General features: G+C 66.7%; 40 protein-coding genes and 1 riboswitch (1 of these 41 running past the window's edge). Of the genes, 23 read left to right on the top strand and 17 right to left on the bottom strand.

The window, feature by feature from the left end; all coding sequences use genetic code 11:
- From B5X90_RS12420 to B5X90_RS12390, 7 genes are all read right to left on the bottom strand, one after another.
- Nucleotides 1–3,517: the 5' portion of a CDP-glycerol glycerophosphotransferase family protein gene (locus B5X90_RS12420; protein WP_079553458.1), read on the bottom strand. Its footprint begins 272 nt before the window's first position; the window shows 3,517 of its 3,789 coding nt (coding positions 1–3,517); the start codon lies at nucleotides 3,515–3,517; its stop codon lies beyond the left edge, outside the window.
- 87 nt (nucleotides 3,518–3,604) lie between these two features.
- Nucleotides 3,605–7,234 (bottom strand): bifunctional glycosyltransferase/CDP-glycerol:glycerophosphate glycerophosphotransferase, encoded by a 3,630-nt coding sequence (locus B5X90_RS12415; protein ID WP_179129130.1) that lies wholly within the window; start codon nucleotides 7,232–7,234, stop codon nucleotides 3,605–3,607.
- 228 nt (nucleotides 7,235–7,462) lie between these two features.
- Entirely contained in the window at nucleotides 7,463–9,070 is a 1,608-nt protein-coding gene (locus tag B5X90_RS12410) for a TIGR03767 family metallophosphoesterase (RefSeq protein ID WP_179129129.1), read from the bottom strand.
- A 229-nt stretch (nucleotides 9,071–9,299) separates the two neighbouring features.
- The gene (locus B5X90_RS12405; RefSeq protein WP_079553451.1) at nucleotides 9,300–9,998 is read right to left on the bottom strand and encodes a phosphocholine cytidylyltransferase family protein; all 699 of its coding nucleotides are present in this window, start codon (nucleotides 9,996–9,998) and stop codon (nucleotides 9,300–9,302) included.
- 213 nt (nucleotides 9,999–10,211) lie between these two features.
- Nucleotides 10,212–11,357: a non-hydrolyzing UDP-N-acetylglucosamine 2-epimerase gene (gene wecB, locus B5X90_RS12400; RefSeq protein ID WP_079553449.1), complete on the bottom strand. Its 1,146-nt coding sequence runs from the start codon at nucleotides 11,355–11,357 to the stop codon at nucleotides 10,212–10,214.
- Between the two features lie 50 nt (nucleotides 11,358–11,407).
- Nucleotides 11,408–11,725, bottom strand: coding sequence for a hypothetical protein (locus B5X90_RS12395; RefSeq protein WP_079553446.1), 318 nt, complete (start codon nucleotides 11,723–11,725; stop codon nucleotides 11,408–11,410).
- 69 nt (nucleotides 11,726–11,794) lie between these two features.
- Entirely contained in the window at nucleotides 11,795–12,370 is a 576-nt protein-coding gene (locus B5X90_RS12390) for a YdcF family protein (RefSeq protein WP_256860207.1), read from the bottom strand.
- Between the two features lie 210 nt (nucleotides 12,371–12,580).
- Here B5X90_RS12390 and B5X90_RS12385 point away from each other — a divergent pair, with 210 nt between their 5' ends.
- From B5X90_RS12385 to rsmD, 9 genes are all read left to right on the top strand, one after another.
- A complete protein-coding gene (locus tag B5X90_RS12385; RefSeq protein ID WP_143264736.1) occupies nucleotides 12,581–15,592 on the top strand; it encodes a hypothetical protein in 3,012 nt (1,003 codons plus the stop codon).
- 535 nt (nucleotides 15,593–16,127) lie between these two features.
- Nucleotides 16,128–17,810: a glycosyltransferase family protein gene (locus tag B5X90_RS12380; protein WP_179129128.1), complete on the top strand. Its 1,683-nt coding sequence runs from the start codon at nucleotides 16,128–16,130 to the stop codon at nucleotides 17,808–17,810.
- A 14-nt stretch (nucleotides 17,811–17,824) separates the two neighbouring features.
- The gene (wecC, locus tag B5X90_RS12375) at nucleotides 17,825–19,078 is read left to right on the top strand and encodes a UDP-N-acetyl-D-mannosamine dehydrogenase (protein ID WP_079553442.1); all 1,254 of its coding nucleotides are present in this window, start codon (nucleotides 17,825–17,827) and stop codon (nucleotides 19,076–19,078) included.
- Nucleotides 19,075–19,974, top strand: coding sequence for a hypothetical protein (locus B5X90_RS12370; RefSeq protein WP_079553440.1), 900 nt, complete (start codon nucleotides 19,075–19,077; stop codon nucleotides 19,972–19,974). Before wecC ends, B5X90_RS12370 begins: the two co-directional genes overlap by 4 nt.
- Nucleotides 19,961–22,135, top strand: a complete 2,175-nt coding sequence (locus tag B5X90_RS12365; RefSeq protein WP_079553438.1) for a hypothetical protein — start codon at nucleotides 19,961–19,963, stop codon at nucleotides 22,133–22,135. The genes B5X90_RS12370 and B5X90_RS12365 overlap by 14 nt, the downstream gene beginning before the upstream one ends.
- A 173-nt stretch (nucleotides 22,136–22,308) precedes the next feature.
- On the top strand, nucleotides 22,309–23,364 hold the full coding sequence (thiL, locus tag B5X90_RS12360; protein WP_079553563.1) for a thiamine-phosphate kinase: 1,056 nt from the start codon (nucleotides 22,309–22,311) through the stop codon (nucleotides 23,362–23,364).
- Nucleotides 23,365–23,386: 22 nt separating this feature from the next.
- Nucleotides 23,387–24,463: a DAK2 domain-containing protein gene (locus tag B5X90_RS12355; protein ID WP_079553436.1), complete on the top strand. Its 1,077-nt coding sequence runs from the start codon at nucleotides 23,387–23,389 to the stop codon at nucleotides 24,461–24,463.
- Entirely contained in the window at nucleotides 24,453–26,705 is a 2,253-nt protein-coding gene (locus B5X90_RS12350; protein WP_079553434.1) for an ATP-dependent DNA helicase RecG, read from the top strand. Before B5X90_RS12355 ends, B5X90_RS12350 begins: the two co-directional genes overlap by 11 nt.
- A gap of 39 nt (nucleotides 26,706–26,744) precedes the next feature.
- A complete protein-coding gene (gene rsmD / locus B5X90_RS12345) occupies nucleotides 26,745–27,407 on the top strand; it encodes a 16S rRNA (guanine(966)-N(2))-methyltransferase RsmD (RefSeq protein ID WP_079553431.1) in 663 nt (220 codons plus the stop codon).
- Here the strand turns inward: rsmD and B5X90_RS12340 are convergent.
- The 3 genes from B5X90_RS12340 to B5X90_RS12330 are packed head-to-tail and all read right to left on the bottom strand — an operon-like array spanning nucleotide 27,404 to nucleotide 30,260.
- Nucleotides 27,404–28,189, bottom strand: a complete 786-nt coding sequence (locus B5X90_RS12340; RefSeq protein WP_179129127.1) for a spermidine synthase — start codon at nucleotides 28,187–28,189, stop codon at nucleotides 27,404–27,406. The genes rsmD and B5X90_RS12340 overlap by 4 nt on opposite strands.
- 2 nt (nucleotides 28,190–28,191) lie before the next feature.
- Nucleotides 28,192–29,412: an aminotransferase class I/II-fold pyridoxal phosphate-dependent enzyme gene (locus B5X90_RS12335; RefSeq protein WP_079553429.1), complete on the bottom strand. Its 1,221-nt coding sequence runs from the start codon at nucleotides 29,410–29,412 to the stop codon at nucleotides 28,192–28,194.
- Entirely contained in the window at nucleotides 29,409–30,260 is an 852-nt protein-coding gene (locus tag B5X90_RS12330; RefSeq protein ID WP_372702889.1) for an SDR family NAD(P)-dependent oxidoreductase, read from the bottom strand. Before B5X90_RS12330 ends, B5X90_RS12335 begins: the two co-directional genes overlap by 4 nt.
- Before the next feature lie 174 nt (nucleotides 30,261–30,434).
- On the opposite strand from B5X90_RS12330, the gene coaD reads away from it, so the two are divergent.
- The 5 genes from coaD (at nucleotide 30,435) to mutM (ending at nucleotide 33,598) form a co-directional block, all read left to right on the top strand.
- Nucleotides 30,435–30,935, top strand: a complete 501-nt coding sequence (gene coaD / locus B5X90_RS12325; RefSeq protein ID WP_079553427.1) for a pantetheine-phosphate adenylyltransferase — start codon at nucleotides 30,435–30,437, stop codon at nucleotides 30,933–30,935.
- A gap of 173 nt (nucleotides 30,936–31,108) precedes the next feature.
- Nucleotides 31,109–31,633, top strand: a complete 525-nt coding sequence (locus B5X90_RS12320) for a YceD family protein (protein ID WP_079553424.1) — start codon at nucleotides 31,109–31,111, stop codon at nucleotides 31,631–31,633.
- Nucleotides 31,634–31,669: 36 nt separating this feature from the next.
- Nucleotides 31,670–31,873 carry a 50S ribosomal protein L32 gene (rpmF, locus tag B5X90_RS12315; RefSeq protein ID WP_009356569.1) on the top strand — a complete coding sequence of 68 codons (204 nt, stop codon included), beginning with the start codon at nucleotides 31,670–31,672 and terminating at the stop codon, nucleotides 31,871–31,873.
- Nucleotides 31,874–31,894: 21 nt separating this feature from the next.
- Nucleotides 31,895–32,617 (top strand): ribonuclease III, encoded by a 723-nt coding sequence (gene rnc / locus B5X90_RS12310; RefSeq protein ID WP_079553422.1) that lies wholly within the window; start codon nucleotides 31,895–31,897, stop codon nucleotides 32,615–32,617.
- Between the two features lie 9 nt (nucleotides 32,618–32,626).
- The gene (gene mutM / locus B5X90_RS12305; RefSeq protein WP_079553420.1) at nucleotides 32,627–33,598 is read left to right on the top strand and encodes a bifunctional DNA-formamidopyrimidine glycosylase/DNA-(apurinic or apyrimidinic site) lyase; all 972 of its coding nucleotides are present in this window, start codon (nucleotides 32,627–32,629) and stop codon (nucleotides 33,596–33,598) included.
- Here mutM and B5X90_RS12300 read toward each other — a convergent pair.
- The 3 genes from B5X90_RS12300 to B5X90_RS12290 are packed head-to-tail and all read right to left on the bottom strand — an operon-like array spanning nucleotide 33,534 to nucleotide 38,283.
- Entirely contained in the window at nucleotides 33,534–34,571 is a 1,038-nt protein-coding gene (locus B5X90_RS12300; protein ID WP_256860201.1) for an NAD-dependent epimerase/dehydratase family protein, read from the bottom strand. The two genes, mutM and B5X90_RS12300, sit on opposite strands and share 65 nt — an antisense overlap.
- Complete coding sequence (locus B5X90_RS12295; RefSeq protein ID WP_079553414.1) at nucleotides 34,568–37,267, bottom strand: alpha/beta fold hydrolase; 2,700 nt, start codon at nucleotides 37,265–37,267, stop codon at nucleotides 34,568–34,570. Before B5X90_RS12295 ends, B5X90_RS12300 begins: the two co-directional genes overlap by 4 nt.
- Nucleotides 37,261–38,283, bottom strand: a complete 1,023-nt coding sequence (locus B5X90_RS12290; RefSeq protein ID WP_079553411.1) for a 3-oxoacyl-ACP synthase III — start codon at nucleotides 38,281–38,283, stop codon at nucleotides 37,261–37,263. The genes B5X90_RS12295 and B5X90_RS12290 overlap by 7 nt, the downstream gene beginning before the upstream one ends.
- A 262-nt stretch (nucleotides 38,284–38,545) precedes the next feature.
- Here B5X90_RS12290 and smc point away from each other — a divergent pair, with 262 nt between their 5' ends.
- Together smc and ftsY are read left to right on the top strand one after the other, a co-directional pair.
- Nucleotides 38,546–42,178: a chromosome segregation protein SMC gene (gene smc / locus B5X90_RS12285; RefSeq protein ID WP_179129126.1), complete on the top strand. Its 3,633-nt coding sequence runs from the start codon at nucleotides 38,546–38,548 to the stop codon at nucleotides 42,176–42,178.
- 88 nt (nucleotides 42,179–42,266) lie between these two features.
- Nucleotides 42,267–43,478, top strand: a complete 1,212-nt coding sequence (gene ftsY, locus B5X90_RS12280) for a signal recognition particle-docking protein FtsY (RefSeq protein ID WP_079553409.1) — start codon at nucleotides 42,267–42,269, stop codon at nucleotides 43,476–43,478.
- Between the two features lie 77 nt (nucleotides 43,479–43,555).
- Here ftsY and B5X90_RS12275 read toward each other — a convergent pair whose 3' ends face one another.
- Nucleotides 43,556–45,262: a hypothetical protein gene (locus B5X90_RS12275; RefSeq protein ID WP_256860200.1), complete on the bottom strand. Its 1,707-nt coding sequence runs from the start codon at nucleotides 45,260–45,262 to the stop codon at nucleotides 43,556–43,558.
- Nucleotides 45,263–45,433: 171 nt separating this feature from the next.
- On the bottom strand, nucleotides 45,434–46,684 hold the full coding sequence (locus B5X90_RS12270) for an MFS transporter (RefSeq protein WP_079553406.1): 1,251 nt from the start codon (nucleotides 46,682–46,684) through the stop codon (nucleotides 45,434–45,436).
- Nucleotides 46,685–46,934: 250 nt separating this feature from the next.
- On the opposite strand from B5X90_RS12270, the gene B5X90_RS12265 reads away from it, so the two are divergent.
- Together B5X90_RS12265 and B5X90_RS12260 are read left to right on the top strand one after the other, a co-directional pair.
- Nucleotides 46,935–48,302 carry an ammonium transporter gene (locus B5X90_RS12265; protein ID WP_079553404.1) on the top strand — a complete coding sequence of 456 codons (1,368 nt, stop codon included), beginning with the start codon at nucleotides 46,935–46,937 and terminating at the stop codon, nucleotides 48,300–48,302.
- A complete protein-coding gene (locus tag B5X90_RS12260; RefSeq protein ID WP_028276847.1) occupies nucleotides 48,299–48,637 on the top strand; it encodes a P-II family nitrogen regulator in 339 nt (112 codons plus the stop codon). The genes B5X90_RS12265 and B5X90_RS12260 overlap by 4 nt, the downstream gene beginning before the upstream one ends.
- Before the next feature lie 221 nt (nucleotides 48,638–48,858).
- Here the strand turns inward: B5X90_RS12260 and B5X90_RS12255 are convergent, their stop codons facing one another.
- Nucleotides 48,859–50,247 carry a glucose-6-phosphate dehydrogenase gene (locus B5X90_RS12255; RefSeq protein ID WP_079553402.1) on the bottom strand — a complete coding sequence of 463 codons (1,389 nt, stop codon included), beginning with the start codon at nucleotides 50,245–50,247 and terminating at the stop codon, nucleotides 48,859–48,861.
- A 152-nt stretch (nucleotides 50,248–50,399) separates the two neighbouring features.
- On the opposite strand from B5X90_RS12255, the gene ffh reads away from it, so the two are divergent.
- Both ffh and B5X90_RS12245 read left to right on the top strand, forming a co-directional pair.
- Nucleotides 50,400–51,989: a signal recognition particle protein gene (ffh, locus tag B5X90_RS12250; protein ID WP_028276849.1), complete on the top strand. Its 1,590-nt coding sequence runs from the start codon at nucleotides 50,400–50,402 to the stop codon at nucleotides 51,987–51,989.
- Between the two features lie 71 nt (nucleotides 51,990–52,060).
- Entirely contained in the window at nucleotides 52,061–52,795 is a 735-nt protein-coding gene (locus B5X90_RS12245) for an alpha/beta fold hydrolase (protein WP_079553399.1), read from the top strand.
- On the opposite strand, the gene thiC is transcribed toward B5X90_RS12245, so the two are convergent.
- Entirely contained in the window at nucleotides 52,792–54,642 is a 1,851-nt protein-coding gene (thiC, locus tag B5X90_RS12240) for a phosphomethylpyrimidine synthase ThiC (RefSeq protein WP_079553397.1), read from the bottom strand. The two genes, B5X90_RS12245 and thiC, sit on opposite strands and share 4 nt — an antisense overlap.
- A riboswitch (TPP riboswitch) is annotated at nucleotides 54,638–54,745 on the bottom strand. (Overlaps the previous gene by 5 nt.)
- Nucleotides 54,746–54,781: 36 nt before the next feature.
- Between thiC and B5X90_RS12235 the strand changes: the two genes are divergently transcribed.
- From B5X90_RS12235 to B5X90_RS12225, 3 genes are all read left to right on the top strand, one after another.
- Complete coding sequence (locus tag B5X90_RS12235) at nucleotides 54,782–55,102, top strand: GNAT family N-acetyltransferase (RefSeq protein ID WP_079553395.1); 321 nt, start codon at nucleotides 54,782–54,784, stop codon at nucleotides 55,100–55,102.
- Nucleotides 55,103–55,105: 3 nt separating this feature from the next.
- A complete protein-coding gene (locus B5X90_RS12230) occupies nucleotides 55,106–56,206 on the top strand; it encodes an amidohydrolase family protein (protein WP_079553392.1) in 1,101 nt (366 codons plus the stop codon).
- A gap of 81 nt (nucleotides 56,207–56,287) precedes the next feature.
- Entirely contained in the window at nucleotides 56,288–57,163 is an 876-nt protein-coding gene (locus B5X90_RS12225) for a VOC family protein (protein WP_079553390.1), read from the top strand.
- The last annotated feature ends 508 nt before the right edge of the window (nucleotides 57,164–57,671 follow it).

Here is a 57,671-nt window from a genome sequence, read left to right as displayed (position 1 = left end):
CCGCCCGCTTCACGACAGGGAATGGATTGTCGAGTGCGCCCAACAGCAAGACTTTATCTTCAAGACCGAGATTTTCTACCAATGACGTCAGCCTTGCCTTAAGGGGGCCGTCGCCCACCAGGACCAATTGAATATTGGTGACGCGTGTGTATTCCTCTGAGAAGGCCCGGATGAGGCGCTCATGAGCTTTCTCAGGAGAGAGTCGCCCCACACTCACTAAGAGCTTGGCATTTGGCTTGAGCCAAGAGTCCAACGACTCTGGCAGCGGCGACTCGGCAAGCTCCAAACACATGTCGGGATCGAGTGGATTATTGGCATAGGAAAATTTACCCGCTTCTAAGCCAAATGCCGCAGAGAGTTCGGTCATATTGCTGGCATTAACGCTTTTTGAAACTGAAATCAGTGAATCGAATCTGCGATAAAGGTTGAAGACCCCCTGAAGATAGGGATACTTCATGTTCTGTTCGGACATCATCTGGTTGTGTAAATAGATTACGTGTTTGCGGCCAGGCGCTCGGCCATGAGCAAACATGCCTGTCCAAAAACGCGAATACCCATCGAATTCACAAATATATTCGAATCTAGCATTTCCAATTAGCCGGGCAAGCTCTCGCCCATAGGCCTTTCCGGCAATCTCGTACTGTTCGGAGTTGGTCAACTCATGTTGCGCTGCGAACTTTTCGTTAACCCACTTCTCTTCCGCTGAAAACAGTTGTCTGCCGGATCGTGCCAACAGTTGTACGTGATCGGGAAGCTTGTTCAATAAGTTCATTCGAACGGACTCGCTGGCAACAGCATTTGCGTCGAAGAGTAGGACGGCGCGATAACGTTCAGTATCCAAATTCTTCATAAGGTTTACAAATGACGTTGTGATTCCGTTTGGAATCAGGCTCTGATGGAATAGTAGATTAGTCTTCTGTGGCTCCAAGTCCGGTAATAAATGCGTATCATCCGACCTAAAGAAGAAATCTACGGCTCGGACGGCGCTCCTGCCGTCTTCTTTGGGGCAGAATTCCGCCTGAAAGTCGACGAAAGGAGTCGTAGGACCCTTCAGCGCCTGTGACAGTTGTTGTGCCAATGTCTCGATATCCTTGGTCAACACGCCGGGCATGGACTCCATCTCAAAGTAGAGGCCGCGCTCATTTTGGTAATGTTCCAAGTCGGGAGTGTAGAACAGAATCGTTCTCCCGGTTGGTAGGAAATCAAAGAATATGCTCGAATAATCGGTGATAAGGACATCGACACCTGCCAGAAGTTCGTTGGTGTCAATATGCTGAGGAACTATCCAGTCTCCAAACCCGAAGCCAGCAAGTGCGTCTTCGGCGAAACGGTGTGCGCGAAGAAAGACATGCCGGTCTTCCCCGCGAAGCCGTTCTAAGTCTTCCTTGAGACCTTCGGCATCGAAATAGCTGGACCCAACCCCTCCACGCCAAGTTGGTGCGAAAAGCACGACCGGCCGGGTGTCTGTAGGGTCCAGTCCCAACGCGGCGCGGATCCGGGCCTGGTCTTTGATAGTTGCGTTTACAACGGTGTCAGTTCGTGGATACCCAGTCAGGGCGACCTTGCCAGTGTACAGTCCCTGAATGTCGTGGGCCTCGATAAGTGCGTTGCGCGTGTGGACGTTGGGAACAATGATATGAGTCGTTTGTAGGAGGTTCCGGGCGATATTTCTGTGTTCGAAGAACCCTACTTTGACGTCCTTGCCTAACGTCTTGAGTGGAGTGCCATGCCACGTGTTGAGGTATTGCTGCTCTGGGCGTCGAAGAAAATAGGGAGGAAAGCTGGTGTTGTTTATCAGATACTTAGCTGTGGACAAATGACGCAGGTAAAGGTTGCTTTCTCGCGTAACGAAGATGACATTAGTGCGGCCAGCCAACTCCAGTGGAACTCGCTCTTTGTCGTTAAGTACCCAAATGTGGGTCCAGGAATCGAACTGCGGATCGTCCAGGAGGTTCCGGCATATCTGCAGCGGATTGCACGATACCGAGTTACCGTGGCTGCTTTCGTACAATACCGTCGAGTGCGCCACTGGTAGCGTCTCTAGGAACTCGGTATAAATCATCGTCTGATTGAGTTCTTTGTTCTTACGATAGGGAGCCGTGTTGACGCCATGTGGCCGTTTGAACAAGCGGGTTTCCAGGTACGCGCGGCAGGCGGCCTCGAAGTCCCCTGTTTCCTGCAGAGCGCGGCCCAATTTGTAGTAGGCGTTGGGGGAGTGGTTCTCCGTCCGCTTGACGGCGGCGTCAAAGGCTTCCGCGGCGAGGGCATGCATTCCACGCATTTCAAGCCGATTGCCGGCCTCAAGACACCGCTGGGCAGACTGTGAATTGAGGGCCGCGTGCAGGCCATCGACCAGGAGTCTTCTTTCATAGACGCCAATTGGTACGTCTGGCTGGGTCGGTTCAGCGCTTTCAGCTGGCTTGATTGTGGCGGCGAAAGCCAGACATGCTCCTTGGAAATCATTGGCTTGAGTGAGGACGTATCCCAAACGATAAAGCCAGTAAGTGGGTGCCGGACTATTCAGACCAATGGCGTATTCGTAAGCAAAGGCAGCATCGTTCCACTCAGCGAGTCGCTCATGCGCAAAACCCAACCGGTAATGCCACTGCGGGACGGAGGGGTCCATCGCGACTGCCAGCCGGAGGAGTTCAATGGCCTCGCGCCATTTGTAACTGCGTACCAGCGCATAACCGATCCTGTAATGCAGCTCCGCAGACGTTGGCTGCAGACGAAGAGTCCGCCTGTAAGCGTCCGCGGCGGCTACCCACCGACCCTTTTTCTGAAAAAATACACCCACGCCGAAGTCCTTGGCTTGAAGGTCTGCGTCGGCAGCGATGGCTCGGTTGTAGGCGTGGCGAGCTTTCGCCGGTCGTTCCAGAAGCTCCCAGCACCAGCCCTCAAGGAAGTGAAGGTCTGCCTGTTCCGGTTTCAGGAGCGCCGCCGCCGCGAAGTTTTCGCAGGCCTCGGCGAACCTGTTCATCGAGAACTGCGCCTCCGCCAACTGGACGAGCCATTCGGGATCATCGCTGTTAACGGACAAGCCGTCATTCAGCGCCTCGATCTGCTGCCAAACAGGGGCTTTGTTCTCCACGAGTTGCTGTACGCGCCGGCGACTTTCGGCCCGGCTCATCTCGACGGAGGCTGTTGCCGCCTGTTCGGCCGACGCCTCTGCTGCCGCCAGCCGATGCATCCGTCGGGTTTGCCCGGGTTCCAAGGCAAGCGATGCCTTGTACGCGGCTACAGCCGCGTCGTAATTCCCCAGCTGTTCCTGGACGTATCCGAGCCGGTAGTGCCATGCGGCTTCCGCAGGGTTGAGCAGCGTAGCCTCATGGAGATGCGCAGCGGATTCCTCAAACTGCCGGAGGTGGAAGTGGGCATGCCCAAGACGGAAGGCCAGTTCGGCGTCGGCGCCTCCTGCCCCGGCGAGCAGGGCGGTGTAGACCTCGACGGCCGTCTCCCACTCCATCTTTTCCTCGAGAAGCAGGCCATGTTCAATCGTGTTTTGCGCTGGGCTCATTTGTAATGGGTCCTAAATTGGTTGCTGCCGTGTGGCATGACCGGCTGGCGGCTGGCCATACCGGTATTCCTGTGCTGTCGGGTGCGACTAGTTTTTGCGGAGGGACGGAGAGCTGTTAGAGCCGACCATCAGCGGTTCGCCCGGGCCATTCGGCCAGAGGGCGTCGAACACGCGCGCCGTCGCCTGCCCGTCGCAGTAGGGCGCGAACGTCTTGACGAACGCTTCGTATTTCGGGGCGTACTGGCGGGAGACGTCCGAGATGTTCTGGATGGAATGAACGACTTCCTCCGTCGTGCTCAGGAGTGGGCCCGGGGCCTTTTCCTCAAGATCGAAGTAGAAGCCGCGGGTCGAGTCACGGTACTGCGCGATGTCCGGGGTCAGGAAGATGATCGGCTTGCCCGTCACGCAGAAATCGAACATGACGGACGAATAATCGTTCACCAGGATGTCTGCGGCGGTGTAGAGGTCGTTGACCTCCGGGTACTCGGTCACATCGATCACAAACTTGTTGGCCGCCGTCTGCCGCTGGCTTGCGATGTTGTGGTGTCCGCGCAGGAGCAGCACGTAATCGCTGCCGAGCTGCTGCTGGGCCTTTTCGAAATCGAGGTACGTGACCATCTCGTACTGCCGGGAGGCGTTCTTTGCATCGTCGCGCCAGGTGGGAGCATAAAGGATCGCGGTCTTGCCCTCGGGGATGCCCAGCTTGGTCCGGATGGCGGCCCGGCTCTGTTCCATCCGTTCGGGGGTAAGGCTGTCATTGCGGGGATAGCCCTCGGTTACTACCCGACCTTCGAAGCCGAAGCAGTTTGCAAGGACCCCGGCGGCGTATTCGTTCTGCGCCAGGAGGGCATCCCAGTACGCTGCCTCGCGCCACATGAGGTTCCAGTATGAGAGGGAGAAGCTTGTTCGGGCGACGTCGTTGCCCAGCTTCTTGAGCGGAGTGCCATGCCAGGTCTGGATGTAGACCTGACCTTCGCGCTTGCGGAAGTAGAACGGGAAATTGTTGTTGTTGATCAGGATCCGGGACTCGGTCAGGAGCTGGTACCACAGGCGGGAGCCGATCAGCACCGGTTCGGTTCCGGCCGGCACGGGCACCGAGAAATCAGCGACGGCCCAGTACATCGGCCACTGGCTGTTCCTGCGCTGGAACTCCTCCAGAAGGCGTCGCGGGCTGTCTGTGGCACGGCGCCCGCCGAAGCACATGAACAGAACGGCGTCCTTGAGTTCATTGCTCCCGGCCAGAGTGACCGGAGTGCGCAGCGTCTGTTGCTCGAACCTTCCCACCTCGTCGGCCGCGAACGGCGGACGCAGGTGGATGGTGAGCGCACCGTTCTTGGAGGTGCGGCTCACGCCTACCTCCAGCCGGTCCGCGTCCATCCTTGCCGGCATCTGCTTCTGCAGCCCGGATGACGCCGGGATCCAGTGGCCGAGGGTGTCTGCGACTCCGGGGAAAACGAACCGCACGCTGTAGGCGCCCGCCTCAGGCATCAATTCCTCGCCGCCCCACGGGTTCTGCGGAAGCAGGAAATCGGCGGTGAACGCATTGCTTCCGTCATTGGTGCGGACCTGCAGGACAGCGTCCGTCGCCGGGATGACGGCCTTCCCGCTGGAGAGGACAACCCGCGGTGCACGGATGACATGCATGTCTGCTGTGCCTGCAATACGCAGGGTCCGCTTGTCGGCTGAGACTTCGACGGTCGAAGCAATGATTCGGCTTTTGCGCTCTTCGACGGTGATGAAGCCGTAACCGGTCAGTCCCAGCCTGAGGCTTCGGGTCTGATCCGAGTGCGACTCCAACTCCGCGGTTCCCTCCGGCCACGCCACCGGCTGCGGGCCCTTGGCGCCGCTTTCCAGGCGCAGTTGCCATTCATATTCCGTCGTAATGCCTGCGCCACTTCCCAGCGCCGGGACGTTGATGACGTAGACAGCCCGGTTTCCGTCAACTTGCTGGAAAGTCGCGGTCTTCCGTATGCCGAACTTTCGGCTCTCGATGGATACTCTGGCGGGAACCGGGACTCCGTCAGCGGCTTCAACAGTCAGCCGCAGGGTTCGCCCGGTGAGGTCCACGGAAGTCGCCACGTAGAGCGGCGTCACCGGAACGAAGGTCAGGCCAGTGGTTGCAGCGCGCATCTCAACGGCCATCCGGGAAGAGCCCACCATCGGCCCCACAGGCAACTGCCCGGTGGACCCGGTTAGGTCACGGAGCCTCAACGGCGCTGCGATTGTCCGGCCGCCGGCGCTGACAGTCAGGAGCACGTGCCAGTTGGCGGGCGCCGTGGCCTCATCGTCTGCCAGCATCACGGCCGGATCGATGACAGCAGTGAAGCCTGCCTCAGCGTAGGAGGTCCAGTTGTCGTTGGACTGCCAGTCGATGGTCTTGTCCGTGTGGCGCTCCACCGCCAAAGCGACTGTCGCCCCGCTGCCGACGTTGACCAAGGACGCATGGATGGAGAGGTTGCCGTTGGCCGGGTCCACGGAGGAGATGTACGCATGCCCTCCGATCATCAGCCGGCCGTCGGGCTGCCAGTCGAAGTGAGTCATCCTGCTCACCATTTGAAGGTCGTCATCGCGGCAGGCCAGCAGCTCCGGATCGTAGCCTGAAAGCTCGGCCAGGTAGCGGGGTTGCGCCAGGATCCCGGAGTCCGTAATCAGTGTCGGAAAGCTGGAACCGTAGTCGCTCCGGTGGTTGCAGATACGGACTACGTCCGCGCGTGAGTCCTTGAGCACGGCGGAGAGGATCAGTCGGTTGTGGATCCGGATGGCATTCCAGTCCAGTTCCAGGCCGTCGCTGAGGCGCAGCACGGTGGCGTGCAACAGATCCCAGTACTCAGGATCCGTACGAGATACGACCTCGTAGTAACGGAAGAGCCCATTGCCCAGTTCTCCGGATAGCCAGCGCCGGTAGTCGTCAGGAGCGGAGACCGTGCGGACAACGGGAGCCAGGGCCTCAAGCCGGTGCAGCCGGTCGCTGAGGTACTCCGTCTGGCACAGAAGCTCGCGGGCAGGAGGGCGAACCGCGGAGTCAAGGGACGTGTTAATGACCTGGACATCAAGAATGTCGAATGACTTGGCGCGCATGTAAAGGGTCGCAACTGCCTCGTATTGCCAGTGCTCCCGGTCCAGTGCGACGTCGGCAGTGGCCGAGATCCAGAAGTCACGGGTGAAAAGCTTGTTGGCGAGTGCACCATCGAGCAGTATCTCCGGCACGTCCGCGACGGCCGCGGCGGCCCGGGGTTCAGCGTGGATCTCCCGCTGCCAGGACGGAGTAGTGCTGGACTTGCCCTTGGATATTCCTGTCATGCCGACGGCGAAGGATGAGCCAGTCTCACGCAGCGATCGGTACATGATGTCCAGGCCCCGGTTTTCGACCACGTCGCCGCCGGAGAGGAACATCAGGTACGGGGCCCGCGACGAAGCCACGGCCCGGTTCCGGGCTTCCTCCTCGCCGGCGCCGGGCAGGGCGAGGTACTTCACGCGGCCGTCCCGCCGCGCGAACGCCTGTGCGGATGTCCTGCCCAGGCCGGCCAAGGACGTGTCGACGACGATCATGTCCAGCGCGGACGGCTGCTGGCCCACCACGCTGCGCAGCGTGGCCTCTGGATTGGGAGCATAGTCTGTGACCAGGACGACAACAGTGAGCCGCGCGAGCTGAAGGCGTGCAACCCCCGTTGTTCCCAACAGCCGCTGGACCCGGGCCAGGTTCGCGGGATGGGCCATTCTCCGGAACTTGGTCTGCTGCTCCTTGGGCAATGCCCGCCAGACACGCCGAAGGTTCCTCTTAGCCGTGGCTTTCAGCGAAGCTATTGCTTGGCTCTGGTCGTGACCTGGCATTGTCTGATTCGCTTCTTTCGTCTGTTCCAACCGGTGGTTGTAGCTTCATGATCTTTTGGTCCGAGTAAATCGTTGCACGAGCGCAAACGCCCGACCGCTGCCGGGCAGTCTACGTCAGAACGGTTTCAGCAGGACAAGGTCAACATTCTGGTCTCCGGCGCTTCCCCGCACGGCCTCGACATCAAGCCCTGGACGATTCATTGAGAGCTCAAGGCTCAAGGCCGCAAGGGAACCAGGAGTCTGGCTTTCTCCGTACGTCACGCTGTCGGGCTCAGAGTGGTCAACCAGAGTCGCCACGATTGACAGGGTTCCGTCGCCGTTGTCCAGCAATTCAACAATTCTCGATTGCTGAGGAAAGTCAATCAGCGAGGCTGTAGTGATTTCCCAGAATCCGCCATGGTCAAAAATGGCTTTGTGCGCAGTCACCCGGTGTTTGTGTCCGTGACCGTTCACCCAGGCGACCACGTTGGGAAAACGGGCGATGAGTCGCAGGACCTTCGATCGGCTGAGGAAAGTGGGCCCGTCGCCGGACGAGGGCTGCTTGGCGGCAAAGGCTGACAACGGGTGATGGCCAAACAGGATTACGAGACGGTCGCCGGCCTTCGAGGTGACGAGTTTGCCCTCGGCATCGTAGAACTTCCCGGAAACCCGCTGCAGTTGTTCCTCCAGCCAGTCCGCCTGGGCGGCGTCCAGCGCCGCCTCAGTGCCGCCGTCGGGACTTGCGGTGTTCAACATGATGCCGACAACATCCGGCGACAGGTCGAACGTGTAGCACGGATCGGCCCGGGAACCCCTGCCGGAACCGGAGCGGAACCGTGGATTACCTGCGTCCTTCGGCCAAGCGTCCATAAATTCCGTCTTACTGAATGCGCGCCGAAGTTTCGATGGCGGCACTTCTCTCGACGGCAGCGAAGCGATGAGGCTCCGGCGTTCACTGTCATTGGAGGTCCTGACTGTTTCCCAGAAGTCAGTCGTGTCCATGCCAGATGGCAGCCGGGTGGGCAGCCGGTCGCCGATTCGAAGAGCGCCGACGAACTCGGCTTTTGGAGAAATCGGACCGGACTCCGGCTGGCCGGATTCATCATGGTTGCCGACGCCGATGTACCAGGGGAAATCCGAACCTTCCGCCGCTATAGGCTGCAGTGCGGCCGAGAGGTATCCCGGAATTGTGGGATATCCATAACGGCTCTTCCACTCATCCGGAGATCTCAGCGTGGATTCAGGTTCGGGATGCCAGATGTATTTGGACAGTTCCACCGGGGCCGGACCATGATCCTGGATCCCCTCGTAGACTCCATTCGGAGATGACGTCACGGGACCGCCCTTGACTACGCCGATCGCCGCCGACAGTTCACTGACGGCATAGGAGTTCGTGAGGTCGCCCGTAATTACCAGGCAGTCCAGAGGCCGCTCGCTGACCGGTCCGCGCCCGAGGGCATTCATCTTGCGGACCATCGCGTCCAAAACATGGGCAGTCAGAAGGTCATGCGGCCGAAACTTCCCCGAGTTCGGAAATCCGTCCGAGAAGTCAAGGTACTGCCACAGAAAGGACAGCCTCCCCGGACTGGCCGCATCCAGCACATGACTATCAGTCAGGTGCCCAAAAGCGGCCAGCCCGGTCCTCGCGCCGTTCGCCGGGCGTATGCGGGCACAAAGCTCTTCGCGTACCTGTGTTTCGATACCCGGACCCCGTATGAGCCGCCGGTAGGGAAGCTCCGACACCCTCCGGGATCCCAGCACAACCGTGGCGTCCAGCGTTGTCGACGGGCCACTTGTCCGCGGCGCCGCTGCACCCGGCGGGGGTGTGCCCGGGGTTCTGTCGGAGGACTCGGATATCCCCAAAAGGGTGACACCGATCGCACCGCCAAACGCCCAGCGAGCGGCGTCCCGTCGCGATAGTTCCTTCTTGCTTTGCTCACGCACTTGCTGTTGTGGCCCTTTGATGCTGCCCTTAGATGCTGGCGTTGGCCCGGACCAGGTCGTCCGGGAAGTCAACTTCCACAGCGTAGAACTCGCTGATGTCCACCGGGGTCCACTTGACGTCGTCCTGCTTGATGGTCAGCTCGATCGCGCCTTCGAAGTAGTCCTGGTCATCGACTTCAATGAGCCGCTTGAGGAGCTTCTTCTTGTCCTTGGAGCTGACGTAGTTGATGCCAACGGCCTCACCCCGGGCCACATCCGCCGGCACGGACTTGGAGAGCTCCATGATGTTGCCGTCGGCGTCGGTGGTGTACTTCACTTCCTCATCGGAAACCGAGGACACATCAACGGTGATGAACGATTCATCGCGCTTGATGTAGGGCATGAGCATCTGCAGGATGTCCGGATCGAACACGACGTCGCCGTTCATCCAGAGCACGCCGCCCTTGGCCGAATTCCGGATTGCCTTCAGGAGGCTCTTGGAGGTGTTGGTCTGGTCAAAGTTCTCGTTGTACACAAACGACGCGTTCGGTACGTGTTCCAGGATCATTTCGAGCTTGAACCCGACAGCAATCGTGAGACGCAGCCCCTTGCCGAATGCATTCTGCAGGTTCTGGACCTGCTGGTGCATGATGGTGCGCCCATCGCTGAGCTCTGTCATGGGCTTCGGGTGTGGGCGCGCCAGCCGCGTTCCCATTCCGGCGGCAAGAATTACGGCCTGGACTTTCATGTGTCTTTTCCTCTTCTACGAGCGATCCTGGTGGCGGGAGCGGCGAGCCATTGCATCGCTAGAGATCGCCCCGGAGCCCGGTGCACGGGCCAGAAGGCGCTTCCCCCGCGTCCTAGCATAAGCGCTCGGCATCGGTGGCGCCGAATGGCGCTGGCTACTCGACGTTAATGCTGGGTTAACTTTGCGTCGACCTGGCGGCAATCCGTTGGGCGCCTACGCGCCGTCGAATTCGCCAATCCGGGACCCCACGCCTACCAGTTCTTCGATGGCTGCGACGGTGCGCTCGGCGGCCTTGCCGTCCCCATACGGGTTGACAGCGTTGGCCATCGCGGCGAAGTGCCCCTGATCGTGGATCAGGCGGGACACTTCGGAAACAATCCGTTCCTCATCGGTGCCGATCAGCAGCACCGTCCCCGCATGCACGGCCTCGGGCCGCTCGGTGTTTTCCCGCATCACCAGGACCGGCTTGCCAAGGCTCGGGGCTTCTTCCTGGACGCCGCCCGAATCCGTCAATACGACGTGGGCCACGGACAGCAGGCGGGTGAACTCGCCGTAGGCCAGCGGTTCGGTGACCAGCACGTTGGGTTTGCCGTCCAGCGCGGGCAGCACCGCCTCGCGTACCACCGGGTTCTTGTGCGCGGGAAGGACAATCGTCAGTTCCGGCTCGGCATCGGCGATCCGGGCCAGCGCGCGTCCCATATTGCGCATGGCGTCGCCTTGGTTTTCACGGCGGTGGGTGGTCACAAGCAGGATTCGGCGGCCGCTGGTGGCCAACTCTTCCAGCCTGGGGTCCGTGAAGGGGAGCTGTTTGTCCACCGTGGCCAGAAGGGCATCAATCACCGTGTTGCCGGTCACGACGATGTCCTGGGGACTGACGCCTTCGCGCAGCAGGTTTTCCCTGCTGGTGGAGGTGGGTGCCAGATGCAGGCGGGCGATCTGGCTGGTGATCTTGCGGTTGGCTTCTTCGGGAAACGGCGAGAGCAGGTCTCCGCTGCGCAGTCCGGCTTCGACGTGTACCACGGGGATGCCGTGGTAGAAGGCTGCGATGGCGGCGGCCGTGGACGTGGTGGTGTCGCCCTGGACAACGACGGCGTCGGGCCTCGACGCGGCAAAGAGTGTCTCCAGGCCGTCGATGGTGCGCGTCATGATGGCGGACAAGGTCTGGCCCTGCCGCAGGATATTGAGGTCGTGGTCCGGGACGATGCCGAACAGTTCGTTGACCTGGTCCAGCATCTCGCGGTGCTGCCCGGTGACCGTCACGATGCAGTCGAAGTGCGCAGACTCCTGCAGGGCGCTGACGATCGGTGCCATCTTGATGGCTTCAGGCCTGGTTCCAAAGATCGGCATGATGCTGTGCATGGACTATCCCCCAGAAGGTTGGTTGTGGTGTAACGGCTGGCCGGGCGGGTTCAGCCCAGCAGCAACAAGGCGAGAACGAGGGCCGGGACGCTGACCACCACGACCAGAACGGCGATCAGTGCCGCGAGGCGCTTGCGGCGGTAGGCCATTTCTTCGTCGGTGGGGTCCAGTTCGGCGGCCCGCTTGGCCGAGGCTGGACGATCCCGGGGCGTTGGTTCTTCGGCCGCCTGTTCACGCGCTGCGGGCAGCGGAAGAGGCTCGGCGCCCGGGACCAGGAGTGTGTCTGGAATGTCCTCGTGCAGGCGGCGCCGGCGCAAGTGCCGCGGTGCTGCGGCCAGTGGGGGAGCGCCGTCGGCAGGGTTCTCCAACGTATCGTCCTCCTTGGTTCAATGAATCGTCCGGCTTCGACCTGACGGCTTCAATTCTTACATTTCCGCTCACTGATTGGCGCATTCCGGCCGCAAGGAAGCATCGATCAGTCCTCCGGTTTCGATCACAAACCGCCGCAGCCATTGGCCCAAATCCAGGTCCGGATGTGAGGCAACCATCTGTACGTCCGCCGTCGTGCACTGGCCAATCAGGCGCCCCGCGCGGGTGAGGTGATAACTGGACGTCACTACGGTGACGGACTTCCAGCCGTTGGCCTTGACCAGGTGGGAGATGGCCAGTGCTTCGCCGCGGGTGTCCAGGTCCGGGGGGCGGAAGCAGATGACGGACGCGTTGGGGAAGGCGGCCGAATTACACGCCTCATCCGCCTCCCGGTTGCCGAACGTGTCCGTGTGCGAGATCACGAGGACGGGAACGTGGAAATCGGCTTGGAACTGGCGCGCCACCGGCAGGCGTTCGGACGCCGCGCCGCCCAGCATGATGACGGCGTCCGTCCGGTGCACGCTGAGGGGATCCACGTTGACGAACAGTTGAAGGGCGATGATCAGCCACAGCAGGAGGCCTCCGACGGCGACGGCGAGCACCCTGCGGGTGGCGGTATTCACCGCGGCGACGGAAGGAAGCACGGCTAAGAGTTTGGCACGCGGTCTTCAGGTGGCGAAATGGTGCGCCCGTACTGCGCAAAAACTTGCACAAAAGAATGCGTGATGCAGTTGTGATTTTAGAGATCAAAGTTACTGGGGTGACAGATGTGGATTGCCGTTTATGCTATAGGCAACTTACGTCGCTCCCACCAACAGGTCTCCACCTGCGGTCCCACCCTTAAGCGAGCAATCTTGCGAAAACTAAACATAGCGGCAACCGTGATTGCCGCCGTGATGCTGGCAGCAACCTTGCCGCAGGCCGCCGTGGCCGCTGTGGAGGTGCAGGCCGCCGGACAGGTGTCTGCCGGCGCACTGGCGCCGTCGTCTGCCGCGCAGACTGGTGCCGTGCAGACCGGTGCCGTGCCGGCGGTGTCGGACCCGAGCCCCCAGGGGCAGGTGGATGACTTTGTGCGCCCGGAACCTCCCGCAGGCAGGGCAAAGTCCGAGTACACCTACGTCAGCGCGCCGCTGGCCGGCACGTTGAAAACCACCTTGGTAACGGTGCAGCTGGCAGACAAGACTGCAGCCGAAACGGACGCGGCCGTCCCCATGGCTGCCGCGAAGGCCTCGCTCAGCGCCGCTAACCGCTACTGGGCCTACGCCACCGCAGGCCGGGTGGACATTGCACTCTCAGCCTCACGCCAGCTGCACAAGTCCGCCGCGACCTCCAAGCAGTCGCCCGCGCAGATCGTGGACATCGTCTCCCAGGAGCTGGGCTGGACGCAGAGTTCCTATACGGCACTGGTCATGTTCATCCCCGGCGCCTACCTCACCAACGGCGCCGCGGGAATGACCTACAGCAACGGCAACATTGGCGGCCGAATCCTGATGCCGCAGAACAGCCGGCTCTCCACGCCGGTCCTGGCACATGAATTCGGGCACGCCCTCGGCATGGACCACGCCAACAGCCTGCTGTGCGGCAGCGGCGCCATGGACGTGGCCTCCGGTCCGTTCGCCGGGTTCGCGGATGCCACCTGCAGCATCAAGACCTACGGCGACAACCTGGACCTCATGGGCATCTCGCACTTCGACCTCATGCCGGAAATCAGCGCCAGCTTCTGGGAAATGGGCCGGTTCGGCAACGGTAACGAGATCGCCAACCTGGGCACGGTATCCGCCCCCCGCACGGTGAACCTCAAGCCTTGGGCCGGAGCAGGTGCCAACCGCGCAGCGAAGTTCACGGACCCGAAATCCGGCGAGGTGTACTTCCTCGAACTCCGCACCCCGGTCGGTTACGACTCCGTCATTGCCCAGGACGGAAACCGCGGCGTGAAGATCACCCAGCAGGGCGGAGGAAACTCCTCGATCCTGCTTCCTCCCAATACCCGGGCAACCGCCTTCAACGGCTACTACAGCAACACCCAGGCCTGGCAGGCCGGCCAGACCTTCACAACGCACGCCGGCACCAAGGTATCCATTGACGCTGTCAGCAACACCGCGGCCACCGTGACGATCCGTCCGCCAGGTGCGCCCGCGAAGGGCTCCTTCGACAGCGCAGCCCTCGCGGTCACCTCGTCCAGCGCCAGCATCAACGTCCGCGGATGGGCGGTCGATCCTGCAGCGGCGTCCACCTCCACCCAGACGCACGTTTACGTCACAGCACCTGACGGGACGACGACGGGCCACGCCTACACCGCTGACAAGCCGCGCGCCGATGTCAACGCGGCACTGGGCATCAGCGGAAACCACGGCTTCCAGGAGTCGATCCCCGTCAAAGCGGCCGGGCAGTATCAAGCCTGCGCCTATGCGATCGGCATCTTTAACAACACAGCACTGGGCTGCCGGACCCTCACCCTGGCCGGCACGCCAGCACCCGAGGGATCCCTCGATGAGGTCAGCACGGCAATGGTCTCTGGCAAGCCGTCCATCAAGCTGCGGGGCTGGGCCGTGGACCGCGGCCAGGCAAGCGCGTCCATCCCGGTCCACGTCTACGTGACCACTCCATCCGGAGCCACCACCGGCCAGGCCTTTACCGCCAACGTGCCGCGCCCGGACGTCAATGAGGCCCTGGGGGTCAGCGGAACGCACGGGTTTGCGGTCACCGTCCCTGCGACCGAGACCGGCACGTATCGGGTCTGTGCCTACGCCATCCCCGTCGCCCCGTTTGCCGCCGGTAACACCACCCTGGGCTGCCGCAACGTCCCGGTGGCTGTCAGTGACCCGCCCACCGGATACCTGGACTCCGTGGCCTTCATCAACGCAGGGTCCTCGGCACGGCTGGACGTCGCCGGCTGGTCCTTCGACGCCGGCGTCCCGTCGGCCTCGATCCCCGTCCAGCTGAGTGTCACGGCGCCCGACGGCAGCACCAAGACAGTGACCACCACCGCCAACGCTGCCCGGAGCGACGTCAACGCCGCCATGGGGATCGCCGGTTCACACGGGTACCAGACATCCGTGAGCGTGACGAAGGCCGGTACGTACCGTGTTTGCGCCACCGGAATCGCGGTCGCCACCCTGACCAAGGGCAACGGCTTCCTGGGCTGCGTCAACGCTACGGCAACCCCTGCTGCGCGGCCGGTCGGCTACGTGGACTCCATCGTGGTGCAGACCAGGACGCCATCGGCGGTGATCACGGCTTCCGGCTGGACGTACGAACCCGGCACGCCGGCGGCCTCCAACGCCGTGCACATCTACGTCACAGGCCCGGACGGCAAGACCAAGGGCTACCCCTTCACCGCGAACGGGACGCGGCCGGACGTCAATGCCGCGTTTTCGCTGCCCGGAAACCACGGATTCCAGAACAGCATCCCCATCACCCTGTCCGGCCCCTACCACGTGTGCGCTTACGGCATCTCCGTGAGCCCGCTGAGTGCGGGCAACACACTGCTCGGCTGCCGGGATGTGGTTGCGCAGCCCGCCGCCCCGGTGCGGGGCTACCTCGACACCGCCCGCCTGTCCGGGACCAGCACCAGTAAATCGATCGTGGCAACCGGCTGGGCCATGGATCCGGGCTTCACGAGCCAGAGCGTTCCGGTCCGCGTCACCGTCAAGTCTCCGGATTCGAGCTCCAAGAGCTACAGTGCCTTGGCCAACCTGGCCCGGCCGGATGTAAATCGCGCGCTGGGCGTGACCGGAAACCACGGCTACCGCGCCGCCCTTCCCGTCAAGGCCCGGGGCAAGTACACCGTCTGTGTCTCCAGCGCCGGGGCCGGCGTCCTGCGGACCGGGGTGTCCGCGCTGGGATGCCAATCCCTTACCTACTGACGGGCTGACTGGCCCGGAGCTGTTTGGCCTTCGTTCACCTCGGACCGCCATTCTCTTTACCTGAGCCCCCTACCTTCGATGAAGGTAGGGGGCTCAGCGGCTTCTTGGCCCTTGGACGGACTTCCTTTTGGCGGCCCGACGGTGGTGCCCCGGCGCTGATGCAACGCCGTATTGGACGCATCATGGAGGAGTGCCGGGCAGTGCCTGCAGAATTTGAAGTGGTACCCGCTGCGGCCGCACGGCAGAACGCCACGGCCGGCCGGCCGGTCACCGGCGCGGGCCGGATCAAATGCGGATGGGGCCGGGGCTGATGGGCATCCCGGCGGACGTACAACGAGCCCTGCGGCAGTTGAAAATGCGAGGCAAGGCCCACCTTCAAAGGCGGAGGCCGCACCGGAGAACAGAACGGACCCCCGCCGTTTCGCCCGGGACGAATGGTGCAGCGGGCCACTGGGCGGGGCGGGGGCCAAACCGGCAGTTGCAGTTCACACCATACGAAGCTTCCGGTCCCGGACCGCGGCGCCCGGATCTGAGCGTGGGCGTGATCCTGGACGATTTCACCCGTACCTCCTTTGCGTTCGAATGGAACCTGCTCGAACTGCGCAAGGAACTGTGGCGTGACCAACTGGGACAGACCCGCATCGATTTCCTGTTCGTGGAATCTGCCTGGAACGGAAATTCCGGCTCCTGGCAATACCAGCTCACCGGTTCCAAGGGGCCGGGCGTCCAGCTGGTCCGGCTTGTGGAGTGGTGCCGTGCCCGCGGCATTCCGACCGTCTTCTGGAACAAGGAGGACCCACCGCATTACGACGACTTCCTTCCGGCAGCAAAGTTGTTTGACCACGTCTTCACCAGTGATTCGGACCGCATCCCTGATTATGTGAGGGACTTGGGCCACCACAGGGTGGGCACCCTTCCGTTTGCCGCGCAGCCCGCCATCCACAACCCCGTCCGGCCAGGACACGGATGGCATTCCCGGGGCGTGGCTTTCGCCGGAATGTATTTCGCCCACAAGTATCCCCAACGCCGCGCCCAGATGGACATGCTCCTCGGCGCGGCCATGGCCGAAGCCGGAACCGGCGGCGCCGAACTGGAAATATTCTCCCGCCAGCTGGGCGGGGACCAGAACTACCAGTTCCCGGAGCCGTTCGACCAGCACGTGGTCGGCTCATTGAATTACGCCGAGATGCTGACGGCCTACCGGGCATACAAGGCGTTCCTGAACGTCAACTCGGTGATCGAATCGCCCAGCATGTGCGCCCGCCGGATCTTCGAGATCTCCGCCTCGGGCACACCAGTCGTCTCCGCTCCCAGCGCGGCGATAGCGCGGTTCTTCGCGGACGATGAGGTTCTCGTCGCTGCAGCCCGGCCGGAGGCGGAAATCATGCTGCGCAAGCTGACGTCCAATCCGGACTTCAATGAACGGGTGGTCCACAAGGCCCAGCGCCGGATCTGGGGAGCGCATACGTACGCGCACCGGGCAGAATCCATTGTCCGGGCGGTCGCGCCGGAGCGATGCCGGCCCGTGGCTCTTCCCTCCGTCAGTGCACTGGTGAGCACAACCCGTCCGGAACAGCTGGACCAAATATTTCAGACCGCCGGCGGCCAGGCCGGCGTCGACCTGGAGCTCATCCTGCTGACCCGCGGCTTTGCGGCCGCCGAGGGTCTCTGCGCCGGGCTGGCGCACGCCCACGGCGTGGCGAAGTACCAGGTGCTCGCCGCCCCGGCCGCACTGACCCTCGGCGAGTGCCTCAACCGGTGCGTTGAAGCATCGACGGGAGCGGTGCTCACCAGGATGGACGACGCCGACTATTACGCGCCGAACTACGTCGCCGATCTGCTGTACGCGCTCAGCTATTCCGGGGCAGACGTGGTGGGGAAGCAGTCCCACTACACTCACCTGCGTTCCAGCCGGACCACCATGCTCCGCGCCGCACACCAGGAGCACCGGTTCGGCCGGCGGGTGATAGGACCGACCATCACTGCACGCAGGGAGGTCTTCGAGGCGCACCCGTTTGAGGCGTTGGACCGGGGCGATGACAGCGCCTTCCTGGCGTCCGTCGCGGCATCCGATGGCTCCATCTACGCAGCCGACAGGTTCAACTACTGCCAGATCCGCCCCGGCGCGGGGAACGGGCCGGTTGTACCGGCCGGGGAGCCTGCAATGGACGGCGAAATTCAAATTTTCGAAAATCCACGTGAAGTCATCACGCTTTGATAGGGGTCACCAGATTGACTAACTTTCGGACCATCGCCGTCATTGGACTGGGGTACATCGGGTTGCCCACAGCCGCGATCCTGGCAACCAACGGCCTTGACGTCATCGGCGTGGACGTCAATCAGCGGACGGTGGACGCAGTGAATGAGGGGCGTGTGCCCTTCGTCGAGCCAGACCTGGGGATCCACGTCGCCGGTGCCGTCAGCCAGGGCCGGCTCAAGGCAACCACCGAGACGCCCGCCGCTGATGCGTTCATTGTGGCCGTTCCGACGCCCTTCACGGCGGAGAAGAGGGCTGACCTGAGCTACATCGAGGCGGCCGCACGCGGGATCGCGCCGGTGTTGCAAGGTGGTGAACTGATCATCCTTGAGTCCACGTCGCCCCCGGGGGCAACCCGCCATCTGGGCGAGTACATCGTCTCGCTCCGGCCGGATCTATCGCTGGACGGCGCCGAAGGCAGGCCCGCGATTCTCCTGGCCCATTGCCCCGAGCGCGTCTTGCCCGGCAAAGTCATGATCGAGCTTGTCACCAACGACAGGATTGTTGGCGGGATCACCCGTCGCGCCGCCGATCTCGCGAAAGACCTTTATGCGGTGTTTTGCCAGGGCGAGATACTGATCACCGACGACGTTACGGCGGAAATGGCCAAACTGGTGGAAAACTCCTACCGCGACGTCAACATAGCGTTTGCTAATGAGCTTTCGGTCATCAGCGAAAAGTTGGGCATCAACGTCTGGGAACTGATCCGGCTGGCAAACCACCACCCGCGCGTCGACATCCTGCAACCGGGACCCGGCGTCGGGGGTCACTGCATCGCCGTCGATCCCTGGTTCATCGTCGCTGCAGCACCTGCCGAGTCGCGTTTGATCAGAGCGGCCCGGACCGTTAACGATGAGAAGCCGCGTTGGGTCCTGGACCAGGTGCGTGCGGCGTTTGCCGGCTTGCCCGGGAACGCCGAGATTGCCGTCCTGGGGCTCGCGTTCAAGGCAAACATTGACGACCTGCGGGAGTCGCCCGCCATTGACATTGCCCATGGCATCGCCGAATCGATGCCGGCCACCCGGATCAACGTCGCCGAGCCCCACATCGACAGCCTGCCCGGGCGCCTGCAGCACCGGGACAATGTCCGGCTGGTGCCCTTGGAGGAAGCAGTGAGCCGTTCCGCGCTCGTGGTGGTGCTTGTGGACCATGACGCCGTCCGGGCCCTGCCCGCCGAAGCCCTGGCCGGCAAGCTCCTCGTCGATACCCGGGGAGTCTTCAGCTCATGATCGATCGGCTCGTTCAGACACTGCGCACAGCCTTCAAAAGCCGGGTGGTCATGGCGATGTCCTACTGCGGCGCGGCCGCAGTACTCAGCGGCATCCTCTGCCTCGCGCTCAGGCAGCCGGCGCTCGCGGTTCTGCCCCTGGCGCTGTTCGCACTCATCGCGGTGACGGCCGTCTCGCAGCTGGTCAGGATACGGTGGCTGCAGGAAACCGAAGCCCGGAAGGCCCACTCGCGCAACAGGGAGCTGCGCGAGCTGGTACGCGGTCTGTCCGCACCGGCGGCGAAGGCCAGTGCTCCCGCGGCGAAAGCCACGGCTCCCGCAGCGGAGCGCACAAAATCCGCTCCCACCGCGGCTCCGACTGCCGGACGGGCAGTCGGCCGGCTCGCGGCCGCTGTTACGGATGACCGGGACCGCCAGGCCAAGATTCTCCGCTACCTCGGAGCGCCTGTAACGGCACCGTGGGGCGGACGGGTTGTCTACTCCATCATGGGCCAGGAGCTTTACCGGTACTTGGGCGATGCCCACGCCCTTGAATCATTGCGGCCGAGCACCATCGCTGCCCAGATCGCGAACGGCCGGGGGTCCGCGCTGGTTATCGAAGACAGCGCTTTCACGGCCGGAATCTGGTTCGGGGCCGACTCCGCGGCAGGGACGCTGCTTGCCAACGAAATACTCCGGGCCCTCGCTGAGTGCAGGTCCCGAGGGGTGCCAGCCTATTTTGTGAAAACACGGCTGGAAGCCGATATCTACACCACGGATTTCGAAGCAGCGTCGGATGTTGTGTTTTCGGAGCGTTCTGCCCTGGCGGAGTGGACCGAAGACTACCGCTTCGGATTGCTCACCTCGCTGGAAGCTTTTGCCACAACGAACAGAGGAGCGCTCATTGCCTCGCCCTGATACCACCGGCTCCGCGCGGAAGATCCTCCTCTACGGGGACGTCGACCTCAATATCATCGACGGGTCCGCCGTCTGGCTCGTCTCCATGGCCGAGGCGTTATCCCGCACGGGCTCCGAAGTCTGCGTACTTCTTAAGACCCAAGTCACGAAGACGCGGCTGCTTGACCGGATAGCTGACTTGCCCGGCGTGGAAATCGCCCAACCTGGCGAGAGCGCGGACATCGAGGCGCTGCAGCCCCGAACAGCAGCGCAGCGCATGGCCCAGCTTGACGCGCAACGGCCGTTCGACGTCGTGATCGCCCGCGGCGCCCAGGTGGCGGCGCACGTCGCAAACTCCAAAGTCCTGGGTCCCAAGTCATGGCTCTACATCACGGACATCGCCCATCCCGGGTCCCGGCTTTCTGAAAAAGACCTCGCGGTGCTCAGGAGGACCGTCGGACAATGCCGGCGCTTCTTCGTGCAGACTGAGGCCGCACGCTCCTACGTTGAGGCGACGATTCCCGAGGCCGCGGGAAAGACCCTGGTCCTCACGCCCATGGTGCCCGATGAATACTTTGACCTGCGGGGCGGCTCACCTGGCACCGGCCGGAAACTGAGAGCGGTCTACTCCGGCAAGTTCGCCAGGAAATGGCGGACCCTGGAAATGTGCTCCCTCCCGGCGACGGTCGGGGAACACAACCTTCCCCTTGCGGTGACGATGATCGGCGACAAGTTCCAGCACGACCTCCAGGACCCGCAGTGGTCGGCCACGATGGAGGCGGCGGTGAGCTCGCCGGGGATCGACTGGCTGGGCGGGATGTCCCGTGATGAGGCCGCAAAGGAAGTCAGCCGGCACGACGTCGGGTTGAGCTGGCGGGATCGAAGCATGGACGCCAGCCTCGAAATTTCGACGAAGGTGCTCGAGTACGCGGCCCTGGGGGTTCCGCCGATGGTGAACCGCAATGCGCAGCATCTGGAGCTTTTCGGCGTGGACTATCCGCTGTATGTCGACGACGATTCGACGGACGGCGTTCTCAGCACCCTTCTGGCGGCGAGGGGAACCCTTGCCGAGCTGAAGGAAGAAGTGTCCAATCGTGTCCGGTACTACTCGATTTCAGCATCGGCGGCCCGGCTGAAAGCCTATTTCGAACGGTCCGAAGGCGACTACGCCCGCAGCCCGCGGTCCAAGCAAAAGACGCGGGTGCTGATTGCCGGTCACGACCTCAAGTTTGCGGGCGAGCTGGTGTCCGTCCTCGAGATGCGGGACGACATCGAGCTCGCTTTCGACCACTGGACCTCACTTCATCAGCACGACGTAAAAGAGTCCGAGCGGCTCAGGGACTGGGCCGACGTGATCATCTGTGAATGGTGCGGGCCCAACGCTGTCTGGTACTCGAACAACAAACGGCGGAGGCAGAAGCTCATTGTGCGGCTTCACATGTTCGAGCTCAACGGCCCCTGGATGGGCGATGTGGCCGCCGAAAACATTGACTCCCTGATCTGCGTCTCGCAACTCTATGTGGATCGCACCCGTGCAAGCACCGGCTGGACCGGCACCGCCATCCGGGTCATCCCGAACGCCGTGGACGTCATGGACCTCCGCAGATCCAAGGAACCGGATCACCGCTTCCGGCTGGGGCTGGTGGGCATCGTCCCCATGCGCAAGCGCCTGGACCGGGCCCTTGACCTGCTCGAGGAGCTGTTGGATGAAGACCCCAGGTACACCCTGCATGTCCGCGGACGAATGCCGTGGGAGTATCCGTACGAGTGGAAGAAGCCGTTCCAGCGGGAGGCGTACCTGGAGATTTTTGACCGTATCGGCAGGTCCCCGGCGCTGCGGGATGCCGTGGTCTTTGAACCGTTTGGCCCCGACATGGCGTCCTGGCTGCGCAAGATCGGCTATGTCCTGTCACCCAGTTCGGACGAGAGCTTCCACCTCGCCCCCGCCGAGGGCATGGCATCAGGTGCCGTACCGCTGTTCTGGCAAAGGCCCGGAGTGGATGAAATATTCAGCAACCGCTGGACCCGGGGGACAACGTCCCAGGTCCGTGCCTTGGTCTCGGCCCTCAACGGCTCGCCCCGTGCGTATGCAGAGGAGTCCCGGGCCGCCGCCGAATACGTCGGGCGGTTCGACATGCGGTCCACGGGCGAGGCCTGGCTGGAGGAAGTACTCGGCGAGTGAAGCCACAGCCCGGCACGGTCAGTCCCTCGCGGTAGCGTAGGGCTGTGCCTGAAACTGTGCCCGACCCTGTGTCCGAAACCGCTGTGCCCGAAACCGCTGTCCCAGAAACTGCTGTGCCCGACACCACTGTGCCCGAAACCGCTGTGCCCGAAACTGCTGTGCCCGAAACTGCTGTGCCCGACGCCCTGCAGACGGACGCCGCCCTGACCGTTGCGGGCCTCTCGGAGTCCCAGCTGCTGGGGCGCATCTTTCCGCGGCTGACGACCCCGCAGCCCAATGGCGGACCGGCGGCGGCCTCGTACTTGCTGCTGGGGCCGGGGGACGACGCCGCGATCGTCGCCGCACCGGACGGGCGGACCGTGCTGAGCATCGACACCCAAGTGGCGGACCAGGATTTCCGGCTCGAATGGAACAACGGCTACCGGACCACCGGGTACGACGTCGGCTGGAAGGCCGCGGCGCAAAACCTGAGCGACATCAACGCCATGGGAGCCCGGGCCACGTCCGTTGTCGTCAGCCTGACCATGCCGCCGGAGACCCCCGTCTCCTGGGTGGAGGATTTCGCTGACGGCCTCGTGGCCGGTATCAGAGGGCTGGGGGCTCCGGCCTGCGCGGTGGCTGGCGGCGACCTCGGCCGCGGCCGCGAACTGGCGGTCAGCGTGGCGATCGTGGGGACCCTTGACGGCAAGGAGCCCGTCCTCCGCTCCGGGGCCCGGCCGGGGGACACCGTGGCCCTGGCAGGAACAGTGGGCCGCGCCGCCGCCGGGCTGGCGCTGCTGGAGTCGAACGTCCCGCTGGGCGCCCTGACCGCCGGGCAGCGCTCCCTCCTGGACACCCAGTGCAGGCCGCAGCCGCCGCTCGCCGCCGGACCGCTGGCCCGTGAGGCGGGAGCGTCGGCCATGATGGACATTTCGGACGGCCTGGTCCGGGACGGAAACCGCATGGCGGCCGCCAGCCGCGCGGTGCTGAACCTGGACGCCGCCGCCCTGAAGGAGCTGGCCGTCCCGCTGCTGCCGGCGTCGGAGCTGTTGGGGACAGACCCGATGGCCTGGGTCCTCGGAGGCGGTGAAGACCATGGGCTGCTCGCCACTTTCCCTGCAGGGGTTCCGCTCCCTCCCGGGTTCACTGCGATAGGCTCGGTAGAGGCCCCTGCACCAACCGAAAGCACGGGAGTAACGATCGCGGGCAGGCCCGCTGACACTGTGGGATGGGATCACTTTGCAGACTAAGATTGCCGCCAACGCGCAAGCGATGAAGCGGTGGTTGGGCAAGGCGGAAACCACGCTCGGCAACCACAGCGACCGCCTGAACGCCATCAACATCTTTCCGGTAGCCGACGGCGACACCGGCACCAACCTCTACCTGACCGTCCGCGCCGCGGCCCACGCAGCGGACGCCGCCGTGCCGGGACACCCGGACGGGGCGCCGCACGCGGCACCGGACCCGACCCTGCATGACGTTGGCGCCGTCCTGGCCCAAGCCGGCCAGGTTGCCATGGAGCAGGCCCGCGGCAACTCGGGAACCCTGTTCGCCGTCTTCCTCTGCGCCGCCGCCGAACCCCTGGCCGGGCATACCCGGATCAGCTCACCCCTGCTGGCCGCGGCCCTGAACCGGGCCCAGATCCGGGCCTGGTCCGCTCTGAGTGATCCCGTGCCCGGCACCATGCTCTCCGTCATGGAGGCTGCCGCCCGGGCCGCGGCCGCCGTGGACTCCGCCCACGACGGCGATGACAGCAACCAGACCCTGGGCCTGGCCCTGGACGCCGCCGTCGAGGCGGCCCTGGCCGCCGTGGTCCGCACGGAGGAGCAGCTCGATGCCCTGCAGGCCGCCCACGTGGTGGACGCCGGCGGCGTGGGCATGCTGCTGATCCTGGACTGCCTCCGCTCCGCCGTGCTGGGCGAGGAGCTCCAGAGCGAACTGCTGGACGGGCTGCACGGCTACGACGTCCAGGATCCGCATATCCACGTCGGCATGCCGCGCGACGAAGGTGTCGAAGTTATGTGCACCATTTCCCTGTCCCCGCTGGACGCAGCCATGATGCGCCAACGGCTCGACGAAATGGGCGACTCGGTGATCATGAGCCAGGTCGGCGGAGGCGCTGACGCCGCCGGGCTCTACCGCTGGCGCGTCCACGTCCACGTCCTGGATGCGGACCTCGCCGTCGCGCTGATTCGTTCCCTGGGCGAGCCAACGGACATTTCCGTGAGCGAGCTCGCAGTCCCGCGCGACCCGGAGGCACCGGCCACCACAGTTGCCGCCACAGTTACTGCCCCCGATGCTCTCGCACCTGCCGCCGAAACCCGAAACCCCGACGGACATGCACGCTGAACTTGAACTGGGCCTGGAGCGCCGCATCGGCAAGCGCTCCGCGGCTGTCATCGAAAAACACCTTGGCATCACCACTGTCGGCGGGCTCCTGAACTATTTCCCCCGCCGCTACCTCAGTCGCGGCGAGCTCACGCCCATCAGCGAGGTCCCGCTGGACGAGGAAGTGACCCTGATCGCCCGGGTGGTCTCCAGCAGCACCCGTTCCATGCGCGCCCGGCGCGGTTCCCTCACCGACGTCGTGATCTCCGACGACGCCGGCGGTGCCGCTTCCGCGCGGGCCGCCGGCGCACTGCCGGGCACGCTCAAGGTCAGCTTCTTCAACGGGTTCCGGGCCAAGGCCGAGCTGCAGCCGGGCCGGCGCGCCATGTTTTCAGGCAAGGTCACGCGCTACGCTGGATTGCTCGGCCTGACCAACCCGGATTTCCTGCTGCTCGACGAGGACCCCGAAACGCCCGGCACCGACCCGGAGAAGCTCGCCGCCATGCCGATCCCGGTGTACCCGGCCACGGCGAAACTGACCAGCTGGTCCATCCAAAAAGTCATCTCGACCCTGCTGGACACCGTGGAACTGGAATCCCTAGGCGACCCGCTGCCCGCCGGGATCGCGGCGCGGGAGAAGTTCCTGCCGGTCGCGGACGCCTACCGGCTGATCCACGCCCCGCAAACCCCGGCGGACTACCAGCGCGCCCGCGACCGGTTCCGCTACCAGGAAGCCCTGGTGCTCCAGTCGGCCTTGGCCCGCCGCCGCGCCCAACTCGCCGCCGAGGAAGCGACGGCCCGCCGCCCGGCACCGGACGGGCTGCTGCCCGCCTTCGACCGCCAGCTCCCGTTTACGCTGACCGCCGGCCAGGCCGCCGTCGGCAAGACGCTCTCCGACGAACTCGCCCAGGACTCGCCCATGAACCGGCTGCTCCAGGGCGAGGTGGGCTCCGGCAAGACGATCGTGGCGCTGCGCGCCATGCTGCAGGTCGTGGACGCCGGGGGACAGGCTGCCCTGCTGGCGCCCACCGAAGTCCTCGCCGCCCAGCACTATGAATCCATCCGGCGCACTCTCGGACCGCTCTCCCGGGACGGGATGCTCGGCGGGTTCGGCCCCGACGCCGTCCAGGTCACCCTGCTCACCGGCTCCATGCCCACCGCGGCGCGGAAGCAGGCCATGCTCGACGCCGCCTCCGGAACGGCCGGAATCGTGATCGGCACCCACGCCCTGCTCGGCGACAACGTCTCCTTCTACGACCTCGGCCTGATCGTGGTGGACGAACAGCACCGCTTCGGTGTGGAGCAGCGCGACGCCCTCCGGGCCAAGGCCAGCAAACCGCCGCACCTGCTGGTCATGACCGCCACCCCGATTCCCCGGACCGTGGCCATGACCGTGTTCGGCGACCTCGAAACCTCAGTGCTCGATGAGCTCCCCGCCGGCCGCGCCCCGATCTCCACCCACGTGGTGGGGCTCGCGGAACACCCGGGATGGGCCACCCGCATCTGGTCCCGTTCGAGGGAGGAGATCGACGCCGGCCACCAGGTCTACGTCGTGTGCCCCAAGATCGGCACGGACGACGACGGCGACTTCACCCCGGGCGAGGCCGAACCGTCCACCGCGGACCTCGAAGGCGAGAACGGCTCCCGGGAACTCGCCTCGGTCACCGGCGTCGTGGAACATCTCCAGGACGAACCGGCCCTGGCCGGGGTGGCTGTGGCGCCGCTGCACGGCAGGCAGGACCCGGTGCTGAAGTCCGAGACCATGGCCTCCTTCACGGCCAACCAGACCAAGCTGCTGGTCTCCACCACCGTGATCGAAGTCGGCGTGGACGTCCACAACGCCACGCTCATGGTGATCCTGGACGCAGACCGTTTTGGCATCTCCCAGCTCCACCAGCTGCGCGGCCGCGTGGGCCGCGGCGGGCTGCCCGGAACCTGCCTGCTGGTCACCGCCCTGGAGCCGGGCCATCCGAGCCGGCGCCGCCTTGATGCCGTGGCCGCCACCACCGACGGCTTCGAACTGTCCCAGGAGGACCTCAAGCTCCGCAGGGAGGGCGACATCCTGGGCGCCTCGCAGTCCGGCGGGCGCTCCACGCTGAAGCTGCTGCGCGTGCTCGAACACGAGGACGTGATCGCCCGGGCCCGGCAGGACGCCCAGCGGATCGTGGCCGCCGATCCCGCGCTGGCTGGCCAGCCCCTGCTCGCGGCCGCGATCGATGACTACCTGAACCCCGAGAAGGAGGCGTTCCTTGAACGCGGCTAGGACCACGAGCCAGGCGAAGACGTCCACGGGGGACCGGGCATGAGCCGGATCATTGCCGGTGCGGCCGGCGGCAGCACGCTGAACAGCGTGCCCGGGAACCTGACCCGGCCCACCACCGACCGCGTCAAGGAGGCCCTGTTCTCCCGGCTGGACGCCTTCAACGTCATTGCCGGCGCCCGCGTGCTCGATCTGTACGCGGGATCCGGCTCGCTGGGGGTGGAAAGCGGCAGCCGCGGCGCGGATTCCGTGGACCTGGTCGAATTCGACGCCAAGGCCAGCGCCGTCTGCCAGCGGAACGCCGATCTTGTCAACACCGTCGCGGGCCGCAAGGTGGTCTCCGTACACCGCTCCAAGGTCGAATCGTTCCTGGACCGGGCCGCCGACTCCGCGATCTGGGACCTGGTGTTCCTGGACCCGCCCTACCCCCTGGACGAGCCGGCCCTCGCTGCCGTGCTGGCCAAGCTGGTGCCGCACCTGGGCGAGGGGGCGGTCGTGGTGGTGGAACGCTCGTCCCGGAGCCCCGAGCCGGCATGGCCCCGGGGCATGGAACGGTTTGCCGAGAAGAAGTACGGCGAAACCCGGCTGTGGTTCGCCGAGCCCGGCGTGGAGGCCTTGGACGCTGCGGAAGCAGCGGCCCTGGAAACAGCGGACCTCGAAGCAGCGGGCGCTGTGGAAGCAGCGGACCTGGAGGCCAGGGACTAGCCGGCCAGCGCGTCCAGATCGACGCCGGCGAGCAGCCGGGCCGGATGCGGTCCGCGCGCCGTGAGCGCCGCCGTCCAGACCTCCGGCCACGGCCCCTGCGTCCCGGTCAGGATGATGTTCCCGGGGTACCGGCCAGTGAACATTCCGGCCTCCGCGAAGGCCGAGACGTCGGCCATGGCCCGGCGCATGGCCGCGATCTGGCTCCGGACCAGGGTCAGCCCGGGTTCGTCGCCCACGTTGACAATCAACACGCCGCGCGGCGTCAGCCGGGCCGCCGCCTCCTGGTAGAACCCGGTACACGCGATGTGTTCCGGCGCCTCCGGCCCTGAGAAGATGTCCAGGATTACGACGTCGAAGCGCAGTTCCGCCGGAAGCCCGGCGAGGGCGTCGCGGGCATCGCCGATGACCGTGTGCAGCTCGGTTCCCTCCGGCAGTGGCAGCTGCGCGAGGACGAAGTCCAGCAATTCCCGCTCCAGCTCCACCGCGTACTGGACCGAGCCGGGCCGGGTGGCCTGAATGTAGCGGGCCAGCGTCAGGGCCCCGGCGCCCAGATGCAGCGCCGTGATCGGCTCGCCCCACGGGGCGGCGAGGTCCACTACATGCCCGATCCTGCGCAGGTATTCGTAGAAAATGTCCGCGGGATCCGCCAGATTGACGTGGGACTGCTCGGCGCCGCCGATGCTCAGCACGAAGCCGCCGTCGGTAAAGGGATCCGCTTCGATCACGGCGTGCTGCCCGGTGGTCCGCAGGAACCGCGAGGCCCCGGGTTGCTGCCCGGCCATGTTCACAGCCTGTCGCGCAAGGTCGCCAGCCGCTCGGCGGCCTCCTCCAGCACGTGCAGCTGCTTGCAGAACGCGAAGCGGAGCAGGCTGCGGGTGCGCTCCGCGCCGTCGGCGTGGCAGAAGACGGGCACCGGGATCGCGGCGACGCCCACGAGGGCCGGCAGCCTGCGGGCCAGCTCCACGGAATCGGTGATCCCCAGCGGTGAGGTGTCCACGTTGACGAAGTAGGTCCCCTGCGGGGTCAGCACGTCGAGGCCGGCCGCGCGCAGTCCCTCGCTGAGGATGTCGCGCTTATACCGAAGGGTGTCGGCGATGCCCGCGTAAAACTCGTCCGGAAGCCCCAGACCCACCGCGATCGCGGCCTGGAAGGGCGTGCCGGAACTGTAGCTCAGGAACTGCTTGACCGTCCGGGCGGCGGCCACGAGCTCCTCCGGCCCGGAGAGCCAGCCGATCTTCCAACCGGTGAAGGAGAACGTCTTGCCGGCCGAGGAAATGGTCAGCGTGCGGCCGGCGGCCCCGGGCAGCGTCGCGATCGGGATGTGCCGCACACCGAAGGTCAGGTGCTCGTACACTTCGTCGGTGAGGATGACGGCGTCGTATTGAGCGGCCAGTTCGACGACGCGCTCGAGTACCTCGAGGGGGAACACCGCGCCGGTCGGGTTGTGCGGATTGTTGATCAGAACCACCTTGGTGCGGTTGCTGAACGCGGCCTCTAGCGCGGCCAGGTCCGGCATGAAATCCGGGGCCAGGAGCGGGGCGGTGACGTGCGTGGCGCCGGAGAGCCCGATGATGGCGCCGTAGGAGTCATAGAACGGCTCGAAGGTGAGCACTTCATCTCCCGGACCTACCAGCGCGAGCAGGGCGGCGGCGATCGCCTCCGTGGCGCCGGTGGTGACGATGATTTCGGTCTGCGGATCCGGGGCCAGCCCGTAGAACCGTTGCTGGTGCACCGAGATCGCCTCCCGCAGCGGCAGGATGCCCTTGCCGGGCGCATACTGGTTGGCTCCGGCGGCGATCGCGGCCTGGGCGGCCTCCTTGATCTCCACGGGGCCGTCCTCGTCCGGGAAGCCCTGGCCGAGGTTGATGGCGCCCGTGCTCAGGGCCAGGGTGGTCATCTCCTCGAAGATCGTCACGCCCAGCGAACCATCCGGGGAGAGCAGGTTGGCGCCGGTTGCGGCGCGCTGCCACGGGAACTGGGGAGGGAGCTGGGCCGGGCCTGTCATCGGGAACCTGCCGTATCGGAGCTGTCGGCGGCAGCAGCGGCGTGTGGGGCGTCAGCCGCGGCCGGGAAGCCACCGGCGGCGGCCCTGCCGGTGAAGCTGTCCATGGTGGTGTAGATCCCAAAGACCTTTCCGCCCACGAAATCCCACGCCCGCACCGGCAGGATGCCCTTGAGCACTTTCCCCAGCCTGGCCATGGCGGGGGCAATCAGCTGCGGCCGCCCGGCGGCCATAGCGCGCCATGCCCTGTCCACGGCGTCCTCCGGCGTCATGAGCGGCGTCAGCAGGGGACCCCGGGCTCCCTCGAACATGCCGGTGGAAATGTAGCTGGGGCAGAAGGTGGTGACTTTCACGTGGCCGTAGCCCCGCTGCTCCAGCTCAAGCCGGAGCGAGTCGCTCCAGCCGATGACGGCCCATTTCGAGGCCGCATACACGCTCATCCGCGGATTCGAGACCGTGCCGGCGGCGGAGGCAACGTTGAGGATCCTGCGCGGGCGGCCGGCGGCGGCCATCATGTCCGGCAGGAACTCCAGGGTGACGTACATGGGGGCGAGGGCATTGATGTCCATGGTCAGGGCGATGTCACGGTCCGGGGCGTGGTCCCAGAAGTACGCGCCGCGGACAATCCCGGCGTTGTTCACCAGCAGCGCCAGCGGCCCCTCGGCCCGGGCCTCCCGGGCAGCGCCGGCAATCGCGGCGCGATCCGCCAGGTCCACCGTGCGGGGGATGGCGCGGGCGCCCAGGGCGGCGACTTCAGCGGCGGTGCCGGCCAGCGCCTCGGCGTCGACGTCCCAGAGGATCACCGCCTCGGCGCCTTCCCGGGCAGCGCGGAGGGCGTAGAGCCTGCCCATGCCGCTGGCGGCGCCGGTGACCAGGACCACGCCGCCTTCCACGGTGAAGGGCGGCGCAGTGACAGGCCGCACAGTGACGGGCCGCACAGTGACAGGCACGGCCGCGCGATTGTTCGATGCTGACATTCAGCCATGTTATCCCGGGCTGCGGCGCGGATACGGTAGGTTCGGAGCATGAGACGCGCTGTTTGCCCTGGCTCTTTTGACCCCATTCACAATGGACACCTGGAAGTCATTGCGCGCGCCGCGGGCCTCTTCGACGAGGTGATCGTGGCCGTGTCCACGAACTATGCCAAGAAGTACCGCTTCAGCCTGGAGGAGCGGATCGACATGGCCAGGGAAACGTTCGCGTCCTTGCGCGGGATCGTGGTCGAGCCCGTGGGGGAGGGGCTCCTGGCCGAATACTGCCGGCAGCGCGGTGTATCGGCCATCGTCAAGGGCCTGCGTTCGTCCTCGGACTTCGACTACGAGCTGCCGATGGCCACGATGAACCGGCAGCTGACCGGCGTCGAGACGGTGTTCCTGCCGGCGGAAAGCCACTACCTGCACCTGTCCTCCACCCTCATCAAAGAGGTCTTCGCCCTCGGCGGGGACGTCTCGGACTTTGTTCCCCGCTCCGTGCTGAAACGGCTGGCCCCGGGCGAGCCGGTCCCGAACCGGGCGCGCAAAGTGTAAGCTTGACCGGTACTCGGCGGCCTGCTGCCGGTTGCGTGGCCCGAATCCAGGCCGCTTGTGGTGTGAACCGCCGGCGTGCCCCCGGTTTGAGTCCGTCCGGAAGTTCAGGCTAAGATAGTACGTCGGTCATATGTTCAACAGGAGTTCTCATTAAACGAGATGCTAGTTCGCCCTTGGCGTTCGACGTCAAGGACCTCGGACGCAGTCCGGGAAGCATGCGGACGCTGACGGAACATGTACCCGCGCCAAGTGATCTTGGTGTGGCGCTCATTGGCGTGCAGGAAGGCTCGGATGTCGAGCTGGACCTGCGGCTTGAGGCCGTACACGAAGGAATTCTGGTATCAGGAACCGCGCACGTTGAAGTTACTGGCGAGTGCGGCCGATGCCTGGATCCCCTTGCGTATGACCAAGAGGTTGATGTGCAAGAACTTTTCTTCTACGAGGATGCTGTGTTCTCCGACGAAGAAGACGAAGAAGAGCAACGTCGAGTCGAGCACGATCTGATCGATCTTGAGCCGGTGTTGCGGGACGCAGTTGTCACCATACTGCCGTTCCAGCCGGTGTGCCGGGAAGACTGCCAGGGCCTTTGCTCCGAATGTGGAGTGCGCCTGGAAGACGAGCCGGGGCATCACCACGAGGTCGTAGATCCTCGCTGGGCCGCCCTGGCTGACTTGGCTAAGCCTGACCGGCAAAACTGATTTGTAAGTGTTTTTCTAGAGAGAAATGAGTTAGCCGTGGCTGTCCCGAAGCGGAAAATGTCTCGCTCGAATACCCGCGCCCGCCGCTCCCAGTGGAAGGCAACTGCCCCCCACCTGGTGAAGACTGTCGAGAACGGCCAGGTCACGTACAGCCTGCCGCACCAGGCAAAGGTCGTTACCGACTCGGCTGGCACTGCGCTGTTCCTTGAGTACAAGGGCCGCAAGGTCGCAGACGTCTAATCCGCCAACAGGCTGAAAAAGATGTCTTCAACTGAAGAGCTTCTGAAGCGTCTCGGTGTCACTATTGACGCCGGGACGCTTCGTCTTGCGCTCACACACCGTTCCTACGCCTACGAAAACGGCGGCATCCCCACCAACGAACGGCTCGAGTTCCTGGGCGACTCCATCCTGGGGTTCTCCGTAACGGACGCGCTGTACCGTGACAACCCCACGCTGCCCGAAGGCGACCTGGCCAAGCGCCGTTCCGCCGTCGTCAGCACCCGGGCGCTGGCCGGCATCGGCCGCAGCATCGGGCTGGGGGAGTACATCTACCTTGGACAGGGCGAAAAGCTCACCGAAGGCAAGAACAAGGCCTCCATTCTCGCGGACACCATGGAGGCGCTGATCGGCGCCACCTACCTCTCCAACGACATCGAGACGGCCCGGCAGCTGGTCATGCGGCTCGTCGGCCCGCTGTTGAAGGACGCCGCCGCCCTCGGCGCGGGCACCGACTGGAAGACGTCCATCCAGGAGCTCGCTGCCAGCAGGCAGCTCGGGACCATCAACTACGCGGTCGACGGCTCCGGGCCGGACCACGCCCGGACGTTCGAGGCCGTGCTGCGGATCGGCGGCACGGACTACGGCACCGGCACCGGCAACTCCAAGAAAGAGGCCGAACAGGAAGCCGCCGCCGACGCCTGGCGCCGGCTGACCGCCCCGTCCGCGCCGGATCCGCAGCAGCTGCAGTCCCAGACCGGCAGCTAGGCAGCGGCATTGCCTGAACTGCCCGAGGTCGAGGTGGTCCGGCGCGGCCTGGTGAGCTGGGTGCGCGGCCGGACCATCACCTCCGTCGAGGTGCTGGACCCGCGCTCCCTGCGCCGGCACGCCCTGGGACCGGAAGACTTTGCCGGCAACCTTGAAGGCGCACGGGTCCTGGACGTGGTCCGCCGCGGCAAATTCCTGTGGATGCCGCTGGCGGACACGCCCGCCCCGGCCGGAAACGGTACCCCGGCAGGCGAGCCGGCCCCCGCCGTCGCCCTCATGGCCCACCTGGGCATGTCCGGCCAGCTGCTCATGCAGGACCCCGGCGTTCCGGACGAAAAACACCTGAAGGTCAGGCTGCGGCTCAGTCCGGCCGACGGCATGCCCGGGCAGCTCCGGTTCGTGGACCAGCGCATCTTCGGCGGCCTGTTCCTGACCACGCTGATCCCCACCGACGACGGCGGCCCTGGCGGCCTCGCCGAAACGCCGCTGCCGCTCATCGCCGGGGAAGCCGCGCACATTGCCCGTGACCCGCTGGATCCCTGGTTCTCCTTCGAGACCTTCTACCGGCGCCTGCGCGCCCGCAAAACCGGGCTCAAGCGGGCGCTGCTGGACCAGGGCCTGGTCTCCGGGATCGGCAACATCTATGCGGACGAGGCCCTCTGGACGGCGCGGCTGCACTACGCCCGCCCCACCGACACCCTGCGCCGCGCCGACGCGCTGCGGGTCCTCGACGCCGCCCGCGAGGTCATGACCGATGCCCTGGCCGCCGGCGGTACGAGCTTCGATTCGCTCTACGTCAACGTCAACGGAGCCTCCGGGTACTTCGACCGCTCCCTTAACGCCTACGGCCGGGAGGGCCTTGAGTGCAAGCGCTGCGCCGCCGCCGGCCGGGTCAGCCGGCTCTTGCGGGAACAGTTCATGAACCGGTCCTCGTACACCTGCCCCGTCTGCCAGCCCCGGCCGCGGAACGGGCGCTGGTAGGGGGCGTCCGGGCGTAGTGCCCGGCAAGCCTCGCCAGGCCCTCGTCAAGCGAAACGGCGGGGGCCCAGTTGAGGAGTTCACGGGTCTCGCGCTGGTCGAACCAGTGGGCGGTGGAGAGCTGCTCGGCGAGGAATCTGGTCATCGGCGGCTCCCCGGCCCGGCCGGACCGGGACCAGAGCTTCTCCACCACCGATCCCGCAGCGCGCGCGAGGCTGCCCGGCACCGTCCACGACGGCGCAGGGACGCCGCCCGCGGCGCAAATGCCCGCCAGCAGCTCGCCGACCGGGCGGGGTTCGCCGTTGCTGACCACGAGCGCCCGGCCGTGGATGTGCCCTATGCGGTCAAGTGCGGCGACAATGGCCGAAGCGGCGTTGTCCACGTAGGTCGTGTCGATCAGGGCCGCGCCTGCGTCGAGCAGCGGCAGGCGCCCGCGGCTGGCACGTTCCAGCACCCGCTCCACCAGCTGCGTGTCACCCGGGCCCCAGACGATGTGCGGGCGCACCGCCGTAACCCGGAAATCCGGCGAGTCCGCGGCCAGCGCCAGCAGTTCTGCCTCAGCCTTCGTGCGGGAGTAGTCACCGTGCGCGCGGGCGGGGTCCGCTGCCTCGGCGCCCAGCCCGGCGATGGCAGCCCCGGAATTGGCCACAGAGGGGGAGGAGACGAACACGAGCTCCCGGACACCGGCCTCGCGGGTGGCACGGAGCAGGCGGCGCGTGCCTTCGACATTGACCTCGTCGAACTCGGCGGCGCGGCCGGTGAAGGAGACCTTCGCGGCCAGGTGGATGACGCCCTCGGCGCCGGAGACGGCGCGGCGGACGGCGGCCTCGTCCGCTACGGACCCTTGGAGATCCGTAGCGCCGTCGACGCCGGAGGGGCGGCGCTGGAACGTGCTGACGGCGTGGCCCTGCCGCACCAGCAGACGTGCCACTTCCCGGCCGAGCAGCCCGCTCGCGCCGGTGACGAGGACCCTCACGGCGTGCCCGGACGGCCGCCGGCCAGCACCGCCGAAGCCCACCGGGCCAGGCGGCTGCGGTCGATCTTGGCGTTGTGGCGGATGTCGGTCGGCTGGGAGGGGACGGCGAGCACCGCGGAGACGCTGACGCCTGCCGCGCGGGCGGCGTCCCGTACGCGGCCGGCCAGCTGCGGCGCGGCGGGGCCGGCCCGGCGGACCGGCGGGACGGTTTCGACGACGGCGACGACGGCCTGGGTCCCGGACGGCCCGACCCCGACGACGGCGGCCGTCCCGACGTCGTCCAGGTGTTCGATGGCCTGCTCGGCGCCCACCGGGGTCACCACGGCGCCCGGGGCCGTCACGACGTGTACGAGGCGTCCTTCCACCCAGAGCCGGCCGGCGGCGTCGAGGTGCCCCACATCGCCGGTGCGGTGCCATCCGGCCGTGCGGACGCTCTCGCGCTGGGTCAGCCAGAGCCGGTCGTAGGCTTCTTTCACGTGCGGGGCGCTGATGAGGATCTCCCCGGTCACTCCGGGCTCCCCGACGGGCTCGTTCCCGGGTGCGGTGCCGTCGGCGGCGAGCGGGATGATGGCCACGCGGGCGCCCTGCACCGGCCGGCCCACGCACACGCCGTTGCCGGCGCCGGCGAGGGTTCCGGCGGCGGCGTCGGCCGCGGCGGCACGGATCTGTTCGAGGCTGATGTCCGTGACGGGCAGCGCCTCGGTCATCCCGTACGGGGTGTGCAGCGAGGCCCGCGGCAGCAGCCGCTGCACGTCTGCGAGGAGGGCTTCGGGGACCGGCGCGCCGGCGGAGAGCAGCAGCTCCACACGCCCGAGGGCCTCGTGCCCGGCCCGGCTCAGGCCGGCCCGGGTGGCCAGGACGTTGCGCAGCGCCGCGGGCGAGGCGAAGACCACCGTAGCGTCGATGGCTGCTGCGGCGTGCGCCAGGGCGCTGGCCGTCAGGGTCCGGGGGGCGGTGACGTCCATGGCGGGCGTCACCGAAACGGCTCCGAGCGCCGGTCCCAGCAGGGCGAACGGCGCGAAGCCCGCCACCAGGCGTGCGCCCCGGCGGATCTCCAGCGTCGCGGCCACGGTATCGCGCATCGCAGACAGCCGCCGGTGTGTGTAGACCACGCCCTTGGCGGGCCCGGTGGAACCGGAGGTGAACAGCACCGCGGCGGGGGCGTCCGGGTCCGGAACCGGGGCCGGACCTGGGCAAGGGAGTTCGGGGCTGAGGCCGGCTCCGCGGCGGGCAAGGGCAGCGAGGGAGGTCTCGACGGCGAGGAGCCGGCGGCGCCGGGCCGGCAGGTCCCGCACGCTGATGCGCCGTCCCGGCCAGCCGAGTACCGAGGCGGCCGCCAGGGCCTTGTCGATTCCGATGAGGAAGTCCGGGGTGGCGCCCTTCACCGCACGGCTCAGGCCGCGGGTGCCCAGGCCGGCGTCGGCCACGATGACCACCGCGCCGAGCCGGAGGCAGGCGTAGAGGACCACGGTCAGGTCCACGCCCGGCGGAACCATCAGGCTCACCCGGGTGCCGTTCCCGACACCGGCGTCCTGCAGGCCCGCCGCGAGGGCGGCGATGTTCTGTTCGAGCTGCTGCCAGCTGAGCGAGCGGCCGACGCTGCCGTCCGTGGCCATTTCCGCGACGGCAGTGTCCCCGGCCGCTGGTCCCGCCGCCAGCTCGGCGAGGGGCGCCCAAAGCGGCGGGACCCCGGCGCCGGGCTCCTGGGGCCCGGTCCCGTGTTCCAGCACCGTGTCGTCGGCCAGTTCTTCGGCCGGTCCGTCGGCCGGTCCGCGTCCGGCAAGCCACTCGAAGACGGGGGCGGCGATGTCCCGGTCTTCCGCGACCAGGTGGCCGGCACCCTCGAAGCGGTGCACTTTCGCGTCCGGCAGCCGGCCGATGAGGTCCTTGAGGTACCGGTCGGAAAAGATCGGATCGCGCGGGCCCCAGAGCATCAGGGCCGGAACCCTCAGCCCCCGCACCCCTTCCGCGACGCGGCTGAGCGTCGGGAAGCTGGGGTGGGACGCGTCGGCGGGAATGTCCGCGACAAAGTTCCCCACGCCGGCGCGGCGGCCGGCGCCGCGGTAGGGGGCCATGAAGGCGCCCCGGACATCCGGGGCGAGCGGCGGGCGGGCCAGGGCATGCGTTACGCGCAGGAAGGTGTCCGTCCCCGTCGTTCCCCAGCGGTGCACAGCAGGGTGCAAGGCAAGCCGCAGTGCCGGCGGGATGCGTGCGCCGGAGGGCTGGTGCACGGCCGTGTTGGTCAGCACCACGCCGGCGAGCTGCTGCGGATGGGCCACAGCCCAGCCCAGGCTGATCACGCCGCCCCAGTCGTGGCCGACGGTGACGACCGGCCCGTCCAGGCCGAGCGCCGCGGTGAGGTCGCCCAGGTCGTTGATCCGGTCCTCCAGGCGCCGGAACGTGCCGGTGCGCTCGGAGAAGCCCATGTCCAGCTGGTCCACGGCCACCACGCGCCACGGATGTTCGCGGCCGGATCCGGCGGCCAGCAGGGTCCGCCACAGGTAGGACCACGTTGGGTTGCCATGCACGCACAGCAGGGTGCCGGCAGGAGCCAAACCGCGGCGCGCGAGCTGGGCACCGTTGTCCAGCAGGTGCCAGCGGCGCACGGTGCCGGGCGAATCCGCGGCGGAGGTGGACGCCACATCGATTTCGCGCGACCATTCGGGGTCGACGCCGGGCCAGTCGGCGGTTACCAAACGATTTCCACCATGGCGGTGTTCAGGCCGGAACCGACGCCCATGCACAGCACGCGGTCCCCGGCGGCGAGAGTCTGCGCTTCGGCCGCGAGGGTCATGGGGAGGGAGGCCGGGCCCACATTGCCCCAGTGCGGGAATGTGATCGGCACCTTGGCCGGGTCCAGGTCGATGGCGTTAATGATGGCCTGGGTATAGGCAGTGCTCACCTGGTGCGTGACATACCGGTCCATCGAGGCCCAGTTCCACTCCGGCTGGGCCTCGTGCCAGGCATCGACCACGAGCTGCAGGCCGCCGTCGAGCAGGCCTTTGGTGTCCGTGGCCATCCCGTCAATGCTGCCCACACACAGTTCATGGTGCTCGGTGCCGGCACGCATCACACCGCCGAGGATCCGGTGCGCACCGGGGTGCTCGTCCGCCGGGCCGAGGACGGCCGCAGCGGCTCCGGAGCCGAGCGTCAGTGTGGCGAATTCGCGGTTGAAGTCCTCGCGGGTGGTCTCGGGCCGTTGCAGCCGGGCCAGGGTGGCCTCCTGCGTTGCCTGGGCATCCTCACCGTTGACGATCATCGCATACTTGATCTGGCCGGAGTCGATCATGTTGGCCGCCAGGGTCATGCCGTTGACGAATCCAAGGCAGGCGTTGGCCAGATCAAAGTTCATGGCCGAGGAAGGCAGGCGCAGTCCGTGGTGGATCTTCACCGCGACGGACGGTTCGAGGTTGCGCCGCGTCACGGAGGTGTTGATCAGCAGGCCAATCTCGGACGCTTCGATGCCGGACTCGGCGAGGGCCTTTGCGCCCGCCTCGATGGCTGCGTCGTCGAACGATGTCCCGGGGGCCCACCAGCGCCGGTGCGTGATGCCCGCGACCCGTTCGAGCAGTTTCGGGGGGACCCTTAGCCGCCGCAGGGTCGAAGCCAGCTTGCGGTCGAAATCCATGGAACTGACGATCGTCGGAGCCTCGACGCTGCTTACCGAAAGTAGAGCGGTGTTGCTGTGCCGGAATGTTGCATTGCCTACCAAATCAAGCCCCTGTTCATGTCCGTCCTGCGCTCCGGCGGTGGCCGCTCACAAGCCCGAGAGCTTAACTATGCCCCGTGGAGGTCAATTCCCGCATATGCGGCCTCCGCCATCTGCGGCGGCTTCGCGCTGGTTCTGCGCGGAATGGCCCCATATGCGCAGTAGATTGTAAGTATCCGGGGCCGCCCCGAACCCCCCGCGTCCGTCCGAATCATGCTTTCGTCGGACAGCGGGACAGTCCGCCGACCAGGAGAACCGAAGCACCTTGCACCTGAAAAGTCTGACCGTCCGGGGATTCAAATCGTTCGCCTCAGCGACGACCTTTGAATTCGAACCCGGCGTCACCGCCGTGGTGGGCCCCAACGGCTCGGGCAAATCCAACGTGGTGGATGCGCTGGCCTGGGTCATGGGCGAACAAGGAGCCAAGACCCTCCGCGGCGGCAAGATGGAAGACGTGATTTTCGCCGGCACCTCGGGCCGGCCGCCCCTGGGCCGGGCACACGTCTCGCTGACCATCGATAACAGCGACGGCGCCCTCCCGATCGAATACAGCGAGGTCACGATCTCGCGCACGCTGTTCCGGACCGGCGGCTCGGAATATGCCATCAACGGCGCGGGATGCCGGCTGCTCGATATCCAGGAGCTGCTCTCCGACTCGGGCCTGGGCCGCGAGATGCACGTGATTGTCGGCCAGGGCCAGCTGGACAAGGTCCTGCACGCCACCCCCGAGGACCGGCGCGGCTTCATCGAGGAGGCCGCCGGCATCCTCAAACACCGCCGCCGCAAGGAAAAGACCGTCCGCAAACTCGAAGCCATGCAGGCCAACCTGTCCCGGCTCAGCGACCTCACCGGCGAAATCCGGCGGCAGCTGACCCCGCTGGGCAAACAGGCCGAAGTGGCCCGGCGCGCCCAGAGCGTCCAGTTCGAGGTCCGCGACGCCCGCTCGCGGCTCCTGGCCGACGACATCGTCCAGCTGCAGTCCGCGCTGGCGCAGGACGTGGCGGATGAATCGGCGCTCAAGGCACGCCGCGCCGTCGTCGAACGCGACCTCGAGGCCGGACGGCAGCGGCAGGCCGTCCTCGAAGGGCTCGCAGCCGAGGCCACGCCCGCGCTGAACGCCGCGCGGGATAACTGGTATTCGCTCTCCACCGGGCGCGAACGGCTCCGTTCCCTCGGCTCGCTCGCCGAGGAACGCCGCCGCCTGCTCGGCGCCGGGGACGTGGTCCCGGACACCGGCCGGGACCCGGACCAGCTGGAGCAGCAGGCCGCCCGCGTCCGCGACGAGCAGGCCGGGCTGGAACGGCAGATCCTGGACCGCACCGGGGCCCTGGACGCCGCGACAGCCGCCAAACACGACGCCGAACAGGCCGCCGCCGCCGAAGACAAGCGGCTCGCGGCCCTGCTCCGGGCCGCCGCGGACCGGCGTGAAGGCCTGGCCAAGCTCGCCGGGCAGGTCGGCGCGGCACGGTCCCGCGTCGAGTCTGCCCAGTCCGAGCTCGGCCGCCTCCGCGAATCGCAAAAGGCCGGCGAGGAGCGCCGCCGGAAGGCGCAGAGCGAGTTCACGGCCCTGGAAGCGCAGGTCGCAGGGGTCGAGGACGGCGAGGAATCGCTCGACGCCGACTACGAGGCCGCGAGCGAGGCCCTCGAAACCATCATCGCCGAAATTGACGCCCTGAAGGCGGCCGAGCGTGAAGGCGAGCGGGAACGCGGGGCCCTCATGGCCCGCCGTGATGCCCTCCAGCTGGGCCTGAACCGCAAAGACGGCTCCGGGCATGTGCTCGGCGCGGCAGCCGGGGACCTGGCCGACGGGGTGCTGGGATCGCTGGCATCCATGATCACCGTGGATCCCGGATTCGAGGCCGCCGTCGCCGCCGCACTCGGCAGCGCGTCCGACGCCGTGGTGGTCCGGGACCAGCAGACGGCCGCCGCTGCCGTGCGGCTGCTGCGCGCGGACGACGCCGGCCGTGCCGCGCTGCTGCTGGCCGGCCCCCCGGCCGGGTCCCCGCCGCTGGCCGATGCGCTGTCGGCCGATGCGTTAACCGGCGGCGGCACGCTTCCCGCGGGCGCGCGCTGGGCCGCCGGGCTGGTATCGGCTGCGTCACCGGACGCCGCCGGTCTGCCGCTGCCCGTCCTGCTGGCCGGCATCGCCGTCGTCGAGGACCTGGATGCCGCGGCGCAGCTGATCGCCGCGCGTCCCGAGCTGACCGCCGTGACCCGGAGCGGGGACGTCTTCACGGCGCTGACCGTGACCGGGGGGTCCGCGTCGGCGCCGTCGCTGCTGGAAGTCCAGGCCGCTGTCGACGACGCCGCGTCGAAGCTGGCAGCCGTCACCGCCGCGCTCGAACGCAACCGCTTCGCACTCTCCACCGCCCGGACCCGGCGCGCCGAAGCCCAGGACCGTGCCGACGCGGCCCTCGCGAAACTCCACGACTCCGACGCGAAACTCGCGGCCGTCGCCGAACGCCTGGGCCACCTGAACGCGGTGCTGCGCAGCGCCGTCGCCGAAAGTGAGCGGCTGGCCGCGTCCCTGGCCAGGGCTGAGGCCCAGATTGTCAGCGAACAAAGTGCGCTGGAAGCGGTGGCCGCCCGGCTCGCCGCGGCCTCAGAGGCCCCCGCAGAGCAGGAACCGTCCCCGGAGCACCGGGATGCCCTGGCCCTGGCCGCCTCGCTGGCCCGCACGGCCGAGATGGAGGCCAGGCTCGCGCTGCGCAGCGCCGAGGAACAGCTCACGGCCACCCGCAACCGGGCGGCGTCGCTGGAACGGGCCGCCGCCACCGAACGCCGCGCCCGCGAGGAAGCCGCGGAACGTGCCCGCCGCCGGCGGCTCCAGGCCCGGCGCGCCGCCGCCGTCGCCGTGGCCGCGCAGCAGGTCATCGGATTCATCGACGTGTCCGTGGAGCTGGCCCGCCGGGAGCGGGACAGCGCCGAGGAACGCAAGGACGCCATGGACCGGGAACTGGCCGGGGTCCGCAGCGGCAACGACGCACTGGCCCGCGAACTGGCCGAACTCACTGACTCCGTGCACCGCGACGAGCTCGCCCGCACGCAGCAGCGGCTGCGGATCGAGGCGCTGGAACTAAAGAGCGTGGAGGAGCTCGGGCTGACTGCCGAGCAGCTCGTGGCCGACTACGGACCGGATCTGCCCGTCCCGGTCCCTGCCGCCGACTCGGGGGACAAGTGGGCCGCACTGCGCGCCCCGGTGGACGAGGACGGCCGCGAGATTTCCGAGGGCAAGCCCTTCGTTCGGGCGGAACAGGAAAAACGGCTCAAACGCGCCGAACGCGACCTCGCGGCCCTGGGCAAGGTCAACCCGCTGGCGCTCGAGGAGTTCGCCGCGCTTGAGGAGCGCCACCAGTTCCTCAGCACCCAGCTCGAAGACCTGAAGTCCAGCCGCAAGGACCTGCTGGACATCATCAAGGAAGTCGACGACCGCGTCCAGAAAGTCTTCGCCGAGGCGTTCGAGGACACCTCCCGGCAGTTTGTCCGCGTCTTCGCCCGGCTGTTCCCCGGCGGCGAGGGCCGGCTGGTCCTGACCGACCCCACGGACATGCTCACCACCGGCATCGAGGTCGAAGCCCGCCCGGCCGGCAAGAAGATCAAGCGGCTCTCGCTGCTTTCCGGCGGCGAACGCTCCCTGACGGCCGTGGCGCTGCTGGTGGCCATCTTCAAGGCACGGCCCTCGCCCTTCTACGTCATGGACGAGGTCGAGGCAGCGCTCGATGACACCAACCTGGGCCGGCTCATCACCATCTTCGAAGAACTCCGCGAATCCAGCCAGCTGATCGTCATCACGCACCAGAAGCGCACTATGGAAGTCGCCGACGCCCTCTATGGCGTCACAATGCGCGGCGACGGCGTCTCCACGGTGATCAGCCAGCGGCTCACCGCGGAGATCTAGGCAAACGTCCGGGTCACGGCAGGACGGCGTCCACGCGCGGCAAAAGCGCTGGCCACGGCCCATTTGGGGTTTGTGAGAAGCTAGGGGAGTGAACGATATCCTCCCCATCATTCTGCCCATTTTCGCTGTCCTGGTGGTTCTCGGTGTGCTGATCCCGGTGCTCATGAAGTCCCGGAAGAGCGCCAAGACCTACACCGGCCCGCGTGACGCCAACGACCCCGTGCAGGCCCCGGGAGCCGGAACCCTTGTGGAGGAGCGTCCCGCGCAGACACCGGCACCGGCACGGACCTCGCCGGACGGCGTTGAACTCGAAGAACCAACCGCCGAGGTTCCGGACGACGCAGCCGGGCTGGAAACCGTCCCGGTGGAGACCCCGCTGCCGGTGGCTGGGCGGCTGATGCGGCTGCGCGAGCGGCTGGTCAAGTCCAATAACATCCTGGGCAAGGGGCTCCTGGCCCTGCTCTCGGCGGACAAGATCGATGAAAACGTCTGGGATGAGGTTGAGGAAACCCTGCTGCTGGCCGATCTCGGCACCGAACCGACCATGCAGCTCGTGGACTCGCTCCGCGAACGCGTCAAGGTGATGGGCACGCGGGACCCCGAGCACGTCAAGGCCCTGCTCCGCGAGGAACTCATCAAGCTCGTGGATCCCACTATGGACCGGAGCCTGAACGTCGAGCGCCACGGCGACAAGCCGGCCGTCATGATGGTTGTCGGCGTCAACGGCGTCGGCAAGACCACCACCGTGGGCAAGCTCGCCCGCGTGCTCGTGGCCGAGGACAAGGACGTGCTGCTGGGCGCGGCGGACACCTTCCGCGCCGCCGCCGCCGAGCAGCTGGCCACGTGGGGCCAGCGCGTCGGCGTGCCCACCGTGAAGTCGGACATCGACGGCGCGGACCCGGCCTCGGTAGCCTACGAGGCCGTCAAGGCAGGCATCGACCAGGAAGTGGACGTCGTCATGATCGACACCGCGGGGCGCCTGCAGAACAAGGTGGGCCTCATGGACGAGCTCAGCAAGGTCAAGCGGGTCATCGAAAAGCTGGCCGAGGTGGACGAGGTGCTGCTGGTCCTGGACGCCACCACCGGCCAGAACGGACTCAACCAGGCCCGCGTGTTCTCCGAGGTCGTGAACATCACCGGGATCGTCCTGACCAAGCTGGACGGCACCGCCAAGGGCGGGATCGTCGTCGCCATCCAGAAATCCCTAGGGGTCCCGGTGAAGCTGATCGGCCTGGGCGAAGGCGCCGACGACCTCGCGCCGTTCGAGGCCGAGGGCTTCGTGGACGCGCTGCTGAACTAGCGCGCACCGCAACAAAAGAGTGCCCCGGTCCTGTCTGGTCAGTTCAGACAGGACCGGGGCACTCTTTGTTCAAGCGGCTAGTACTTGAAGTTCAGGACCGTCACTGTGCCGGCCGTCAGCTTGAACTGCTGCGTCTGGGACTTGAACGCGAAGCCGGGCACCGTGGCGCGCTTGGCGAGGGGCGTGGGCTCGGTCTTGGCGCCATCGATCACGGTCTGGTCCTCGGCTGCGTAGCTGGGTCCGCTGAGCTGGGTCATGGTCCCGGTGACCGGTTTGCCCGGAAGGTTCAGGGTGACGGAAGTCTGCGCGGCCTTTTCGGGATCGTTTTCGTTGATGATCACCACGCTGGTGCTGCCGTCGGCGTTCTGCAGCGCGTAGCTGAACGTCGGGCCGCCTCCGGTGCTGTTCACTTTCATGAACTTGCCGGCCTCGAGCTCGGCCACCATAGAGATGCCGAAGAAGCTGGCCCGCCCGGACATCTGGCCATTGCCGAACGGGTAGGCCCCGGCGCTGCAGATGGCGGACAGGGGCGGGCCGCCCTTGCACGTCAGCAGCGAGCTGTGGAAGCCGATGCGGGTGATGCCCAGCTGGGCGGCGGTGAGGGCATAGTCTGCCGCCCACAGCGCGGATGCGTGGGTACGTGAGGTCTCATTGGAACCGGGGCACGCCGAGATCCCGGTTTCCGGAATCCAGGTTTCCAGGCCGGCGGCACGACCCACCGCGAGGGCCGCCTGCTGGTAGTTGACGCCACGGTCGTGCATGGTTCGGCTCATCGCGTTTGCCAGAGTAGGCGAATCCTGGGGCAGGCTGCCGTCACAGTTGGAGAGCGGGTAATGGTGGAACGTCAGGATCTTCTTCTGCGGGAGGTCCGCATCGACGAACGGCTGCCACCACTTCTGATCGTAGGCACCCGGGCCGGAGATGGGCACGTTGGGGGCCACTGCATAGATGGCGTTGGCGTAGTCCTTCAGTTCGCGAATGTACTGTTCCAGGCTGTAGCCGCTGCCGGATTTCACATCGTTGAACACGAAGCCGTTGGGCTCATTGCCCACGGTGATGCTCAGCAGCCGGTCGCCGAGGATCGCCGAGGCGTTCTTGGCCATGTCCGCCGCCCGCGCCGGGTTGTAGTGGCCCAGATCCACGGTGAGGCTGACCCTGGCGTCGCCGGCGTCCAGCAGGGTCTTGAGCCGGACCAGGTCTGCCGGGCCCACGGCCTTGACCGGGTGCGTCTTGTCGCCCTTGTAGTCGGCGGGGACGGCCTCGCCGCTGGAGGTCCAGAAGAAACGCCGGTCCACGGCGTTGCCGCCGAAGCGCAGGACCGGCTGGTCAATCTCCTTGAGCAGCTTGACCATGGACGCGTTGTCGCTGCTGAGGTCGGGATCGGCCAGATCCGTGGCCTCCAGGGAAATTCCCGCCATGCCCTTGTTCAGGGAAGTGCCCACGAGGTCGCTGGCGACGTCGACCTTGAGGGGCTCGACCTTTTCCAGCGGCGACCCGGCCGGCGGACCCGGCTGCGCGTAGTAGGTGACGGGCGGTCCCACCTCGGCAGGGGCGAGCGCCGGTGCCGAGGTGGCCGGGGAAGAAGCGGCCGGCGGTGCCGGCGTCGGGTTTCCGAGGGCGAGGGGAACCAGTACCGCTGCGGCGACGGCGACAATTCCGGCGCCGGCGATCAGCCCTGCGCGCTTCCTGTTTCCCGCGCTTGTGGCCGCATTCTTACCGGGGTTGTTGGGTTGGGCGGGGTCGGGGCTTTCGGCTTTCCCGGGGGAAGAGTCGAATTTGGCCATGGGGGATTACCTCCGGAAGTTTGTGGCACGTGCCCCCAGCTTAGCCAAGGGCGGAGGCCGCCGCTGACCGGAAGACCCCGGACCTCGTCCCATGCACGGTCCCTCGCAAGATCCCGGCATCGGCGCTGCCGACGGCGGGCCAGCGGCGGCAATGCCGCAGGTCAGGCGCGGTCAGGCGCGGTCCGGGGCCGGCCGGCGGAACGTTTCGCGGGCCGGCAACCACACGGCGGCGGCGGCCAACAGGATGCCGCCAGTGACCCCAAAGGCCCAGCCGTAGCCCAGCCGGTCCGCCAGCAGCCCGGCCACCACCGGTCCGACGATCGCGCCGCTGTCGGAGGCCATCTGGAAGACGGCCAGGACGCGGCCGCCCGAGCGGTCGTTGCCAATCACGTCGGCGATGGCGGCCTGCTGGGCCGGTCCGAGCAGTCCGGAGCCGATCCCGGCGCAGGCGGAGGCGAGCAGGAACCAGGGCAGCTGGTGCGTGAAGCCGATGGCCGCCGTGGCGGTGCCGGTAACCAGCAGCCCGGCCAGCAGGAGCGGCTTGCGGCCGAGGCTGTCCGCGAGCCGGCCGGAAAACGTCAGCGCCACCGCGTTGCCGCCGGCAAACACCGCCAAGGCCCAGCCTGCCGATTCCGGACCGGCGCCGAGCGCCACGACGGCGAAGAGCGGCACTGTGGCCATCCGCACCCCGAAGGTGGCCCAGCCGTTGGCAAAGCTCGAAAACAGGCCGGCCCGGTAGGCGCTGTCCCGCAACGCGTCCCGCAGTTCCATCGCCGGGGCCGTGGCGCCGGGCTGCCGCGAGGCGGCAGGGACATGGCTGAGCTGGGTCTGCACCACGACGGCGGCCAGCACCAGGGCCGCCGCGTAGGCCAGGAACGGCACCCGCAAGCCGAAGCTGGCGAGCATCCCGCCGACGATGGGGCCGCAGACGTTGCCGATCAGGAAGGCGGAGGCGTAGGCCCCGGAGACCCGGCCGCGGCTTTCCGGCGGCGCGAGCCGGACCACGAGCGCCATGGACGCCACCGTGAACATCACCGAACCAGCCCCGCCAAGGCCGCGGAAGACCAGCAGCTGCCAGTAATTCTGGGCGAAGGCGCAGGCGGCCGTGGACACCGCGACGATCAGCAGTCCGGCCACATAGACCGGCCGTTCGCCCAGCTTCACGATCAGGGTGCCCGCGGCCGGTGCGAAGACGAGCCGCATGAAAGCGAAGATGCTCACGATCACGGCGGCCGCGGTCGCCCCGACGTCGAACGTGGTGGCGAACTGGGGCAGAACCGGTGCCACGAGGCCGAAGCCGATCGCAATCAGGAAGGCCGCCACCAGCATCACCTTGATGTCCCGGGGCAGCCGGGAACGGCCCGGGGCCCGGGCGGGCACCTCGGCTGCGGCGTCGCCGGCGGGGCGGGAGGTCTTGCTCATAATGCGTTCGTCCTTGGGAAGATGCGGGCCCGCAGGCGGCGGGTCCGTCAAGCGCGAAAATAATCCGCTGAAACATAACCGTAACAAGTGTGAGATGCACCATTTACGTCCGGGAGGTTCTTGTAACAACCCGGCAATGTAAATCCTCCGCCAGCGAAACACGGCCCCGCGAAACTCTTTCTAGAACGCAAATAAATGCGTTGGGACCGGCGGACAACTCCGCACCTAATAGCAAGAGAGGACGTAGACCATGGAACTCACCGCAGGTCTCGTTTGGCTCCTGGTCGCCGCGGCACTCGTGCTGTTCATGACCCCGGGCCTGGCATTCTTCTACGGCGGCATGACCCGCGCCAAGTCGGCTTTGAACATGATGATGATGAGCTTCGTCGCCATTGGAACCGTCAGCATCATGTGGATCCTGTGGGGCGCTTCGATGGCTACGAGCAACGAAGACAACTTCTACCAGATCTTCGCCAACCCGTTCAGCCACTTCGGCCTGCACGGCTTCACCGAACCGGCTGACCTGCTCAAGGTCGGCTACGCGGCCACCTTCGCGATCATCACGGTGGCCCTGATCTCCGGTGCGGTCGCCGACCGCGCCAAGTTCTCCGCCTGGGTGGTCTTCACGCCCATCTGGGCCACCCTGGTCTACGCGCCGCTCGCCTTCATGGTCTGGGGTGGAGGACTCTTCTCCGCCAGTGGCTGGTTCGGCCAGACGTTCGCGCCGGTCATCGACTTCGCCGGCGGCACCGTGGTCCACATCAACGCCGGCGTCGCCGGCCTGATCCTGGTCCTGATCATCGGTAACCGCAAGGGCTTCGGCAAGGACCCGAACCACCGCCCGCACAACATTCCGTTCGTCATGCTCGGCGCCGCAATCCTGTGGTTCGGCTGGTTCGGCTTCAACGCCGGTGCCGCCGCCACTGTGGAGCAGGCCGGCCTGATCTGGATCAACACCCTGGCCGCCCCGGCCGCCGCCATGCTCGGCTGGCTTGCCGTGGAGCGCTTCCGCGACGGTCACCCGACCTCCCTCGGTGCCGCCTCCGGCGTGGTCGCCGGCCTGGTTGCCATCACCCCGGCCTGCGCCAACGTCTCCCCGCTGGGTGCGATCGCCCTCGGCGTCGCAGCCGGTGTGGCCTCGGCGCTCGCCGTCGGCCTGAAGTTCAAGTTCGGCTACGACGACTCGCTCGACGTCGTCGGCGTCCACCTCGTCTCCGGTGTTATCGGCACGGTCGCAATCGGCTTCCTGGCCACGCCGACCCAGGGCGCCGCGGGCCTGTTCTACGGCGGCGGCACCACGCAGCTGGTCGCCCAGAGCCTCGCGGCACTGATGGCCATCGTCTTCACCGCCGTGATGACCTTCATCATCGCCTTCCCTATCCACAAGTTCATGGGCTTCCGGGTCTCGCAGGAACAGGAAGTTGTCGGTGTGGACCTGAGCCTGCACGCAGAGACCGCCTACGAGTTCGGCGTCGGCGGGCACGGCGGCAGCTTCCAGCCGCTGCACGAACTGATCACGGGCAAGCCGATGAGCGAAGAGGCAGCCGACGAAGTGACGGTGGACGCAGAGTCCAACGGCAAGCAGAACGCAACGGGCAAGGAAAGTGTGGGGGCATGAAACTGATCACGGCAATCGTCCGACCGGAAAAGCTTGAGGCTATTCGCGAAGGCCTGGAAGCCTACGGTGTGCAGGGCCTCACGGTCAGCGCAGCCAGCGGCTACGGGCGGCAGCGCGGCTACACCGAGGTGTACCGCGGGGCCGAGTACAACGTGGACCTGCTGCCCAAGATCCGGGTCGAAGTCCTGGCCACCGATGAACAGGCGGACGACATCCTGGATGTCATCATCGCCAGTTCCAACACCGGCCGGGCCGGCGACGGCAAAGTCTGGACGATGGATGTGTTCGAGGCTGTCAGGGTCCGCACCGGAGAGCGCGGTTCGGCGGCGATCTAGCTGCTCCCCGCTCCGCCCCGGGAACGGGAGACGGGCAGGGCGTTGACACGGCCCTGACCCGGCACTGACACGGCACTGACACAGCGGGCCGGATACCTGAGAAGGTATCCGGCCCGCTGTGTCGTTGCTGCCTGGTCGTTGCTGCTGTGTCGTTACTGCCTGGTCGGCCCGGAGCGGCTCCGGCGCGCCGCCGGACCTGCGCGGGCTCGGCTGCGACGAATCTAGGCCGGCCAGCCCTCCGGCCCCGGGGTCCCGGCCGGATACTCCTCCAGCGGGACATGTCCGGCGGTCCAGGATTTCAGCACCGGCGCCAGGATGCGCCAGCAGTCTTCGGCCGTATCCGCCCGCACCGAGAGCAGCGGATCCCCGGTCAGCACGCCCTCGAGCACTTCACCGTAGGGGAGGAGTTCGGAGGCGCTCAGTTCGGCCTGCAGCGTGGCCCGGTCCAGGCTCAGGACATTGCCCGGTCCGTTCACGTCGACGTCGAACTGCAGCGTGTCCGGGCCAAAGCCGATCCGCAGCTGGTTGGGGGAGTCCACACCGGTGAACCCCTTCGGAAGGTGCGGCACGGGCCGGAAGGTCACCACGGCCTCCTTGCGTTTCTGGCCCAGCGCCTTGCCCGAGCGCAGGATGAACGGCACGCCCTGCCAGCGCCAGTTGTCGATCTCCACCTGCACCTCGGCGAGGGTTTCAGTACCCCTGGACGCGTCCACGCCCGCCTCCTTGGCGTAGTCCGGAATGTCCCGGCCGTTGATCGAACCCGCCGTGTACCGGGCCCGGCGGCTGCTTTGGCGGTAGGGGGCCTTAATGCTGCTGGCCCGCAGGACGGTGGCCACGGCATCGCGAAGATCGCGTTCGTCCACGGATGCCGGCGGCTCGATTGCCATCAGGGCCATGATCTGAAGCAGGTGGCTCTGGATCATGTCGCGGAGCGCCCCGGCGCCGTCGTAATAGCGGGCACGGCCTTCGAGGGCGAGGTCCTCGTCGAAGATGATCTCGATTTTTTCGATGTTCTGCCGGTTCCACACCGGCTCCAGGAACGTGTTCGCGAAGCGCAGGCCAAGGATGTTCAGGACCGTTGCCTTGCCCAGGAAGTGGTCCACGCGGTGGATGTGGTCCTCCGGGGCCAGGGCGGCCAGCGTCTTGTTCAGGTGGCGCGCCGACTGCTCGTCGGAGCCGAACGGCTTCTCCATGACCAGCCGGGTGCCGGCGGGCACGTCCTCCGGCGCCAGGGCCTCGCACGCGAGCTGGCTGACCCGCGGCGGCAGCGCGAAGTAGACCGCCACGGGCCCCTCCAGTTGCGCCAGGAGCCCGGCGAGCTGGCCCTCGGCGGTGACATCAAGCTGGTGGTAGGTGCTCTCCTTGCGGATCCGCTTGAGCACCCGCTTGCCGTGGGCGTTGGCCTTGGAGTCCTCGTCCGCGAACGCCTCCTCGATCCGGCCAAGCCACTGCTCCGGCGTCCAAGGGTCCGATCCCGCTCCCGCCAGGGTGAGGCCGTCGGCGCGGCCCCGGGCCACCAGGCGGGCAAGTCCCGGTAACAGGAGCCTTCCGGTGAGATCGCCGGAAGCGCCCAGGATGAGCAGGGTTTTTACAGTTGTTTGGCTGGTCACCTACGCCAGCATGCCATCTTGAAGGCGCATCTTGGTACCCTAGATAGTCGAGTCCTGTTGTCGAGGCGGTTCGTCCAGGCGAATACCAGTCGCGACGCTGGCGTGCCGCACCGGCCGCCACCTGTAGATCCACTGAAAGAAGTGCACGGCGCGTGTTCAATTCACTCTCTGACCGGTTGACAGCAACCTTCAAGAATCTGCGTGGCAAGGGCCGCCTGACCGAGGCGGACGTTGACGCCACAGTCCGCGAGATCCGGCGTGCCCTCCTGGACGCCGATGTGGCTGTGCCCGTGGTCCGGGAGTTCACCGGCCGCGTACGCGAGCGTGCCCTCGGCGCCGAGGTCTCCGGGGCGCTGAACCCGAGCCAGCAGATCGTGAAGATCGTCAACGAGGAACTCGTCGAGATCCTCGGCGGCGAGACCCGCCGGATCCGCCTGGCCAAGACCGGACCCACCATCATCATGCTGGCCGGCCTCCAGGGCGCCGGCAAGACCACCCTGGCCGGCAAGCTGTCCAAGTGGCTCAAGTCCCAGGGCCACAGCCCGATGCTGGTGGCCTGCGACCTCCAGCGCCCCAATGCCGTCACCCAGCTGCAGGTGGTCGGCCAGCGCGCCGGCGTGCCCGTCTTCGCCCCGCACCCGGGCGCCACGTCCACCGAGCTGGACCACCCTGCCGGCGACCCCGTCGCCGTCGCCCGCGCCGGCGTCGAGGAAGCCAAGCGCACCCTCCACGACGTCGTAATCGTGGACACCGCCGGCCGTCTCGGCGTCGACGCCGACATGATGGAGCAGGCGCGCCAGATCCGCCGCGCGATCGTCCCGAACGAAGTCCTGTTCGTGATCGACTCCATGATCGGCCAGGACGCCGTCAACACGGCCCTGGCCTTCGACGAGGGCGTCAACTTCACCGGCATCGTGCTCTCCAAGCTCGACGGCGACGCCCGCGGCGGCGCCGCGCTCTCCGTCGCGTCGGTGACCGGCAAACCGGTCATGTTCGCCTCCACCGGCGAAGGCGTGGACGACTTCGAGCTCTTCCACCCGGACCGCATGGCCTCGCGCATCCTCGACATGGGTGACGTCCTCACCCTGATCGAGCAGGCCGAGAAGTCCTGGGACAAGGATGAAGCCGCCCGGATGGCGAAGAAGTTCGCCGACCAGGAAGACTTCACCCTCGATGACTTCCTCGCCCAGATGCAGCAGATCCGCAACATGGGCTCCATGAAGAAAATGCTCATGATGATGCCGGGTGCGCAGAACATCCGCCAGCAGCTGGAGCAGTTCGACGAGCGCGAGATCGACCGCGTCGAGGCCATTGTCCGCTCGATGACCCCGCACGAGCGCGTGGCTCCGAAGATCATCAACGGCTCCCGCCGGGCCCGCATCGCCCGCGGTTCCGGCGTGCACGTCTCCGAGGTCAACGGACTGCTGGAACGTTTTGCCCAGGCCCAGAAAATGATGAAGAAGATGGCCGCCGGCGGCGGCATGCCCGGCATGCCGGGCATGCCCGGCATGGGCGGCGGAGGCGGCGCCCGAAAGGGAGCCAAATCCGCGCCCAAGAAGAAGGCCCGCTCCGGCAACCCGGCCAAGGCGGCGCAGGAACTGCGCGACGCCGAGGCCCGGCGTGCTGCCGGCCCCAAGGCGCTGCCCACCGGCGCGTCGTTCGGCCAGCAGGGCGGCGACTTCGATCCGTCCCAGCTGAACCTGCCCAAGGGTTTCGACAAGTTCCTCGGCGGCAGCAAGTAGCCACAAGTGCTGACGGCCGCCGGCACTGTGTCGCCGACGGCATCAGCACTGAAGTGCCATAGGGTTAGACAATGTTCAAGCAGCGCGTAGTCTTCGTCCACGGGGACGGCAGCTTCGGCGCCGCCGCGTGGCCAAAACAGCACGGAATAGCGCTGGACTACGACGCCCTGTTCCTGCGGCGGCACGGGTTTGACGCCGTCGCGGAACCGCTCGAATCCAACTTCGCCGCCGACGCCGCCATCGTGCTCGCATCACTGGCAGACGACGGCCGCGGCGAGGCCGGCGGCCATGTGGTGGCCCATTCGCAGGGCGCGATCGCGGCGATGATGGCCGCCGTCGAACGGCCCGACCTCGTGCAGTCCCTGACCCTGGTGGAACCGGCCTGCCTGTCCCTGACCGCGGAGCTCCCGGCCACCGCCGCGCACCGGGCCCTCATGCAGCCGCTCTTCGACGTCCGGCACAACCTCAGCGACGACGACTTCCAGCGGGAGTTCATCCGCCGCGCATTCGCGGCGGACGCCCCCGGGGCCACGACGCCGGAGGCCCTCCGGGCTGCGCGCCGGCTCCGCCTGCAGGCGCCGCCGTGGGAAGCCCCGCTGCAGATCGTGCCGGGCGTGCCGACCCTGGTGCTGACCGGCGGCTGGGAACCTCTCTATGAGGAAATCGCCGGCTACCTGCGCGAGACCGGGGCCCTGCACCGCACGGCGCCGGGAGGGCACCGGCCCCAGGATTCAGCCGAAGGGGACCGGGCCATCCGCTCCTACATTGCCGAGGTCAGCCGGCGCCAGCACGCCCGGGCCTCCTAGGAGGCTGCGGGTCCTCCCACCGAGGGCTGCGGCAGGTAGACCTTGCCGCCCGCGGCGAGGAACTCGCTGCTCTTCGCCCGCATTCCGGCCGCCATCTCGGCACGGGCGGCCTGCGAATCCGCTGAACCGTATTCGTCCCGGATGTCCTGGCTGATCCGCATGGAGCAGAACTTCGGACCGCACATCGAGCAGAAGTGGGCTGTCTTGGCCGGCTCCGCGGGAAGCGTCTCATCATGGAAGGCCTCGGCCGTGACCGGGTCCAGGGACAGCGCGAACTGGTCCCGCCAGCGGAACTCGAACCTTGCCTTGGACAGGGCATCGTCGCGTTCGTGGGCGCCGGGGTGGCCCTTGGCGAGGTCGGCGGCATGGGCCGCGATCTTGTAAGTGATCACGCCCGTCTTCACGTCGTCCTTGTTCGGCAGCCCGAGGTGTTCCTTGGGCGTGACGTAGCAGAGCATGGCGGTGCCGTAGCGGGCGATCTCGGTTGCGCCGATCGCCGAGGTGATGTGGTCATAGCCCGGCGCGATGTCCGTTACGAGCGGCCCGAGCGTGTAAAACGGGGCGCCCTTGCAGAGTTCCTGCTGGCGCTCCACGTTTTCCCGGACGAGGTGGAAGGGCACATGCCCGGGGCCCTCCACCATGACCTGCACGTCGAAGGCCCAGGCCCGCTGCGTCAGCTCGGCCAGGGTGTCCAGTTCGGCGAACTGTGCCGCGTCGTTGGCGTCCGCCGTCGCGCCCGGCCGCAGCCCGTCGCCCAGGGAGAACGCGACGTCGTAGCGTGCGAAGACCTCGCACAGCTCATCGAAGTGGGTGTACAGGAAGTTCTCCCGGTGGTGCGCCAGGCACCAGCCGGCCATGATGGAACCGCCGCGGGACACGATGCCGGTGACCCGGTTGGCCGTCAGGGGCACATACCGCAGCAGCACGCCGGCGTGGATGGTCATGTAGTCCACGCCCTGCTCGCACTGTTCGATCACGGTGTCCCGGAAGATCTCCCAGGTCAGGGCGTTCGCCTCGCCGTTGACCTTCTCCAGCGCCTGGTAGATCGGGACCGTTCCGATGGGGACGGGGGAGTTGCGGATGATCCACTCGCGCGTGGTGTGGATGTCGTCCCCGGTGGAGAGGTCCATGACGGTGTCCGCGCCCCACTGCGTGGCCCACTGGAGTTTGTCGACTTCCTCGGCGATGGAGCTGGTCACGGCGGAGTTGCCGATATTGGCGTTGATTTTCACCAGGAACGCCTTGCCGATGATCATCGGCTCGGATTCGGGGTGGTTGACGTTGTTGGGAATGATCGCGCGGCCCGCGGCCACCTCGCTGCGCACCAGCTCCACATCGCAGTTCTCGCGCAGCGCGACGAACCGCATTTCCTGGGTGATGACACCGTCGCGGGCGTAGCGCATCTGCGTGACGGTCCTGCCCTCAACGGCCCGGCGCGGCACCGGCCGGCCGCCCCGCCACTCGGCCGACGCCGCACCGCGGCGCACCGCCGATTTGCCGTCGTCGAGCAGCTCCCGTTCCCGGCCGGCGTAGGGTTCGGTGTCCGCCCTGGCCTCAATCCAGGGGGTGCGGAACGGCTCCAGCCCGCGGACCGGATCGCTGCCCGGCCCGGCCGTGCGGTACACCCGGAACGGCGGGTTCCGGACACCGCCCGGGGAGGGTTCCAGGGCGATCTCGGTCACCGGCACGCGGATCCCGTGGTCCGGGTCCGTGCTGAAGGCCAGCGAGTGGGACTTCAGGGACTGTGTGGGGGCCGGAGGCTGGCTGGGGTCAGACACATGCTGGGCAGACCCAGCGGGTGCTGACTGATCGTGGGCAGGGCTGTGCTGTGTCACTTGGGTGTTCACGGAAATACTCACTTCCTTCGCCGGCATTACCCGGACAGGTTCAACGGTCGCAGGCTGCGTCAGCCCGATCTCAGCCCCTGCAGGGGCACCCGTGTGGTCGTAGACGAAGCTACCACGCACCTCCGGCCGGCGGTCGAGTGTGACGCGCACGGCGGACCGCGGTGACGAACTCGGCGGCCAGGCCCATCTGGAGCAACTCTCCGTGCAGCCGGACTTTGCCAGGCGGGGGATCGGACGGTCGCTGGTGGAGGCGGCCCTCGATGCGGCCCGAGGCCGCGGCTATTCATGGATGACGCTTTGCACTTTCGCAGGCGTCCCGTTCAACGCGCCGTTGTACGCGGGCTGCGGGTTCGAGGAAATCGCCCGGCCGGGGCCGGCGGTGGCAGCCCTGCGGATCCACGAAGCTCAGCTGGGGCTGGATGATCTGGGCCCGCGGATTGCCATGCGGATTAGGCTTTAGGCCATGACCAGCATTATCGAGTTCAGCGGGCCCATCCTCACGGCGGCGGACCAGGTCCGACACGGGTTGTGGTCGGTGGAAGGCCGGTTGACCTTTCGCCGGCCCGCGGCCGCGCCGGAGCTCGTGCTGGACGGCTGGGTCATGCCCGGCCTCGTGGACGCACACTGCCACATCGGCCTCGGCCCGGGCGGGGACGTTTCCGAGGACACCGCGGAATCCCAGGCCCTGGCGGACCGCAACGCCGGGACGCTGCTGATCCGCGATGCCGGCGCCGTCCACGACACCCGCTGGCTCCAGCAACGCGCGGACCTTCCCCGGATCATCCGCGCGGGCAGGCACCTCGCGAGGACCCGGCGCTACCTGCCGGGCCTCGCCGTCGAGGTCGAGCCGGAGGATCTCGTCGAGGCTGCGCGGAAGCAGGCCCGCGCGGGCGACGGCTGGGTCAAGCTCGTGGGGGACTGGATCGACCGTGACGCCGGCGATCTTGCCGCCAGCTTTCCCGCCCGGACGGTCAAGGACGCTGTCCGGGCCGCCCACGATGAGGGGGCCCGCGTCACCGCACACTGCTTCGCCGAAGACACCCTTGATGACATGCTCGACGCCGGGATCGACTGCATTGAACACGCCACCGGGCTATTGCCGCGGCACCTGCCGCGCTTCCTCGGACAGGGTGTTCCGATCGTGCCCACCCTGATCAACATCGCCACGTTCCCGGACATCGCGGCCCGGGCGGAGGCCAAGTTCCCCCGCTACGCAGCCCACATGCGCTCGCTGTGGGAGCGACGGGCGGAGCGGATCCTCGAAGCCCACGAAGCTGGGGTGAAGATCTACGCCGGTACCGACGCCGGCAGCGTGATCAGCCATGGCAGGATCGTGGACGAAATCCAGGCCCTGCACGCCGCCGGCCTCCCCGCCGCTGACGCCCTCAACGCCGCCAGCTGGTCCGCGCGGACCTGGCTCGGCGCGGACTCCATCGGCGAAGGGGCAAGCGCCGATGTCCTCGTCACCGCCGAGGATCCGCGGAGCAATCCGGCCACGCTCCGTCAGATCCGGCGCATCGTGCTGCGCGGGGTCCCGCTGGACCGGGCGTCAGGCGGCCGTTAGGAATAAATTGAAGCTTCAAGTAATTTATCTTTATGTAGAGTCGCCGAAGGCCGGTGGCTACAGAATCCACGGAGCGTTGCCATGACCGCAGAAGCCAGCACCCAGAACCTCCTTCCTGCCGAACTCACCATGGGCACCGTGATGCTCAAGGTCGGCGACATGAAGCTGATGACCGACTACTACCAGCGCGCCCTCGGCCTGGAGGCTGTGGCCGAACAGGACGGCGGGCTCTACCTTGGGCGCCAGCAGAAGCCGCTGGTGCATCTGGCTCCTGCCCCTGGCCTGAATCTTCCTTCCCGCGGCGAGGCCGGGCTCTTTCACACCGCCCTCCTCTTCGAGAACCAGCACTCCCTGGCGGCCACCGTTGCCAGTGCGGCCCAGTACGAGCCCCAGTCCTTCACCGGCAGCGCGGACCACCTCGTCAGCGAGGCCTTCTACTTCAACGACCCCGAAGGTAACGGCATCGAGCTGTACTGGGACCGGCCGCGGGCGGCGTGGTCCTGGGAGGGCAAGAATGTCGTCATGGACAGCCTCGCCCTGCCGCCGCAGCGCTATCTCCAGCAATACCTGACCGAGGAATCCGTGGCCGGCCAGCGCCAGGCCGCCGCCGGCGTCGGGCACGTCCACCTGCAGGTCGGCGATGTCCAATCGGCGCATGATTTCTATGTCGGCACGCTCGGCTTCGAGAAGACCGCGGGCTGGCACGGCCAGGCGCTGTTCGTCTCGGCCGGCGGCTACCACCACCATATGGCCATGAATGTCTGGAACAGCCGCGGCGCGGGCCCCCGCCGCGACACGCTGGGCCTGGGCGAGGTCCTCATCGAAGTGCCCTCCGGCGATGACGTCGCGGGCCTGGCCGACCGGCTCAAGGTCGCCGGCGTCGAATCCCACCACACGGGCGCCGAACTGCGCTTCGAGGATCCGTGGCGCAACCGGATCCGCGTCGCCGTGCGCTAGAAGTTCTGCCCGGCAAAGCTGTTCGCTGGACATGTCCAGCGCGCACGGCTTCCCGCTGGACATGCCCATCGTTCGACTGCAGGACTCCGGAACATGCCCATTGCTCGCAAGCGGGTCTTTGGAACATGTCCCTTGCTCGCGGCCGAGAATGGACATAGTCGCCACATGTCCATTGCTCGCGGTGAACTGCTCCCCGGAAGTTGGACTGAGAAATTCAGTTCCGACTCCCGGGGAGCAGTTTTATGCATGTACGTAGTCCGTTATCCGAAGAGCAGCGCGAGGCCGCTGTAGCGTGGTTTGAGAAGGGCATCGCGGATAAAGCGGCGGCTCGGGTCCTGGGTGTGTCTCACTCGCCGGTGCAGCTTCTCTATCTGCGGTGGAGAATCCATGGTCGAGGAGCGCTGATGGCCAAGCCGACGAAACAGGTGTACTCGTTCGAATTCAAGCTCGCCTTGGTCGAACGGTTCATCGCGGGTGAGACTGCCCAGGATCTCGCGGCGGAGGCCGG

Source organism: Arthrobacter sp. 49Tsu3.1M3 (assembly GCF_900168135.1).
In the GTDB taxonomy this organism is placed as follows: domain Bacteria; phylum Actinomycetota; class Actinomycetes; order Actinomycetales; family Micrococcaceae; genus Arthrobacter.
The sequence above is the reverse complement of the archived record's forward strand: the minus strand, read 5'-3'. Positions and strand labels throughout refer to the sequence as shown.

Coding starts and splice junctions, on each gene's coding strand:
- B5X90_RS12415 (WP_179129130.1), bottom strand. CDS start 7,234: ATGGCCCATCCCGCGAACCTGGCCCGGGTCCAGCGGCTGTTGGGAACA.
- B5X90_RS12405 (WP_079553451.1), bottom strand. CDS start 9,998: ATGAAAGTCCAGGCCGTAATTCTTGCCGCCGGAATGGGAACGCGGCTG.
- wecB (WP_079553449.1), bottom strand. CDS start 11,357: ATGCACAGCATCATGCCGATCTTTGGAACCAGGCCTGAAGCCATCAAG.
- B5X90_RS12370 (WP_079553440.1), top strand. CDS start 19,075: ATGATCGATCGGCTCGTTCAGACACTGCGCACAGCCTTCAAAAGCCGG.
- B5X90_RS12355 (WP_079553436.1), top strand. CDS start 23,387: ATGAAGCGGTGGTTGGGCAAGGCGGAAACCACGCTCGGCAACCACAGC.
- B5X90_RS12350 (WP_079553434.1), top strand. CDS start 24,453: ATGCACGCTGAACTTGAACTGGGCCTGGAGCGCCGCATCGGCAAGCGC.
- rsmD (WP_079553431.1), top strand. CDS start 26,745: ATGAGCCGGATCATTGCCGGTGCGGCCGGCGGCAGCACGCTGAACAGC.
- B5X90_RS12340 (WP_179129127.1), bottom strand. CDS start 28,189: ATGGCCGGGCAGCAACCCGGGGCCTCGCGGTTCCTGCGGACCACCGGG.
- B5X90_RS12335 (WP_079553429.1), bottom strand. CDS start 29,412: ATGACAGGCCCGGCCCAGCTCCCTCCCCAGTTCCCGTGGCAGCGCGCC.
- B5X90_RS12330 (WP_372702889.1), bottom strand. CDS start 30,260: ATGGGCAGGCTCTACGCCCTCCGCGCTGCCCGGGAAGGCGCCGAGGCG.
- coaD (WP_079553427.1), top strand. CDS start 30,435: ATGAGACGCGCTGTTTGCCCTGGCTCTTTTGACCCCATTCACAATGGA.
- rnc (WP_079553422.1), top strand. CDS start 31,895: ATGTCTTCAACTGAAGAGCTTCTGAAGCGTCTCGGTGTCACTATTGAC.
- B5X90_RS12275 (WP_256860200.1), bottom strand. CDS start 45,262: ATGGCCAAATTCGACTCTTCCCCCGGGAAAGCCGAAAGCCCCGACCCC.
- B5X90_RS12270 (WP_079553406.1), bottom strand. CDS start 46,684: ATGAGCAAGACCTCCCGCCCCGCCGGCGACGCCGCAGCCGAGGTGCCC.
- B5X90_RS12265 (WP_079553404.1), top strand. CDS start 46,935: ATGGAACTCACCGCAGGTCTCGTTTGGCTCCTGGTCGCCGCGGCACTC.
- B5X90_RS12260 (WP_028276847.1), top strand. CDS start 48,299: ATGAAACTGATCACGGCAATCGTCCGACCGGAAAAGCTTGAGGCTATT.
- B5X90_RS12245 (WP_079553399.1), top strand. CDS start 52,061: ATGTTCAAGCAGCGCGTAGTCTTCGTCCACGGGGACGGCAGCTTCGGC.
- B5X90_RS12230 (WP_079553392.1), top strand. CDS start 55,106: ATGACCAGCATTATCGAGTTCAGCGGGCCCATCCTCACGGCGGCGGAC.
- B5X90_RS12225 (WP_079553390.1), top strand. CDS start 56,288: ATGACCGCAGAAGCCAGCACCCAGAACCTCCTTCCTGCCGAACTCACC.